This window comes from Leptolyngbya sp. PL-A3 (assembly GCF_039962325.1).
GTDB lineage: Bacteria > Cyanobacteriota > Cyanobacteriia > Elainellales > Elainellaceae > Vacuolonema.
The window spans coordinates 1-57671 of the sequence record NZ_JAMPLB010000027.1; the positions used below are offsets into that span (position 1 = coordinate 1).

28 protein-coding genes and 5 pseudogenes (1 of these 33 running past the window's edge) are annotated in these 57671 nt (G+C 46.4%); 10 read left to right on the top strand and 23 right to left on the bottom strand.

Features of this window, described 5'->3' with window-relative positions; translation table 11 throughout:
• Nucleotides 1–330 precede the first annotated feature (330 nt).
• From NDI52_RS19445 to NDI52_RS19455, 3 genes and pseudogenes are all read left to right on the top strand, one after another.
• Nucleotides 331–516 (top strand): annotated as a pseudogene (locus NDI52_RS19445) (glutathione S-transferase family protein); the annotation flags it as partial.
• 194 nt (nucleotides 517–710) lie between these two features.
• The gene (locus tag NDI52_RS19450; protein ID WP_348256492.1) at nucleotides 711–2018 is read left to right on the top strand and encodes an AAA-like domain-containing protein; all 1308 of its coding nucleotides are present in this window, start codon (nucleotides 711–713) and stop codon (nucleotides 2016–2018) included.
• A 101-nt stretch (nucleotides 2019–2119) separates the two neighbouring features.
• The gene (locus NDI52_RS19455; protein WP_348256493.1) at nucleotides 2120–5947 is read left to right on the top strand and encodes an AAA-like domain-containing protein; all 3828 of its coding nucleotides are present in this window, start codon (nucleotides 2120–2122) and stop codon (nucleotides 5945–5947) included.
• A gap of 213 nt (nucleotides 5948–6160) precedes the next feature.
• On the opposite strand, the pseudogene NDI52_RS19460 reads toward NDI52_RS19455, so the two are convergent.
• Nucleotides 6161–6313: pseudogene (locus NDI52_RS19460) on the bottom strand (transposase); the annotation flags it as partial.
• A 131-nt stretch (nucleotides 6314–6444) separates the two neighbouring features.
• Here NDI52_RS19460 and NDI52_RS19465 point away from each other — a divergent pair.
• Nucleotides 6445–7505 (top strand): annotated as a pseudogene (locus NDI52_RS19465) (ISKra4 family transposase).
• Nucleotides 7506–7596: 91 nt separating this feature from the next.
• On the opposite strand, the gene NDI52_RS19470 reads toward NDI52_RS19465, so the two are convergent.
• Both NDI52_RS19470 and NDI52_RS19475 read right to left on the bottom strand, forming a co-directional pair.
• Nucleotides 7597–7848: a hypothetical protein gene (locus NDI52_RS19470; protein WP_348256494.1), complete on the bottom strand. Its 252-nt coding sequence runs from the start codon at nucleotides 7846–7848 to the stop codon at nucleotides 7597–7599.
• Nucleotides 7849–7872: 24 nt separating this feature from the next.
• Nucleotides 7873–8175, bottom strand: a complete 303-nt coding sequence (locus tag NDI52_RS19475) for a hypothetical protein (protein ID WP_348256495.1) — start codon at nucleotides 8173–8175, stop codon at nucleotides 7873–7875.
• A gap of 619 nt (nucleotides 8176–8794) precedes the next feature.
• On the opposite strand from NDI52_RS19475, the gene NDI52_RS19480 reads away from it, so the two are divergent.
• Nucleotides 8795–9547 (top strand): tryptophan-rich sensory protein, encoded by a 753-nt coding sequence (locus NDI52_RS19480; protein ID WP_348256496.1) that lies wholly within the window; start codon nucleotides 8795–8797, stop codon nucleotides 9545–9547.
• Between the two features lie 377 nt (nucleotides 9548–9924).
• Here the strand turns inward: NDI52_RS19480 and NDI52_RS19485 are convergent, their stop codons facing one another.
• From NDI52_RS19485 to NDI52_RS19500, 4 genes are all read right to left on the bottom strand, one after another.
• Nucleotides 9925–10728: a GNAT family N-acetyltransferase gene (locus tag NDI52_RS19485; protein ID WP_348256497.1), complete on the bottom strand. Its 804-nt coding sequence runs from the start codon at nucleotides 10726–10728 to the stop codon at nucleotides 9925–9927.
• 163 nt (nucleotides 10729–10891) lie between these two features.
• Entirely contained in the window at nucleotides 10892–11998 is a 1107-nt protein-coding gene (locus tag NDI52_RS19490) for a DUF3419 family protein (protein WP_348256498.1), read from the bottom strand.
• Nucleotides 11976–12689 carry an iron-containing redox enzyme family protein gene (locus NDI52_RS19495; RefSeq protein WP_348256499.1) on the bottom strand — a complete coding sequence of 238 codons (714 nt, stop codon included), beginning with the start codon at nucleotides 12687–12689 and terminating at the stop codon, nucleotides 11976–11978. Before NDI52_RS19495 ends, NDI52_RS19490 begins: the two co-directional genes overlap by 23 nt.
• A gap of 11 nt (nucleotides 12690–12700) precedes the next feature.
• The gene (locus tag NDI52_RS19500) at nucleotides 12701–13663 is read right to left on the bottom strand and encodes a fatty acid desaturase (protein ID WP_348256500.1); all 963 of its coding nucleotides are present in this window, start codon (nucleotides 13661–13663) and stop codon (nucleotides 12701–12703) included.
• A gap of 426 nt (nucleotides 13664–14089) precedes the next feature.
• On the opposite strand from NDI52_RS19500, the gene NDI52_RS19505 reads away from it, so the two are divergent.
• The gene (locus NDI52_RS19505) at nucleotides 14090–14536 is read left to right on the top strand and encodes a YaiI/YqxD family protein (protein WP_190775760.1); all 447 of its coding nucleotides are present in this window, start codon (nucleotides 14090–14092) and stop codon (nucleotides 14534–14536) included.
• Nucleotides 14537–14855: 319 nt separating this feature from the next.
• Here the strand turns inward: NDI52_RS19505 and NDI52_RS19510 are convergent, their stop codons facing one another.
• A complete protein-coding gene (locus NDI52_RS19510; RefSeq protein WP_348256501.1) occupies nucleotides 14856–15797 on the bottom strand; it encodes a LysR family transcriptional regulator in 942 nt (313 codons plus the stop codon).
• Nucleotides 15798–15914: 117 nt separating this feature from the next.
• Here NDI52_RS19510 and NDI52_RS19515 point away from each other — a divergent pair, with 117 nt between their 5' ends.
• Entirely contained in the window at nucleotides 15915–19589 is a 3675-nt protein-coding gene (locus NDI52_RS19515; protein ID WP_348256502.1) for a hydantoinase B/oxoprolinase family protein, read from the top strand.
• 102 nt (nucleotides 19590–19691) lie between these two features.
• Here NDI52_RS19515 and NDI52_RS19520 read toward each other — a convergent pair whose 3' ends face one another.
• Entirely contained in the window at nucleotides 19692–20057 is a 366-nt protein-coding gene (locus NDI52_RS19520) for a hypothetical protein (protein WP_348256503.1), read from the bottom strand.
• 583 nt (nucleotides 20058–20640) lie between these two features.
• On the opposite strand from NDI52_RS19520, the pseudogene NDI52_RS19525 reads away from it, so the two are divergent.
• Nucleotides 20641–21498, top strand: a pseudogene (locus tag NDI52_RS19525) (nucleotidyltransferase domain-containing protein).
• A gap of 69 nt (nucleotides 21499–21567) precedes the next feature.
• On the opposite strand, the gene NDI52_RS19530 reads toward NDI52_RS19525, so the two are convergent.
• Nucleotides 21568–22566 carry a hypothetical protein gene (locus NDI52_RS19530; RefSeq protein WP_348256504.1) on the bottom strand — a complete coding sequence of 333 codons (999 nt, stop codon included), beginning with the start codon at nucleotides 22564–22566 and terminating at the stop codon, nucleotides 21568–21570.
• A gap of 433 nt (nucleotides 22567–22999) precedes the next feature.
• Between NDI52_RS19530 and NDI52_RS19535 the strand changes: the two are divergent.
• Together NDI52_RS19535 and NDI52_RS19540 are read left to right on the top strand one after the other, a co-directional pair.
• Nucleotides 23000–23610: pseudogene (locus tag NDI52_RS19535) on the top strand (TROVE domain-containing protein); the annotation flags it as partial.
• A 463-nt stretch (nucleotides 23611–24073) separates the two neighbouring features.
• Nucleotides 24074–24268 (top strand): hypothetical protein, encoded by a 195-nt coding sequence (locus NDI52_RS19540; RefSeq protein ID WP_190775753.1) that lies wholly within the window; start codon nucleotides 24074–24076, stop codon nucleotides 24266–24268.
• Nucleotides 24269–24654: 386 nt separating this feature from the next.
• Here the strand turns inward: NDI52_RS19540 and NDI52_RS19545 are convergent, their stop codons facing one another.
• The 13 genes from NDI52_RS19545 to NDI52_RS19605 form a co-directional block, all read right to left on the bottom strand.
• Nucleotides 24655–25254 (bottom strand): DJ-1/PfpI family protein, encoded by a 600-nt coding sequence (locus NDI52_RS19545; RefSeq protein ID WP_348256505.1) that lies wholly within the window; start codon nucleotides 25252–25254, stop codon nucleotides 24655–24657.
• A gap of 818 nt (nucleotides 25255–26072) precedes the next feature.
• Nucleotides 26073–27239 (bottom strand): lipocalin-like domain-containing protein, encoded by a 1167-nt coding sequence (locus tag NDI52_RS19550; protein WP_348256506.1) that lies wholly within the window; start codon nucleotides 27237–27239, stop codon nucleotides 26073–26075.
• Between the two features lie 11 nt (nucleotides 27240–27250).
• Entirely contained in the window at nucleotides 27251–29827 is a 2577-nt protein-coding gene (locus NDI52_RS19555; RefSeq protein WP_190775750.1) for an ABC transporter permease, read from the bottom strand.
• Nucleotides 29824–30615 carry an ABC transporter ATP-binding protein gene (locus NDI52_RS19560; protein ID WP_190775749.1) on the bottom strand — a complete coding sequence of 264 codons (792 nt, stop codon included), beginning with the start codon at nucleotides 30613–30615 and terminating at the stop codon, nucleotides 29824–29826. Before NDI52_RS19560 ends, NDI52_RS19555 begins: the two co-directional genes overlap by 4 nt.
• Before the next feature lie 821 nt (nucleotides 30616–31436).
• Nucleotides 31437–32486: a sulfotransferase domain-containing protein gene (locus tag NDI52_RS19565; RefSeq protein WP_190775748.1), complete on the bottom strand. Its 1050-nt coding sequence runs from the start codon at nucleotides 32484–32486 to the stop codon at nucleotides 31437–31439.
• Between the two features lie 26 nt (nucleotides 32487–32512).
• Nucleotides 32513–34345: a CocE/NonD family hydrolase gene (locus tag NDI52_RS19570; RefSeq protein ID WP_190775747.1), complete on the bottom strand. Its 1833-nt coding sequence runs from the start codon at nucleotides 34343–34345 to the stop codon at nucleotides 32513–32515.
• A gap of 98 nt (nucleotides 34346–34443) precedes the next feature.
• Entirely contained in the window at nucleotides 34444–35430 is a 987-nt protein-coding gene (locus tag NDI52_RS19575) for a glycosyltransferase family 2 protein (protein ID WP_190775746.1), read from the bottom strand.
• Nucleotides 35431–35473: 43 nt separating this feature from the next.
• On the bottom strand, nucleotides 35474–36379 hold the full coding sequence (locus tag NDI52_RS19580) for a cupin-like domain-containing protein (RefSeq protein ID WP_190775745.1): 906 nt from the start codon (nucleotides 36377–36379) through the stop codon (nucleotides 35474–35476).
• A gap of 35 nt (nucleotides 36380–36414) precedes the next feature.
• On the bottom strand, nucleotides 36415–37389 hold the full coding sequence (locus tag NDI52_RS19585; protein WP_190775744.1) for a class I SAM-dependent methyltransferase: 975 nt from the start codon (nucleotides 37387–37389) through the stop codon (nucleotides 36415–36417).
• Nucleotides 37390–37471: 82 nt separating this feature from the next.
• Nucleotides 37472–42016 (bottom strand): non-ribosomal peptide synthetase, encoded by a 4545-nt coding sequence (locus NDI52_RS19590; protein ID WP_190775743.1) that lies wholly within the window; start codon nucleotides 42014–42016, stop codon nucleotides 37472–37474.
• Nucleotides 42017–42045: 29 nt separating this feature from the next.
• Nucleotides 42046–45555 (bottom strand): bifunctional LLM class flavin-dependent oxidoreductase/SDR family oxidoreductase, encoded by a 3510-nt coding sequence (locus tag NDI52_RS19595; RefSeq protein WP_190775742.1) that lies wholly within the window; start codon nucleotides 45553–45555, stop codon nucleotides 42046–42048.
• Between the two features lie 13 nt (nucleotides 45556–45568).
• Nucleotides 45569–48742 carry a type I polyketide synthase gene (locus NDI52_RS19600; RefSeq protein ID WP_190775741.1) on the bottom strand — a complete coding sequence of 1058 codons (3174 nt, stop codon included), beginning with the start codon at nucleotides 48740–48742 and terminating at the stop codon, nucleotides 45569–45571.
• Between the two features lie 47 nt (nucleotides 48743–48789).
• Nucleotides 48790–57671, bottom strand: partial view of an amino acid adenylation domain-containing protein gene (locus NDI52_RS19605; RefSeq protein ID WP_348256507.1) — the 3' portion only. The gene runs 1162 nt beyond the window's last position; only the last 8882 of its 10044 coding nucleotides appear in the window; its start codon lies beyond the right edge, outside the window; its stop codon occupies nucleotides 48790–48792.

The window sequence follows — 57671 nt, forward strand, 5'->3', positions numbered from 1 at the left end:
AGAGAGGGACTCACACCCTCACGATTATCCAGTTGTCGAGGTTTTATCCTCGCCATCCGTCCCTGAATATTGCTATTCACTTAGGATGAACGAATCGCACACGTCGTAGTTGAGCAGCGGCAGCCAACTTCCGTATCATAACCGATCGCCCCTTCTCCGCCGTTCCAACGCAGTGTGTACGCTCGGCACGGACGTACACAACCTTAGTGCAGCGGATTGCATAAGGTATTGGTCGTGTTGAAAGGGTATCGGCAACCGCTGACTAAGAACGTTAGGCATCACGCTACTATGAAACTTGAAGGCAAGCCTGCAATTACCCGGAGTTTTCCAATGCTTCCCATCATCACCGCTTTTGAACAGTCGCCCGATCGCGGCCAGGGGCTGGCGCGTGATATGACCGTGCGCTGGGCGTTTGAAGAAGTGGGCCAGCCTTATGACGTTCGCCTTGTTTCTTTCAGTGGGATGAAGGAAAGCGCCCATCGATCCCTTCAGCCTTTCGGACAGATTCCTACCTATTAACCCGGCAACTTGAGAGCCTAAATAGGTAATGCGCGATTTAGGTATCATCGTTTCTCTCGCTGGTATCGCAATTTTGACCAACTTCTCCTATGGTTGCTATGTTTGGTTTGATGTCATCAACTCATCTAGGATTGCTATAGTTATAGCTCATCTATTACTCCATAATTTCTGCGGTACAACCGTGATGACGTATGAAAGAAGCTGAGTTCAAAGTCATTCTGGAGGATCTAACACCCAAACAGCGAAAGGTATTGCAGCGATTTTTGCGCGGTGACACCGATGAAGCGATCGCCGATGCCTTATATCTGGAATCTTCTACCATTCGTCGACATCTAGCTAACATTGGCAAAGCCTTCAAGCTGAATAATGAGGATGGGCAGCACTATTCCTACCGAGAAAATTTGATTGGCTTATTTGCTCGTTTCCAACCAGAATTAGTCAGTCCAGAAGCGATGCAGGGTGGGCCTTTAAAGAATCTAGAGTTTCCAGGAAGTCCATTATCTCTGAATTCGGTTTTCTACGTTGAGCGAAACCCGGAGGAGGAGCGATCGCTGCGAGAAATCATCAAACCGGGGGCACTGATTCGGATTCGTGCCCCTCAACGAATGGGCAAAACATCCCTGTTGAATCGCATCCTGGCAGCAGCACAATCAGCCGACATTGCCGTTGTTCGCATCAATCTGCGGCAAGCGGAACTCGCTGTTCTAGAAACGCTTGACAGCTTTTTGCAATGGTTCTGCTCTAATATGAGTCATCGTTTAAATTTGGTTGCCAATCTTGATGAATATTGGGATGCAGAACGATTTGGCAGCCTCAGCAGTTGCACAGTATTTATACAATCAGTCATTCTGGAAGCTTTTCCGCAGGGGATAGTTTTAGGGCTGGATGATGTGGATTGGTTATTTGAATATGAAGCGATCGCTCAGGGATTTTTTACTTTGCTACGAAGCTGGCACGAAGAGGCTAATAACCTGGAAGTGTGGCAGCGATTGCGGCTTGTGATTGCCCACTCGACCGAGGTTTATATTCCCCTGCAATTGAATCAATCTCCCTTTAATGTGGGCTTACCCATCCGCTTAACAGAATTCCCTGCTTCGCAAGTTCGTCTTCTATCAATGCGTTACGGTTTGCGCTGGTCAATAGCAGATGAACAGAATTTGATGAATTTAGTTGGGGGGCATCCTTATCTCCTACAACTGGCGTTTTATCATCTCCAGCAGGGTAGTTGGGCACTTCAATCACTGCTGCAAACTGCCCCTACTCAAGCCGGAATTTATCGAGATCATTTGCGGCGGTTATGGCAACTGCTACAGGAACACCCAGAATTACAGCAATCTTTTGAGCAGGTGATTCAGGCAGATTCAGGAATGGTTTTGAATCCGCAAATGGCTTACCAGCTAGAAAGTGTAGGTCTAGTGAAGCTGACGGGCGATCGCGCAACAGTGACCTGTGATCTGTACCGACAATACTTTTTGCGTCATCCGGCAGTGCGATCGTAGTTCAACCATAACGACTGTGCATTCTTTTGCACAAATCATCCAATTTTATAGAACCTCACCTACAGTGAAACCGTACAGATTATTATCTCATTCATAGCTCTATGCAGTATGAGTACCAGGTAGGAGGAAGCCTCAGAGTTGATGCCCCCAGCTATGTAGAACGGCAGGCAGACCAGGAGCTTTACGCCGCATTGAAGGCTGGGCAATTTTGCTACGTGTTTAATTGTCGGCAAATGGGAAAATCTAGCTTGCGGGTGCGCGTCACGCATCGATTACGGATAGAGGGGATTTGCTGTATTGCGATCGACATGACACGGGTGGGCAGTGAGCATATTACGCCCCAACAATGGTATGAGCAAGTTGTCTCAGAATTGTGGCGAAGTGCAAATTTAGTTGGCAAAATTAGCTTAAAAAATTGGTTAAGCGATCGCTCCAGCTTATCTCATATTCATCTTCTCAGTACTTTTATTGATGACGTTTTAATCGCTCATTTTGAGAACCAATCTGTTGTTATTTTTGTTGATGAAATTGATAGCATTCTCAGCCTCGACTTTGAAATTAATGACTTTTTTGCCTTAATTCGTTCCTATGCGAATGAACAGGCAGACGAGACGAAGCGCCGTCTCACTTTTTGTCTACTCGGTGTTGCAACACCCTCTGATTTAATTCAAGACAGAACTCGGACTCCCTTTAATATTGGCAGAGCGATCGCCCTCAATGGCTTTCGATACTCAGAAGCACAAGTTCTTGAAGTGGGACTCAGTGCTACCGTTCCCGACCCCGACACTGCACTCCAAGAGATTCTCTACTGGACGGGTGGGCAACCCTTCCTCACGCAAAAAGTTTGTCGCCTGATTCTAGAATACTGGCGTTCAGATCTATCTACAACCCAAGACCAAAAAGCTAAAATCGCCCATCTCATCCACACTCACCTACTTCAAAGCTGGGAAACGCAAGATGAGCCGGAGCATTTACGAACCATTCGCGATCGCCTCCTTCGCAATGAAACTCAAACGAGCCGACTGTTGGGTATTTATCAACAAATTCTGCAACGACAATCTGTTGTTTCGGATAGCAGTTCAGAACAATTGGAACTACGCCTATCTGGATTAGTGGTCAAACAGGAAAACGGTTTGACGGTACGAAACCCTATCTATGCAGCAGTCTTTAACCTTGATTGGGTAGAAATGACGATGAACAATCTCCGCCCTTACTCTACTGCCTTAAACGCGTGGCTTAGCTCTGACAAAAAAGATCAGTCTCGTCTCTTGCGGGGGCAAAGTTTAGAAGAAGCGCTTACCTGGGCAAATGATAAAACTTTAAGCCAGCAAGATAGCGAATTTTTGCGTCTCAGCCAGCAGTTTGAAAACCAGGAAACAAAACGAGCAAACGAAATTCTCTCAAACGCAAACCGGATTGCTCGACGACGGTTGCGATTGGGTACGGGAATTTTAACCGCTGCGCTACTGATTGCTGGAGGGATTGCCTTTTGGTCAAATCGAGCCTTTAACCGTGTTCTCTTAGTCAGGCAAGCAGAACAGCTGAGTGCAAATGCTCTAGAAAACTTCCCCAATCAGCAAGGTGAATCCCTTCGCTCTGCTATAGGAGCAGTTTACAATCTACAGCAAGCGGCGGGTGATACAAAACAATATTTCACCAGTGCGCCGATTGTGGCACTGCAATCGATACTCGATCGCATTCAAGAACAGCCCCTTGGCTCCGCTGGTAATTCTGTCGTTCGCCCTGCTGCTCCCGATGGTGGACGCATTCTATCTTTCACATCCTGGACGTTTCCCGATCGCACTGACTTTCAAGTTCTCAATCTTCAGGGAAGGTTGCTGAATCAACTGCGGCAGCGAGAAAGAATATCAAAAGTTGTGCTTAGCGATGATGGTCAGCGTTTTCTCACCGTTCAAGATGAGTTGAGCAGTGCAGAAAACGACAAAGCAACTCTATGGACGACGGAAGGACAAAAGATCGTCACCCTTTCGGGTTTGCAGTTGCCTTTGTTAAATGTTCAGTTAAATGCAAATGGTCACTTGATTCTCACCTCTGAACCACGAAGGGCTGATGTTGCCCGAACGGAGAACGGTGGCGTTAGTGTTTCAGGAAGCGATCGCATTACGAAGCTCTGGACAGATCAAGGGAGGCTGATGGCGGCCTTCCCTCAGGTGTCGATTTGGAATGGGTTTAGCCCTAACGGTCAGTATTGGTACACACCAGAAGAGGGGCAGGTAGTCATTCGGGATTCACAAGGTCAGGTAACTGGCGCTTGTCGTCACCCAGGATCTGACGCACGAGCTGGTTTTAGCCCCAGTAGCCGCTTTGTCTTTGTAATTTCTGATCAAGTTACCGTCTGTGATTTGAAAGGCAATACGATCGCAACGATTCCAGTGCAGCCACAAGGACAACCCAACGGTAATTCCAATTCGTTACTAGAAACGCGAGTGGATGTTCAAATGAGTCCTGATGATCAGTTAATTGCAATTATCAGCAATCGTGGAAGCGTTCAGTTACATAACCTGCAAGGGAGGCTGATTCGCCAATTTCAAGCCTACTCTGGTGGAGGTCAGGCGATTGCCATTAGCCCGAATGGACAAAGTATTGCAACGATTGGTTTTGATGCAAACCGTCCTCTCATTGTTAACACTCGTCTTTGGAACCTGCAAGGAGCAAGACTCGCTACGTTTTCGGCTGGCGGATCTGACCACCAGTTAGAGTTTACACCTGACAGTAATGCCCTTGCCTTGACCCAAAGACCCAATGAAAGCACGGCTCAGTCCATTTTGCTGCACTTACAAACTCCCAGAATCTTCTATCCCAAAGCTTCTCATCTAATTCGCAAATTTCAGATGAGTAAAGATGGTCAGTTATTAGCGGCCCTACTGGGAAACAGAACGGTGACCATCTGGAATACTCAAACAAAAGCGCAGTTTTCGCTTCCCTTCTCTAATCGAGATGACATCGATGAAATCAAATTCAGCCCAACCGGAGAGTACCTACTAACGCATAGTCGCCAAAACAAAGTAGTAACGGTCTGGAACCGACAGGGACAAGTCGTTGCCAAACTGCCCGGTACATGGGGCTATAACGACGAAAACATGAGTAGAAAGTGGAACTATCCCATCAGTTCTGATGGACGCTACGTCGCAACCTTGAAAGATATGAACGTTGTTCAAATCTGGACAATCGCTGGGGAAAAAGTCGTAGAGACTCCTGCCAATAAAGACGCAATACACACAACTGCCTTCAGCCCCGATGGTCAATACTTTGCCACGATGGAAGGAGTGCAGACAGTTCGTCTTTGGACTATGCAAGGAAAGGCGGTGACATCCTTTTTGGTCAGTTCTGCCTGGGTTAACCAGATCCGTTTCACAGCCGATAGTCAAAGGTTGGTCGTCTTTGCAGACGGGAATGTCAATATGTCACCTGTGCAGCAGTGGAATTTACAGGGCAATCGGGTTTCTGAGAAGCGTCCTGCTGCGTGGATGCGGGAGACATTCTTGTTCTCTACTCCTGGAGGTTACGCATTCGTCAATTCTGAAGCAGATCAATTTATTTCTCCACAGGGGGATCAGGCATATGTGTGGAACCTCAACGGGTTGATCACAACCTTGCGTGGACGGCAGAATTGGTTAAAGTTATCGCCCACCGAAAACAATACAATCCAGACCAGCGCAGATGGTCAACGCATTGCAACACTGGGAAGCGATCGACGTGTTCGAGTATGGAATGCAAACGGCAATCAGATTGCGGAATACGAAGGCTCTGCAATGGTACTCAGCACTGATGGTAAAAGTATTGTGGTAGTTTCTAAAGACAACACCCCCCAGCAATGGCACATCCGTAGCCTAGACGAGTTGATTCAGCAAGCCTGCAACTGGATGCGTCCTGCGGGTGTGCAAGAAGCAATCTGTTCAACGCAGTAACTGAAGTTTATAGAACCCGTTTGACATCTTTTAGAATAGGAATTAGGTGCTCCAACTTACCTAATTGAGATACCATGCCTTATTCCAGCGACCTCACTGATGCAGAATGGGAAATCTTTGAGCCTCTGTTGCTTGAAATACTACCCAAGAAGAAACAAACTTGCCCCTTCAACTGGACTAAACGAGAAATGGTCAATGAGGTACTGTATAGCTCTACGAACATACGTTAGGACAGTGCTTGAACGCAGCATCTACACAATCTCGAAAGTTCTCAAACTCATCCCACCGTTGTCGCATCCAATTTTTAAGCACAAACCACCAGCGCTTAATCTTGCTCAAATCAGGAGAATAAGGGGGTAAATACCAGGGTACATCCCAGTTATGCAATGAGTAAAGATACTTAGCATCTTAGTTCGAGAACAGTTCTACGCATCTTAGTTCGAGAACAGTTCTACTATGCTGGGGGTTAGTCGATTCGCTATCAGGAGAGGCGAAACATGGACACCGATAAACAACAACAAATCCAAGCTCATGCTCGTGCTATTGCCGCGTTGCTCTACGACGAAACTGCCCCCGAACAGTTGATGACCCTCGAAGGGATCGAACAGGTTGTTCGAGGTCACATTCTGGAGCATGTGAGCCCAGAAATCGGTCATTTTTTATCGCAACAGCAAGCGGAACAAGCAGTGGACGGGAACGGCAACTCAAAAGCATCCTTGGAGAAATCCGAGTCAGTGAAAAGCAAGCCAAAGTCCTCCAACTCAAAGCTCGAACCCAACTAAGTCCATACCTGGAAAAATGCTGCTTACTGCTTAGCGCCAACGTCTCCTATGAACACTGCGCTCAAGATATTGTTGTCCTGACGGGAATGGCGGTATCGAGAGGGACGCAACAGCGCTTAGTTCAGCGCCAATCCTTCGAGTTGGCGATTGTTGATGTAGAGGTTGAGGAAATCAGTATCGATGGGGGTAAAGTTCGAGTTCGGACGCCGAAAGGAGAGATTTGTCGATGGCAAGACTACAAAGGGGTGAATTTGTATGGACAGGTCTGTGAAGCTTTTTTCCACGAGAATGAACAATTGGTTGAGTGGGTCAATTAGCAACCATTGAGTACGCCTGTGACCTGTTTGGGAGACGGTCATGATGGCATTTGGAATTTGTTTGAAGGTATTGCTACTTGCGACCAACGACGAGAGATTTTGGACTGGTTTCACTTGGTTGAGAACTTGTATAAAGTTGAAGTGCCGCTGCAAGAATTAGTTTCAGTGGAAGCATTGTTGTGGAAAGGAGATGTGGATGGAGCGATAGAGCAGATGGAGGACTGGAAGGATAACCAAGTAGACAACTTCGTGGCCTATCTCCACAAGCATCGTCATCGGATTGTCAATTACAGTTACTTGCAGGCTGAAGGAGTATCGATTGGTTCAGGAGCGGTCGAATCAACCGTCAAGCAGATTGGAGCACGTATCAAATTGTGTGGGGCACAGTGGGAAGCAGGAAACGTCCCTCAAGTTCTGCTGCATCGTTGTGCCTATCTCAATGGGAAATTCTCAAACTGAGGCTTGCAAGACTGGGATGCACCCCGGCGATCGTCCCTGCTTCACCCAATCTGCGTATGAGCCCAATTAGCAAAAGACGTGACATAACCTCTTAATGATGATTAAGGCTTAACTGCTTCAATAACGTTTCCACTTCCCGGGGGTTGCGGATGTCTTGAAAACCGACTTCCTCGGTTCTGGGATCGCCATCACTGTCTTTCCGTTGGCGAACCCAGAAAATCACGTCCCCGATGTTGTTAGCCTTTTCCCGGCGATAGATTTCCTGGAGTTGGTGCGGTAGATAGCTTTTGATAGTGGTGTTCCGGATACCAGAGATAGAAATAGCTCGTTGATCGGTTACCAAATAAACGGTTTCCCTGGAAGCTTGTCATGTCCAGAAGGGACTGGACAACATGGCAAGCCCAATTAGAATGAATGGCACACCAAAAAGTGCAAAGAAGTATTGAGGTTGTACCCCCTCCCGGAAATCGGGAAATTCAAACCCAGCAGCTCCCCATGTCCAAAAAAGGGCAAAGCTGGTCCAGGGAATTCCAAACAAAACGGCTCCTATAGAACTTGCGGTGAAAAAGCGGGGAATCGGTTGATCCACCCATTTGATAAACTCCCTCGCTTCAAGTTCGTTATCAATTTTTCTACGAAGTGCTGGCGGAATTGTTGTGTTGCTTAGCATAGGGTATCTTGTAGCTGGCTAAGAACGTGGGGTAAGGGCTTTTGAAGCTACTACTACTCTCTTACCCACAGGTTTCCCATAACATTAGTTCGGACAGTTTTTCTGAAACCCTTAATTTTGCGTGCGCGAAGCGCACGCAAAATCAAGGGTTTCAGAAAAACTGTCCAGAGTATTGTCATAAAGCAATAGAATTTATCATGGAGATTAGCGCCGAGTCTCAAATTCTTTTGGCTCTCAGCACTTCTCAGTATCGGCTTCAGAACTGAGAGTTCATGCCCTTCGGATACGAACTCTCGGTTCTGAAGTCCGGAAATAAGCCACCTTCGGTAGGATATTTCCGGGCTGGATTTCAGAATGAGAACTGCTGTTTGACTCTTACATAATTTTTGATACACGTAAGCGTAAGTTCCAGATGAATCAGGTGATTACGATTTGAGGGGGAAGAGGGGCGATCGCTCTCCACTTTACCCTATTTGCCTATCAAGCCGAAGAAGCCGAGACTTGATCCCCCCTGTTGTCGTTCCAGAAGTAGGATGCCGTGTTTCTCAGCAGGAGAAGAGGCATAGGTGCCTGTTCGGCAGTGATTTAGGATTGAAAGGCAGCAAATTTGGTCGAGATTATGTCTAATTCTGGTTCCAAGCCCAGCCTCGCGATCGCAACGCTCGTCGCTATCATTGCTACCTTACTGGTTAACACCCTTTCAAATCTCTTTCCCCCCGGTGGCCAGAACGTCGGAGAAATCGCCAATACCCTGCTCTCTGGCGTGTTAATTACTCCGGCTAATTACGCCTTTATCATCTGGGGGTTGATCTATGTCGGACTCATTGCCTACGGTATCCACCAGTTGCAGCCAGCCCAACAGCGTGACCCCAACTTCTGGCGCACCAATAAATTGCTAATTGTGGCCTGTGTTGCCCAAATTATTTGGATTTTCTGTTTTACTCTAAAGCTTTTCTCCCCCTCGATTGTTCCGATGCTGGTGATTTTGCTGTCTTTGCTAAGTATCTACTGCAACCTTGGGATCAGCGAGCAACGATCTTCCTGGCAGCAGCGCTGGCTGGTACAGATTCCCTTTAGCGTATACACGGCCTGGATATCAGTGGCGACTATCGTGAACGTAGCGAGCGCTCTTTACGTAGCGGGTTGGGGTGGTTGGGGCCTTAGCGACGCAACATGGACGGCAATCATGCTGGTGGTGGGTGGTCTGGTGGCGGGCAGCATTGCCGTGATGTTACGCGATGTCCCTTTCGTCTTGGTGTTTGCCTGGGCTTATGGTGCGATCGCTCTACGCCACAATGACATCCCCACCATTTGGATTACTGCGATCGTCGTAACATTGCTGTTACTGGGGTTGCTTGCCTTCAAACGTTGAAATATTAAGGATCACGAACAAAATAACCTGTAATTCTTGTTGTGAGAGGGGCAGCTTTGCCGCCCCTCTCACAACAAGAATTACAGGTTAATAAATACGCGATCCTAAGCTCAACTGATCCCCAATAACACTGATTGTGAAACCGCCTGCAAAAATCTCCTTCGCTCAAAACCTAGCTACAAAATGAAACAGTTCTTTCAGGAGAACGGAGTATTACCCTGTAGGTTACCGACTTACGCGCTGGACAGCCGCTCTCTAAAGTAATGACCTTCATTAGTTCGGACAGTTTTTCTGAAACCCTTGATTTTGCGTGCGCGAAGCGCACGCAAAATCAAGGGTTTCAGAAAAACTGTCCAGAGTATTGACCTTCAACTAGCCTAGATATCGCTGGTCAGGATAAAACGCCAATCATTGGCAGTCATGCCATGGCTCAGGGCACTGGCTGTTGCCCCTGGGTAAACTCCTTGCTGCGCTAGTGTGACTGCTAAGTCATCGGTTTGAGGGGCACAAAACATATGAATGTATCCTGGCAAGGGAGTAGAAATGGTTGTTTGAACCGTTGCCCCCCATTGCACATGTAACAACGGAAGCACCTTACCGTTACTGTGGATCCGCAAATCTTTAGCTCCTTCTAAGGAAAAGTAGGAAAGGTGACCGCGATGCTTGGTGAGTACAGGCTCTAATTGGAGCATAGATACCGCATCCAGGCTGTAAATCCCTAAAGTGGCCGAATGATGAAAAGAGACATCTGGAAACCGTGTCAAAACTTGCACCAGGCGATTGGCACGGCCATCTCCGGGATTCATAGAAATGGTATAGCCACGATCGCACGTTGCCATATTTTGGGCTATTGCATATCGCAAGAGCCTTAAGGATAAATGCTGCCGTTGATAATCAGGATGTACCTTCAAATCACACAGATACCAGGCAGAATAAGGTGTAGCTCCCAGGTAGTCGGGCACCTGCCTTAACACTCCGGCACCGACGGCTGCAACGCGATCGCCATCCAGTACGACATAGTAGGAGACGTCTCCCAGCCGATCAAAAAAGGCAAAGTAATCGTTGCCGTGATCCAGTTGGAAAAAATCATCGCCCAGGGGATAGGTCGCTGTTTGTTCAATAGCAACGATACCCGGCTGAAAGTAAGTTCGTTCTTCTGGTAGCACACGATGAAATAACACGGGTGTTGATCTCCTTTCCATGGCTAAAGCTGAAAACCCAAATTCCCAGTTTTTCCTAAGAACCTGTTTGAGGAGGTTCTGGGAGGATTGATTCGTGCGCGTAGCGCACGAATCAATCCTCCCAAGCGGGTTCTAAGAAGCCGGGGCCGGGGATCTAAATTCTTTATGTCGGTACCATTGGGTGAAACCCCACGACAACTTCCTGATAGAAGAAGGAGCGATCGCTCTCCAAAAGGAAGCGACTGAAATCCTGATCCACCGCAAGATATTTCGCCATAATGGTTGCAAGGTGATGATCACCATTTAAACGGCGACCAATCATGGCACCCCCCGGCTTTAGGCACTGAACGGCACTTTCAATCATGCAATGGAGTTCTGGGACGGGCATCCAATCGGAAATGTTGGAGAACTGAATCAGATCAAATCGGTTGGTCTTTGCAAGCTCCAACAGGGTATCCAGAAATAAACCATGGTGGAGATGCAGCCGTTCGGTTCCCAACTGGTGAATAGATTGCTGAACGGTGGGTTGTAGATAAAGGGGAATACCCCCTGAGCTGGGGGCATAGCGATCGCTCCAAACTTGCGTTAAGAAGTAGTTTGCCGTGGGTGAAAACCGCGCGAGTGCTTGAGCAAAGACATCCGCAAAGTGTTCACCAAAACTGCGATCCATCGAGTAATTGACGGCTACTTCTCCAAAAGTATTGGCGAGCTTATGGCGTTCAAAAACTGCCTCAAAAATCGGGCACCATTGAGGATGGGCGATCGCAGCCGCAGGACACTCGAGCGGATTTAAGCCAATCGCCGCGAATTGCGCCGACAACTCCCGAAATAATTGCTCAAAGCGTCCAACTTGATTCACCCCGAACGCTAGTTGATCGATATGAGTATCCCAGTAGAGACGAGTGGCTTCCGATAAGTGCGAGCGCACTTTGTTATAGAGCATGAGGCGATCTGGAGGAGTGGCCTCACCCGTTATCGGCAGTTGTTGAATCCCCAGCAGGTGAAACTGTTCCTGTAACGGTAGAGTCGCAAGAGCCTGTCGTCGCAGTTCTACCAGATGTAACTGGGCAGGGTTGGCATCAACGGCATCGATGTGGGCGATCGCCGGACTCCCCAGCAAACTCAGGGCTGTACACCCTCCTGATGCCACTATTAACACCCGCAAGGGCCGTTCCTGGGATTGGTGCAATCGTTGAATAACCTGAAGTTCGATGGCAGGGTCTTCCCGCACCTGTGAAAAGGTGATATCAGAGGGTGGGCTGTAAATCACGGTACAGACTCCAGAAGTAATGGGCACCGAGAAGCAATCCCTGGGCAATGTGAAGGCGGGAACGGGATTCCTCCCAACTGGGCTCGGCTAAGGCAAGTAAATCCCTAGCATGATCAACGTCTAGGGTTTCGTGCGTGGTGTAGTGGAACTGGCTACCGGGGGCTGTCCACTGACGTTCGTGCAGCGTTCGGGCGATGGTTCCGCTAATGCCCATATACAGGTACTCAATCATGCCTAATAGGGCGGCTCCGGCTTCTCCCGGCTGAGTCAGACTATAGGTGAGGATGGATTGGTTAAAGGCCATCACCGGGACGGTACAGGGCGATCGCAAATCCACAACGGTAGCGCCTAACGCCTCTAGATATTGGGTGAAGGTGGCCTTATGGGAACGTAGGCGATCGCCATGCCCATGTTCTTCGGCTACGTTTTCGGCCAGAGGAAGCCGCGCCTCTAACAGCGGAATATGGGCGAGGACGGCTGCTAGAGCCTGGGAAAACGATTCCACTGCAAATCGAAAAGGAATTTGGCTCTGGCAGAAGTCTTGCCGGGAAGTGGAAGGATGCTGCATCCAGATGATGTAAGGATGACGACGAAAATCATAGACACTTGCGACTTCCTGCAAGGCGTGTTCCAGGGAAGTACATTGAACCAGTGTGTTGGCTGTTAATTGAGGAGTAAGGGAAAGCAGCATAGGTTAATGATTTACCGAATGGTGATACTACCAACAGACTTATGTTGAAAACTAGCGCCAACAAAATCACGCACAAATGCAAAATAGGACGGAATAAATGGGGCACCCTGCTCCACTAATTCATCCTTTAATGCCTGATGTAACCGCGGCAAATGATACCAGGGTATGGAGGGATAGAGGTGATGCTCCAGGTGATAGTTCTCATTGCACATAAAAAAGCGAGTGATCGGATTGGTGAGGATCGTACGGGTACCTCGAATCACATCCGATTCATATTCCAATAATGTATGTTGACTCATTCCCCGAATATTAACCATTGTGTTGATGATAATCATTGGAATGAGCCAGGCGTGAATCAGAAATGAGGCAGAAATTGGAGATAGGAGAATACCTGTTACAAGCAAACCTAATAGCAAGACTTCTAGAACAATCCATCGTTTTTCATCAGAGTTACCCTGTTGGAATCCTAAGATGGGAATAGCTGTGATATAGACGGGATAACCTAGCAGTAACCGCCCCCAATGCATTAAAAAGACTAGCCAATTCCAGTGGGTGTAATTCTTGTAATGGTCTGGATCGCCTACTAATCCTAAATGCTTGTGATGGTCTAAATGCAGGACTTTGTAAGCAGAAAAGTTTTGCAATACGGGAAGGGCACAAGCAATACTCAACGCCCGGTTCCAATGAGGATTATGACTGAGAACACCATGCACACCCTCATGAGTAAACAGACTGATACCATGCAAGGAAGCTGCTGCTAATAGGTAGACAGGTATGCAAAACAGATAATTCCAGGGAGAGGCGATCGCTTCCACTAATCTAATACTGGTTAAAGCGGCGATCGTATACAGCCCAATAAAGGCAGGAAGTCGTAAGGGATGTTGATCGAGGGATTGAAGTTCTCGAAGCAAGCCCGGTTCCAGTTTTGGTTTATCCGCATAAGGTGGATAGTCCTGTGGCGGTTGATGAACCATAGAAAATGTGAGGTGGCGTAGGATATTCCGATAATTAACCAATTTTGGGTTGTCCCTAGATTAAATGTGTCACTTTTCTGACTGGGTAGGGAACTTCATATCAGAATCTTTGATCGGCTGCAAAAATATTAATTAGGCCCTCACCACGCACTCCTATCTACAAGTGCCCTGATCAACCTTATCGCTTCAGCTACAGCAGTTGGACGAAAGATACAGCGGCAGAACGGGTTGGATTTGCTGTCAACGCTTGGTCTTGGGATAATGTCGCGACTTACTCCACACTTCTTTGAGGCATAACCCTTTGAGCTTCGAGCTGGTTGCCCGCTGGCCCCTGCTAAGTGTGTTTCTTAGGAGAATAAGAAAAGCAACAGGTTGTAAGCTGGAAGTGGGTTAAGGTTCAACTAGAAAGTGACGAGTTTCAAAAATATGCAGATATGGGTTGATGCCGATGCTTGTCCCAACGTGATTAAGGAGATTTTATTTCGAGCGGCCAAAAGAGTTGAGATCAATATTATCCTGGTAGCCAATCAAGAACTCCAAGTTCCGGCATCTCCCTACATCAATGTCGTACAAGTTCGTTCAGGTTTGGACGTTGCCGATAACTATATTGTTCAACAGTTACAGCCTGGAGATTTAGTGATTACGGCTGATATTCCTCTAGCAGCTAAAGCCATTGAGAAAGGAGCTTATGCCCTTAACCCTCGCGGGGAGTTTTATGATCAGGGAAACATCCGAGAACGTTTATCCCTGCGAGATTTTCTAGATGAGCTTCGTAGTGGCGGGATGGATACTGGTGGGCCTCCTCCCTTCAACCAGAGGGATAGAGAAGCATTTGCCAACCAGCTTGATCGCTTTTTGAGGAAACATAAATAGCCCTTCGTAGTAGATTTGCTCCTTCTGCAGCATCCTGCCAAAGTAAGATACCGGTACTAGAATTACTGGATTAATCTATTCAACTCAAACGATGTTTCAGCTCACCTTAGTGAAGGGATTGTTCTTGATCGCTCTGATCAATCCGTTGAGGTATTGTAAGCATCGGATGAGCCTTTAAGATGAATCTAAACTCTCCTCAAGCTCAAAATAGCTGACGTATCGCTATGCAGAAGCTTAAGAGGACAACATGAAATATTTGGCTTTACCATAAAAGCTACTGCACCACAAATACCAGTAGCCAACGTATCCAGATGCGAACTCACGTATCAAAAGAAATGTTCTTGCCAGATATAGCCTGAACAACCTTCAGAAATTCGTGTAAGACGATCGAAGTATTGTCGCTTCGCCACATAGCGGAGATTTGCCGAGTCAAGTCAGCATCTTGAATAGCTCGATACACAATTCCTTGACGGTGAAGATTTTGCACATTGTCAGGCAAGATGGCAATCCCAACGCCAGCGATGACCAAACTCAAGATGGTCAACATCCATGTTGCTTTAACGCTTTGAACAATTTTAGGCCGAAACCCTGCTTGCTCACAGCAATGGATGAATTGTTGGTAAAAGGGAAATGCTGCAACGGTCGGTAAGATCAGTGGTTGATTGGCTAAAGCGGTTAACGGAATCTGAGTTTGAGTAGCCAGAGGATGGGTTTGGGGTAACGCAACCACCAAGGATTCTTCCACGACGGGGGCACTGATTAAGCGATCGCCCTGATTTACAGATTCAGAAGTAACTTCAAAGCCAATATCCAGATGACGATCGCGCAATGCTTGCATTTGCTGATCGGCGGTTAATTCTCGCAGTTCTACCTCGACATCTGGAAAACGCTCATAAAACATTCGCAAGATATCCGGCAAAATTGTGTTGGCAATTGAACTGGCAATACCAACTGACAATGAGCCAATTTCCCCTCGATCTGCCCGTTGTGCCTGAGTAATCGCTTGATCCAGTGTTGCTAATGCCTGGTGTGCTTTTGCCAGAAAAACGGTTCCTGCAGGGGTTAGTTGCAGGGGGCGACGGGTGCGATCGAACAGTTCAACTTTCAGTTTTTTTTCAAGGGAGCGTATTCGCTGGCTGAGAGGAGGCTGGTCAATCTGTAAATTCTCTGCAGCTTTGCTGAAATTATTACCTGCGGCGACAACAGCTACAAAGTAACAGATCTGACGCAATTCAAAATTGCTGAGATAGAGGAGGTTCATACATCCTGTCTACTGTAGGACTAATATATCCCCGGCGATATAGTGAGTTAATTAATTCAGTATTGAAAGTATAGTATACACCGCTTACAGTCAGGACAATCGACCTGGGTAAAGCAGATGATGAACACAACCGACCAGCGCTGGCAATTTTGGATTGATCGAGGTGGTACGTTTACCGATATTGTGGCACGCCACCCGGATGGGCATTTGACGGTACACAAACTGCTGTCTGAGAATCCTGAGCGCTATCGGGATGCTTCCGTTCAAGGAATTCGAGAGATTTTAGGGTTGCCTGCTGATGCTCCCATTCCAGTTGAGCAAATTGCTGCGATCAAAATGGGTACAACGGTAGCAACCAATGCGCTGCTAGAGCGTAAGGGCGATCGCGTAGTTCTCCTAACGACACAAGGATTTCAGGATGCCCTGCGGATTGGTTATCAGAATCGCCCAAATATCTTTGCTCGCCACATTGTTCTACCTGAGATGCTGTATGAGCGGGTGATTGAAGTGGAAGAGCGTTACAACGCTCAAGGTGAAGAACTGGTGCCGCTGAATTTGGAAGCTGCCCAAACAGCTCTTCAAGCTGCCTATGAAGATGGGTTTCGTGCCTGTGCGATCGCTTTCATGCATGGCTACCGCTATCCAGATCATGAACAGCAAGTTGCAGCGATCGCGGCTGAAATTGGCTTTCACCAGATCTCAGTTTCCCATCAAGTCAGTCCGTTGATGAAGCTGATTAGTCGGGGAGATACAACGGTTGTTGATGCTTATTTGTCTCCAATTCTGCGACGATATGTGGAACAGGTCAGCCAGGAATTAACCGGACTTGAGCCAACCGAGGAGAAAACAGACTCGCTCCGACTTATGTTTATGCAGTCCAATGGTGGATTGACGGATGCGCGATCGTTTCAGGGAAAAGACAGCATTCTTTCAGGTCCAGCAGGTGGCATTGTTGGAGCGGTGCAAACGAGCAAGATGGCAGGCATCAACAAAATTATTAGTTTCGATATGGGCGGCACGTCTACGGATGTAGCACATTATGCTGGTGAGTATGAACGCACTTTTGAAACCGAAGTGGCAGGGGTGCGACTGCGGGCACCAATGATGTCCATTCATACCGTGGCAGCGGGGGGTGGTTCAATCCTCAGCTTCGACGGTTCGCGGTATCGGGTGGGACCGGAATCTGCTGGGGCAAATCCTGGACCTGCCTGCTATCGCAAAGGGGGACCGTTAGCTGTCACCGACTGCAACGTGATGTTGGGGCGAATTCAACCGGAATTCTTCCCGAAAGTGTTTGGAGTTGATGGTAGTTTGCCGCTGGACGTAGCGTGCGTGCGACAGCAATTTTCAGACTTGGCGGCTCAGATCCAGGCAGCGACAGGACAGGCGCGATCGCCCGAACAAGTTGCCCAGGGATTTTTGACCATTGCAGTCGAAAAAATGGCAAGCGCGATCAAGAAAATATCCGTTCAACGAGGCTATGACGTGACTGAATATACCCTCTGCTGTTTTGGAGGAGCCGGGGGACAACACGCCTGTGCGATCGCCGATTCACTTGGCATTACGCAAGTCTTTCTGCACCCCTATGCCGGGGTCCTCTCCGCCTATGGGATGGGGTTGGCAAATCAGAGTGTTATGCAGGAACGGGCGATCGAAGCAGCTTTGACGACTGAGTTGTTTGCTGAATTGCAACAGCATTTACAGGTGTTACAGGCAAACGGTGAAACGGAGTTACGCAAGCAAGGTACTTTAACATCTGACGTTCAAGCACTCAAGCGAGTTCATCTCCGTTATCAGGGAACAGATTCTGCCTTAATGGTGAATTTTGGCACCATTCCTGAAATGGTGGCGCAATTTGAGGAGGCGCATTACCAACGCTATGGCTTTATTGCTAAAAACAAACCCCTAATTGTGGAAGCGATTTCAGTAGAAGCGATCGCCCCTGCGGATGCCCCTGAAGAACCTGTGATGAAAACCCAGCGCACAACACCTCTGCTGCCCACTGCAACGGTGCAGATGTATGTGTTTGACCACTGGCAGGAAACGCCTGTTTTTACCCGAGAAGCACTCCTGCCGGGACATATCATTTCTGGTCCTGCCCTGATCACTGAGCCGACCGGAACTAATGTGATTGAACCGGGTTGGCAGGCAGAATTGACCGATCGCAATCATTTGATCCTGAAAAAGTTAGACATGAATCAGCCGGAGGTGATCGCTATCCTTGATCAATCTCTGCATTCATCCCCAGACCCTGTGTTGCTAGAAATTTTTAATCATCTGTTTATGGCGATCGCAGAGCAGATGGGCTTTACGCTGCAAAACACCAGTTACTCCGTCAATATCAAAGAACGATTGGATTTCTCCTGCGCCATCTTTGACCAGCATGGAAAACTGGTAGCCAATGCACCTCACATCCCAGTTCACCTGGGTTCAATGAGCGAAAGCGTTCAATCCCTGATCGCAGAGCAGGGTGACACGATTAAACCCGGCGATGTTTATGTTCTCAACAATCCCTATAACGGGGGCACTCACTTACCTGACATCACCGTGATTACCCCTGTATTTCTGGAAACCTTACCATCTCTCCACTCCATCACTCCCCTTTTCTATGTCGCGTCTCGGGGGCATCATGCTGATATTGGCGGTATTACCCCAGGTTCTATGCCACCAGACAGCACAGCCATTACGCAGGAGGGCATTCTCATTAACAATTTTCTCCTGGTCGATCAGGGTCGTTTCCGGGAGCAAGAATTCCTCGAATTGTTGACTAGTGGTGAATACCCAGTCCGAAACCCAATTCAAAATTTGGCAGACTTAAAAGCCCAAATTGCTGCCAATGAAAAGGGTATGCAAGAACTCCGCAAAATGGTGACGCATTTCGGCTTGAATAGGGTACAAGCCTACATGCAGCATGTTCAAGACCATGCCGAGGAAGCAGTGCGGCGAGTAATTGACGTTTTGCAGGATGGTCACTTTACTTATGGCATGGATGATGGCAGCCAAATTGCTGTTACGGTTACGATTAATCGCGGCGATCGCACCGCAAAAATTGATTTCACAGGCACATCACCACAGCGACCCAATAACTTTAATGCTCCCGTAGCTGTGTGCAAGGCAGCTGTACTCTATGTCTTTCGCAGCTTAATTGATGACGATATTCCGCTAAATGCAGGCTGTCTTAAACCGCTAGAAATCCTCATTCCAGAGGGTTGTATGCTCAATCCCCAATATCCTGCGGCAGTTGTGGCAGGCAATGTTGAAACCTCCCAAGTCGTGACGGATGCGCTTTATGGAGCCTTGGGTGCAATGGCAGCTTCTCAAGGTACGATGAACAATTTCACCTTTGGTAATCAGAACTACCAGTACTACGAAACAATTTGTGGCGGATCTGGAGCAGGATCTACGTTTAACGGTACAGATGCTGTACAGACTCATATGACCAATTCCCGTCTTACTGACCCAGAGGTTTTGGAATGGCGCTTTCCAGTTCTGCTAGAGCAGTTTGCGATTCGTGCCAATACAGGAGGGGAGGGCTTGCATCGGGGAGGAAATGGCGTGATTCGTCGCATCCGTTTTCGGGAAGGAATGATCGCGGCCATTCTCTCGAATCATCGAACCATTGCACCTTTTGGGCTGAATGGTGGCGAACCAGGAGCTACGGGACGTAACTGGGTCGAGCGCGCCAATGGTACACAGGAAATGTTGGGCAGCAAAGCAGCCGTTGTGATAGAACCAGGTGATGTCTTTATAATTGAAACCCCTGGGGGCGGCGGTTTTGGTACAGCCTCTTAAGCAAATACAGCCGGTTTCAGTGAAGGCATCAGATGGGATAACTGAATGGTGCTTGGGGTGTTTGTGATACCGATAGATGACCTATCTGCAGTGCGGGCTATATCACCCATGTGCAGCGCGGCGAAACAGCCACGCTGATCCGGCGAACAGCGCAACGAAGAACCCGTTCAAGAGCAGCAGCTCTAGCGGTCCGCTCCACGGGTAGCCCAACCCGGCGGTCAGCGCGATCATGGTTACCGACGTCTGAGCGAGCGCTGTAGCGAACAGCGCGCGGGCCATTCCTCGGGGCCGAAAGCGTGCAATGAAGGCACCGATGATCCCGACGACAAGCACCCCGAAGTACATCAGGTTGGCCGGGTCGCCATCCCTCCCAATAATGCCGACGCCGAGGCTCAGCCAGACGAGGATGAATGCTGCGGCGATCGCGATGCTAACGGCTAATCGGTATGTTGTGTTGTACGTGTTCATCGTTCCTCCTGGGTTGATGAATAGTGTAGTACTGTGTACTTTATTCAGCAAAGTTAGGCAAGATTCCACAAAATTAATGCCATCAAATTGCCATGGGTAACAATGGCAACAGGATTTGCCGTTTCCTTACAGCGCTTTTCAAGCACTTAAAATCTGGTTGTTTTTGTGAGAGCCGCGCTCCGCGCGGCTCTCACAAAAACAACTGTGGCTGATTCAAGCGCAAAGCGCTGTAATTGCCTGATGAACTATCGCAACATCTCGTGTCATCGCTGTACGGCCTGGCTCACCGCCTTCAAAACTCAGGTCTAAATCTACAAATGTCCCAGTCAACCGTTTCCGCCAGTTATCCAGTGGTAAATCCTGCCGGAAGTCGTTAAGATCAGGTCCAGATTGGCAATCTGTCGCGGGTGAACTGGAGTGGTGAGTTTTGCTGCTTCAGTTCGCCTTATCGCTCAAGGGAAGCTGGTTTGCTCCCCTTGTTAGCGCGATCGCCCAAGGGAGAATTGATTTTTACTTCTGGTAATGAGTCATCCATCTCGGGATGTTGGGTAGAGTTTCAAAGCCTTAAGATTGTTTTGCAGGTATGGATCAGCCATTGCCTCAGTTTATCCATCAAGTTGTCGATCGCTTGAAATCGATTGAGGGGGTTGTGGCGATCGCTTTGGGTGGCTCAAGGGCAAGGGGCAACTACACCCCGAAGTCAGATGTGGATTTGGGAATTTATTACCAGCCAGAAAACCTGCCTGATCTCCTGGCTCTGAATCACCTTGCCTCCGAACTAGACGACAGCCATCGTACAAACCTGATCACTCCTATCGGCGGGTGGGGAAAGTGGATTAACGGTGGGGGCTAGCTTAAGGTAGAAGGCATTCCAGTCGATTTTCTCTATCGGGATTTAGCTCAGGTAGATCACATTATGGATGACTGTCATAATGGGCAAATTACGATCGACTACCAACCCGGACACCCTCACGGTTTTGTGTCCTCCATCTACATGGGTGAAGTCGCCCTTTGTCTGCCGCTTCATGACCCAAAGAGCGTTTTAACTTCTTTGAAGGCTAAGACAATACCTTATCCGGCAAAGCTTAAGGAAGCAACCATTAACAAATTTGCCTGGGAAATCAGTTTCTCGCTGGTGGTTGCTCAGAAAGCAGTTGCACGGGGTGATGTTGCCTATGCCGCAGGCTGCTGTTTTCGCGGCGTGGCTTGTATGAATCAGGTACTCTTCGCCCTGAATGAGACGTACCTGCTGAATGAAAAAGGCGCAGTAGCACTTGCTAATGGCTTCACGCTCTGTCCGGTGGACTATCAACAACGGGTTGAGTCAGCATTTGCATTGTTGGTAGCAGATGCAGAATTGATCAGGGAAGCGATCGCAATCCTGGATGCGATTGAGCGGGAATTGAGCCAATGGTATTGCGATCGGCGGTTAGAAATGTAAATCTTACTCAACAGGAACGCCGATTAGCAGGCTGAATGCGCATGGTGCTGTTAGCGTTAGCGATATTTGTCATGCAGCGATGAATTCAATCTCGCACAGTTCGCAGGGCAACATTGGATCATCGGCATCAATCACAATCCATGAACGGTTTTCCTCATTCCTGAAGGCACAAACCCCTTCGACTTTTCCGGTAAACAGGGAACCATCTGGTGCGCGAAGCTCAATCCAGCGTGGGTTTGCGTCGAGGATACCCAATACTGAACCTGTGACCCTGCCATCCGATGTGACATCTGGCGAATCCTCTGCCGCTGCTGAGAAGATAATACCTTTTTGAGTTGCGATCGCATCGGTAAAACTTAAGCTAAGCTCATGCAACTTACCCAGATCATACTGACAAACGTTCTGCAACGCTGGGGGTTGGTGATGTTCTGGAGTATCCAAATAAGCTGAAAAGCTGTTCCAGTCTAAATCAACCGTTGCGTTCACTGGCACTCGATTGTTGTTAGGCTTGCCATTGCCTCGATTGAATAACCGAAGCTGACCATCCCGAAAAATGGCTCCTTCAATGTTGAGTTCGCTGCCTGAAAACGAAGTGCAAGCGCGCAGTTGAGCATACAAAGCACTTGCCTGTTTCAATTCTGGATTGGATGGGTTGGATGCCTGCACCATTAAAATCTGCTCTCGTTGTGTCGTCGAACCAGAACCAAACGCCAGAAATAAGTCACCACTTGGAGTTGGAACTGTGGTACAGGCTTCTAAATCCAACTTAAAGCGTTTATTGCCGCGCAAGTCGTCAAACTGCCGCGCTCCTGCCTCTCCCGCCGCGAGGGTGATTGCCTCAATGGTCAGGCTCTCTGGATCAATGAACACCAGAAAGTTGGCATCATCTTGAATCAGGGCAAGTTTATCGCCCAACCAACTGAGGCTAGAACCTGCGCGAACATGCGCGGGGCGATCGCTGGTCGCATCGGCTCCTTGGCTGTAGAACAGTGGTATCCTTTTTTGCACGATCGCCTTCAGGGTGGGATCCCGCTTTGCTTGAATCATCGAGACTGTAGTATCATTCAAGGCTTTTTCCTCCAATCATAATTCTGAATCCTGATTCATGTGTGAGGCCGGAACTTGTTTGATCTCAATTACCAGATGCAACGATGCGGCTGCTTCGCAGTTCTCCGAAGGGATAATCGCCACCCTCATCAATGACTCCTACGACACTACTTTGTTTCTCCTGATCAATGCGTTGTTCAACTCCTCTAGAACCGCAATTGCATGTTGGCGATCGGTTTGCAACAATGCAACTCTGGCTCCTTCACAAAGGGAAGCAGGGAATGCCTATCGACTAGGTGATGGCAAACCAGTCTGACCTGGTAGAGGTGGTGGCAACCTTAAAGCAACTTGTTTGTGTAAAAGGTTAGGGTTGGATGGCAGTCACAAAGCTAGGGGAATCCCCCAGGTTCTGAACCTCCCCTAGCTCCTAAACTCCAATCATTGCAGGCTTTCTTTAAAAGGACTGGCATACCAACTGTTGAAATATCAGCAGCGTCAGGGATTCTCTCACCGGAGTGTGCTGCGGCTATTTCACGTTAAACCCCTGATGGCAGACTACAACTAGCTATTTCAGTAGGTGCTTCAAGGTTGGGAGAACCTGCCGCAGGCAATCCCCTTAGATGCGCTAGCTCAAATCTGGTGGTCTGGTGGTACGACTGGCTGAAGTGAGCCTGGCAACTGCTGTTCAAGGATATACCGGTGCCAGGCCACAAAATCTGGGCTCGCTAACTGAGTTGAGTGTGTTGACGGGTGACAACCTGAAACGGGTTGCAAATGAGCTCAACAGTGCGGAACATTCGCGGAAAGGACGCGTTTAACTGAATCAAGATCTTGACAGCTTTCAAGACTTATCAATCCGGTGGACAGTTAGGATGCAGCAAAAAAAACTGGTAACCTGTGCCTCCTATGGTGGATATTCTGGAGCAAGCTCTAGAAATCCTCCTTGAGGTGATGCAGCCGACAGGTAACGTGTTTCTGCACGCGATCGATGGTTCCGGCTCCATATCCTATTACAACGTGAGTTCGATTGGGTTGTCCTACTGTGAAATGGCAACCACAATGGCATGCTGAACGCTACTAGAAGGTATATATAGCAATGGATTGCGCTTTGCCAACCACAACCACATAGTTATTCACTGGACAACCGCACCGAACAGTCCGGCAGCGTTACAAAACTTTTTTCATTGGAATTACTGCTTTTTTAGAATCTTGGGCATTCTAAATCTAGGTAGATTCAACGATGATTCCGTGGCAACCCTGATATCTCGCTTTTCCTGCCCTATGTCCCCAACGGTCTCTCAAGTGGGTACACAAATCCCCAGATGGAAACGATTGGGAATAACCAAAATTTATCCCTTCTAGGCTCATAGCCTAGTAACCCACATTACCAATAGTGTGCGGTGTGGTTTGTAAGATGGCACGGGCGATCGCCCTGGCATTAATGTCGTGTAACTTCCGCCAAAATGGCAAAGTCGAACACCCTCAGTATTTGTCAAGCATTTAGAACTTTAAAAGGTGCAACAAAACCATGAACTTAGAATATTTTTCTCAACGTGCCTTAGACCTGATGTATTCCGGTGCTCTTTACCGAGGTCAGATTATTGAGGTGTACTGCACACTCAAGGGTTACGAAGCGGGTGAGGTTTCTGAAAGAGTGATGCAATACGTCCTGGATCGCTTCGACCCTAAGCTAGAGCACCTTTTTCCTTCCTCCCTACCCTAATAGAATGTGCTGTTAGCCCTCTATATCTACATCCTGAACGAGCTTCGTATTCCTGTCGTCGCGCCATTTATCCGGCTTCCTGCTAGGTGCTTGCCAGAGAGCTAGACAGGCGATCGCCAAAAACCTGAATATGCCCATTCGTTACGCAGGTATGGATACCTTTCAGATGAAACCCTCGCTCCACAATTTGGCCCGCACCATTTACGCAGCAGTGAGGGAGTGCCCTTTCCGTGCACATTGAGAGCTATCACCCCAACGCTTCCCTTAACTTCTTCCTTAAAACTCTGAACGCTAATGGTGGGAAGCGGGATATTTCGGCGAACTCGGGGCTTGTAAAAGAACAACTTTATGGTTTTAGGCTAGGCTGAAGAAGTGTCAAAGTCTGCCTACGGGATGTATGGAGCTATGTTCTGCATAGCGCGAGCAACGAAGTCTTCCTTTTCACCCACAGGTGCTACGTAATGGAGTGCAGCAGAGGCAGCTTCTGCTCCTTCAGTTCGTGCGATGACCCAAGCCGCTAGATAGGGAGATGCCAAGCAGCCCCCAGCGGTTGCCAGGTTGCCTTGTGCATAGAACGGTTGATTGAGGACTTTGACTCCTGCTTCCAATACCCAAGGCTTGGTTGTTAGGTCGGTACAAGCAGGAATATTATTAAGCAAACCCAACTTGGCCAGAACCAATGTGCCTGAGCACTGAGCACCAATTAACTGGCGTTCAGGCTCAAGTGTAAGCTGTGCCATGAGTTTTGGATCTGAAACTACCTCTTGAGTCTTGATGCCGCTGCCGATAAGAACAACGTCTGCTGTGCGAGCCTCAGACAAAGTTGATTGGGCGTGAACGGAGACACCGTTCATAGAGGTGACAACAGGTTCTGGGCAACATAGTGTTACGCGCCAATCGGGCTTCTTAATGCGGTTGAGAACACCAAGTGCGACCAGAGAGTCGAGCTCATTGAAACCTGGAAATGTAAGTATTGTGATGTGCATAATGGCATTGCGTTTGGCAGGCAATTTGGTTATCGCGTGACTGCTTGAATCAGCAGCACAAAGTGGACAATGAACAAAATTTAGACATCATCTGAGGCTATTGAACGCCGTGATTTAGTGCAAGAGCCAATTCTATAAATGCGTAGCAGTCCATTTTGACCATCCACAGGTTGCCCTCGTGTCATGAATAGGATGAACTTGACCGCACTTGTAGGCTGCTATCGGGATGGCGATCGCTCCAACTGGTTCAATTCGAGCAAATGGGGAAAAGCCAAAGATCTAAAGACGAAGCTCTAATCTTGGCATCACCATTCCTGCTAGATGAATGAGGGCGATCGCCCCCTATTGAACTTTCTGGTAAACCTGCGATACTTTTTGGTGGGCTAGAGATCAGGGGGCCGGTACGACACACGCCCCCCTGTTGGCTACTTGGGAGCGGTGATCAGGTCAGTCGACAGTACCATCTCAGAGGCTCGTTGCCACTGACATGAAGGCATCTCATCACTGCTTACCGCTAAGGAGATTTCCAGATAAGAACTTCCCCATTATTTGGAAAAAAGGCGCGGCTTCGCCGCGCCTTTTTTCCAAATAATAGGGATATTGTTTCTCAGAAATCTCCTAAGTTGCAGTGCGGTGTATTGATCAAATTGAATACTGCAATCACAGCAATTCTCAGTATGAGCTTCAAAGCCGAGAGTTCGTGCCCTACGGGCACGAACTCTCGGCTTTGAAGCCCGAAAACCGCTCGCTTATGGCGAGCGGTTTTCGGGCTAGATTGCAAAATGAGAATTGCTGCTGCAATCAGGTCTTAACTGCATTCATGGTGTACTCGCAGAGAGGAGAGAATCCAGGCGAGTTGCATAACCCGTCAGTTCCACATAGCCTTCGCCTTGAATGGCTTGGTCTTGAAGTGTGCCTTTGAAAGCAGTCGCCCCTTCCCAGTAGGTTGCGGTGGAGGTGTTAAGTTCTTGGTCTGGAAGGAGCGATCGCCCCTCCAGGACAAGACTTAAACGGGGTATTTGAATCTGCCATTGAGATGGGTAAGCGGCTTTACTGCGGGGGCTTTTCCAGGTACCGAGGGTGTTGATCGTCCAATCATCATGATTGAGATGGGTTGTCTCGCCTGATGCGGCAACAAATGTGCCGGCTGAAGTGACCTCATTCGTACCATCTTCGTGGCGCAATTGGTAAAGCATTAAAACAGAACCGTCATTCAGTTGAATGGAAAACCAATCCCAACCGACGGTGCCCGCCGTCAAAGCACTGGTTGAGTATTCGTGGTCTTTCCAGGTTTTGCCCTGTACCTCAAAGGATTTTCCCTTTACGGTGATAGTTCCTGCGGTGGGTTGTTGAACCAGAGAGTAGTAGTAAGAGGCATTCCCCGGCTCCAGTCCTTTGATACTCAAGCCGCGATCGCCCTGCAAAATGGGGGGACGAGTTTGCTTTACTGTGAGATCAAGGGCCACATCTGCGGATTCGGCTTGCAGGCGCACAATTCCAGGTTCTAGTTCGGTGGCTGACCAATTATTGAGCCAAACTCGATAAGGGGCCGCCTCTGCACCGGCTAACCCAATCACATTTCGGCTAAACCGCTCATCAGGATAGAAAGCTTCCCCCTCAATATCGCTGACTGTAAAATGGGCCGAATAGATTTGGTTTGTACGCCAACTTGATTGCGCAGATTCTGTCGGCCCGGTGGGAGCAATCGCCTGCCGGAAGAAAGTGAGTTGAAAACCGAAGGGTCTGCCTTCTTGCGTTTCCAGATTGCCAGTGTAGTACCACCACTCCGTCTGGTAGTCATTATGGGGGCCAAAATCTTCTGGAAAGTGCCAATCCTGCACTGCGATCGCTTTCCGATATCCCCCGTTGGATGCGGGTAAATCCTGCCAGGTGACGGAATTAGCAGCGATCGCCGGAGACGGCAAACCCATAAATAAACTGCACAAGGACAGTAGCAGACAAAACCGAATGAGCAATAATCGCATTCTTGATCTCCTCACTCTTGTCTCAAAGCAGCGGCAATGTTCATGCGTCCCAACCGTAAAGCTGGATAAAGACCTGCCAGTAAAGCGGCAGCGATCGCAACCAGCCAGGCTTGCCAGAAATAACGGGCTTCGAGTGCCATTTGCAACGTCCAACCAAACGAACGAACATTGATGACATAAATCAAAATCCAGGCGAGGACAAAGCCCAGCGGCATTGCAAACACGCCCGCCAGGGTACCCATCAATCCAGTTTCCAATAGGGTGAGCCGACCTAACTGATTCGGGGTCATGCCAGTGGCACGGAGGATACCCAGTTCTCGCGTTCGTTCGAGTTGCAAACTCATCAACGTGCTAAGGACTCCAATGAAGGCGACTACTACCGACAGCAGTTGCAGGGCACTGGTAATAGCAAAGGTGCGATCGAAAATCTCCAACGACCCCTGCCGTAGACTGCGATTCGATTGCACCAGCAAACCCTGCCGCCCCTGGAATTGCTCCCGAATCGCGTTCACTGTGGCCTCAATATCAACATCGGATTGCAGGAACAGCCCCAGGGAGGCAATGCGATCGTCTTGCCACAGGTTTATATAAACGTCATCATCTAGAATGATCGTGCCGCGATCGGAGGAATAGTCGTAAAAGACCGCTAACACCGGAAAGGTGCGATCGCCCCTTGGCGTTTCTAAGGTGATGGTCTGGGGCGGCGAGGGCAGATTTTCCCGACGAATCAGGGCTTCGGAGATGATTACGCCTTCTCCAGCGTCCAGCGCTTTCCAGGGATCGGGTTCTAGCTCAGGACGAATCCAGGCGTAGGGCCGTTTCCCCTGGGACACATCGCCATCCGCTGAGATCAACTTGGCGTCCCGCCCAAAATCTGCTACATGCACATCCGCATCGTTATAACCGACGGCGAACCGCAACCCTTCCCATTGTTTCAATGCATCCGCCACTTCAGGGTCGAGCTTACCCAGGACTCGATTGGCCGTCGTTGTGGGTGGCGAGACATAAATATCGGCTTGGAGGGTTTGGTCCAGCCATTGCACCACCGTTCCCCGGAACGACCCAATCATAACTGACACGCCAACAATCACGGATACGGACACCATGAGTGCGGCGATCGCTACAGAGGTGCGGCTGAGAGAGCGGAGGATATCCCGGGGAGCTAATCGCCCCACCACTCCAAACAGACGGTAGCCCACAGGCGCGAGCACCTGCATTAGCAGGGAGATCGCGGGAGGAACCAGCAAAGCAGCTCCCAGCAACACGGAAAAGAGCCCCGCAAAAGCGGCGACTAATCCACCAGAAGACCAGCGCAGCAGGGCGACTCCCGCCAGAGAGAACCCAACCCAGGCAACCGTGAGAAAGGGCAAAAGCTTCTGGACTTTACCCTCTAACGTCGATCGCTGCAAAGTGAGCGTTGGCGTGGTACTCATCGCTTCCAGCGCAGGTAACGCAGAAGCAAACAGGGCAGCAGCGACTCCGATGATTAGCCCTTTAATGATCGTGACGTTCGACAGCGTGACTTGCTGAACAGAAACTACAAAGTAGAAGTCATTAATCGTTTGGGTGATCAATCCAACAATGCTACGTCCCAAAACAATCCCTAAACCCACGCCCAATAGGGAACCGATCACACTAAACAGCGCGGCTTCTCCAAGAATCAGGGCAAACAATTGTCCCTGAGTGGCTCCAATACAGCGCAGGATCCCAAATAGAGGGCGACGCTGCACTACGCTAAAGGTGACGGTGTTGTAAATCAGGAACATGCCAACCACTAGTGCCAACAGACTCAGAGCGGTGAGATTTAACTCAAAAGCTGCCGTCATTTGTTGCACTGCATTTTTTTGAGCTTCAGCTGTTTCTAGCTTTAAGCCAGCAGGCAGAGCCGTTTTAATTACGTCTACCTCGGTTGGGGAATGGGCGATCGCGTCGATATAGCTCAGCCGTCCCACCTGCCCCAATACTTCCTGAGCAGTGGCGATGTCGGCAAAGAGTAATGTGCTGAGGGCACGACGGTTAAGGGTGTCGTCCGTTTGGACGAGGGCAACCACCGTGACGGTACGGCGCTGTCCGGCGATGTCTAAATGGAGAATATCACCCAGTGCCACGCCATACTGAGTTGCCACATCTTGGGACAGAACGATCGCCTGAGGATTGGTAAGTAACTGAACTGAAGCGGCATCCAGGCTTTCTCCCTCAGCTCCAAAATAGTTCCGAAAAGGGGATTCTGCCAGCACATCGACCCCAACCAGGCGCATGGGTTGAGAACCCAATTCATCTGCCAGCACATAGCCTTCCACAATGGGGGCGAGGGGAATAGCGGGAGCTACTCGGTGCAGGTCAGTGTAAACGGTTTCCGGGATTCCAGTGGGGGCGATCGCCTCGACCCGATGAGTAGCACGCCCGGTAATGGCATCGGTTGAGAGGGCAAAGGCACGTTGAGCAGAGCCATTTGCCAGATCAATCGACACCATCATGGCAACACCCAGAGCAATTCCCAAAATGCAGAGGAGGTATTGCAATGGGCGCTGCCGTAGCCGTTGCCACGCCAAACGCCAGAGGGGTGCATTGGAAACAACTATCGTCATGCCACCACTTCCTCTGCCAAATCGGGATGTACAATCACGGGAATTAAGTGCCCATCTTGAACGCGCAGGACGCGATCGGCACGACGGGCAATCTCAGGATTATGGGTTGCCATGATCAAGGTTTTGCCGGTGGTGCGGGTCAGATTCAAGAGCAGTTCTAGCACCCGTTCCCCTGTCTCTTCGTCCAGATTGCCCGTTGGTTCATCCGCCAGAATTACCTGCGGGTCATGGGCCAGGGCACGCGCGATCGCAACGCGCTGTTGTTGTCCTCCCGACAACTTATCCGGATAGGTATCGAGGCGATCGCCCAACCCCACCTGATTGAGAAGATTGAGAGCCGATTGACGGGCAACGGTAGGAGACTTGCCGGCCAATTCCTGCGGTAAGGTCACATTCTCCAGCACAGTCAACGTGGGAATGAGATTGAAAAATTGGAAGACAAACCCAATGCGATCGCGACGAAACAGTGTGCGTGATTTTTCGTCCAATTCGGTAATAGCGAGGTCGTTGATGCGAATTGTGCCAGAAGAAGGCTGATCGATACCGCTAACCAGGTTGAGTAGTGTACTTTTACCACTGCCACTGTGCCCCAACAGCACGACAAATTCTCCCGTTTCAAACTGCAAATTAATACCGTTGAGCACCGTTCGCTTGACATCGCCTTCCTGGAACTCTTTGCAAAGTTCTGCTAGCTCAACCCTGGCACCTTGTGCAGGAGATGGCGTTTCGAGCGTTATTGCGGGTTTAGCGGAGGTGAATAGACTAGACCACCATGAACTTGCCGACATAGGGACACCGTTAGAATGATTCAAGCAAGCCTTCCTGGAAGACTCTTAAGAAAGCTTAACGTAGATCATCGGGCAAGCACTCATCCCACTGCTCAACTCAACGAAAACCGAGATTTGCCAGGGGCTCGCCTCGTTTGTGATGGTTACTGCACCAGGACGATCGCAGCTATGTAGCGGTATGTTCTGCCTATGGGATCGGCTTCGTACGGCCTAGAGGAGTACATCATAGAAAGCAATGGGTAAGGCGATCGCCTTGGGATCTCTAACAGGACGAGCGGCCAACGGTTGAGTGAAATGTCAGGGCAAGAGGCAAAGACTACTACTGGCTGTCTGTTGGCGTTTGATCCCAAGAACATGAAGTTCAAACGGAATAGCGAAAATCGAATTCCAGCAGATGCGATCGACATTCATGAAAGCCTCCATGCTAGATCTATATTTTGGCAAATTCCTCAGTAATAGCTTTTTTCCCAGATGCCTATCTACTGCCGGTTGGAGACATAAACCAAACACCCAGTGTGAAACCAGGGGCCATACTGAGGATCTGATTGCTTCCAGTTTAATTCCAGTGTTTCGGCTTACGGAGTGTTTCGCCAAGCTCAGGCATGTGCAATTGTCAGCAATGCTCACCGAATTAATAGCGAAGAGTTTCCAAAGCTGAAACCTGTTTCAAATTCCCCGTGCGCTGATTGCCTGTTGTTCAACGTTTCTGAATCTGGGCAAAGGGTGCAGGCCTAAACTTGAGTAGTTACAGATGGAGAATGAAATATTAACGACAATTGGCCGTTTTTGAGAAAAATTTATAACAGAATTAAGTAACTCGCTTAACCGCACCTTTGTCTTATCTTTCTAAAACAATTTCTCAACTGAAACCAGGCTCGACGAATCAACCAAAATTTGCTTGATTCTATCTCTGTAATCACAGCATGTGCTTGCTCAAGTTGCTGTCGTAGGTGGGAAACCTCTTGTTTGAGAGCCAGGTATTTTCTATCCTGGCATCCAATTACCCGCTCTAGTTCTCTTCTGACGTTCCCATAAACCTTCCTAGAGTCGAGGGCTACGTCGGTATAACCGACGCGTTCAAGAGCAGATCCATGTCGAGCCAGGAAAATCTCCAACATCTCCTCCGTAAAGTATTCTTGCCATTGCCCTGAGGTACCTTTACGGAAGAATGGATACAGAGGTGCATTGCCTTTTTGGCTATACCAGTTTTGCTCTCGCTGCTGAAGGTTCTCAAATTTACAGCATTCAACAGCAAAATTAACCCGATCCATCTCAATGGGAAAGTGAGCGAACTCTAAACATCGTAAAAATTGGGTTTCTGCATCTGCCTTCATATCTTCATATCTCAGCAATAAAAAACTTTCAGAAGCATTATCTAGCCACGAATGGACATGATCGCTCCAACTATAATATTGATCTGGTTGATTGATATTAAATGCTCTTATATGATCTATTCGATTAGCATTAAACGCCCTTAAATAGTCTCCAAAAGGCATATCAAGAGGGATAAGTTTTCGGCTTTGCATATAAAAATAGTAGGAAACTGCGACATCTCGCCCATCTCGTACGATGTAAATGACACGAGGATACTTAGAGTAAGGAATTGTTAGGTATTGACCATCACGTACAATATAGAAGACTCGTTGTTTCTCATCTCGGAATGGTTCATGGCTCTTAATTAATCGTTTCTGTTTCTGTTTAAGAATTACATCTAGATTTACATAGAGATCTGGAATAAGTTGACTGACATCAGGGTACTCTTCTCCAGAGATATAATGACCAAATAGGTATCTCAGCCAAGTATTTCCAGATTTTGGATAAGAAACCAGAAACAAATCATCTGGCCACGTATCAAACCGGATATTGTTCATAAACCATGCCTAAAAGCATTTGAGCTCTAATCTTCGGAAATAATCGGTAGAGTAATATATGATGTGTGGTGGATACTACGGTAAAGGCTAATAGTTGGAGGCGGCGAAAGCTCTGGCGTTAAAGCATTATCTTTATCAGTACAAGCAATAGTCAACCTTATTTGATGACCAGCCTTAAATATATAAGAAATAGGATGCAGGTCAAAGTTAAGTTCTGTGGGATAGTCTGATAAGGTTATAATTTCTGACTCAAAGCTTTGATGATAGGGTAATCCAAAGTTGTTATAGGGAGGCGTAGAAATGGCACGGTGAGATGCTCTCAGCGCACCTTCTGTAAGATATCTAGAAACTTTTTGTCTATCAACGTCCTCCAAATAAACAAAGAAGTCACCATCACTAGCTGTTGACGTAATCCAAAGATGGATTAAAGGATGACCTGTTATTTGTAGAGCCTTGGCTAAAGGTGCGGTAGTGTAAGTTAAACTTTTCCTATCATTCTCTGACATATCCCCATAATCGAAATTTCCCCCATAGCCATTTGTCCAACGCGTTGCTTTGCCAGAAGTAGTGGTGTAATTAACGATGTAATCATCCCAGCCATGTTTTATTTGAGGTGATTGTGTCGTTAACACCCCGTCATTGATGGAATCGATACTTCCCGAGGGTCCACCCTGAAGGTAGTATTTAGTTAGCTGTTGATGTGGTAAGGGCCATGTCCAAGCTACTTGCCATTCTTTACCCTTAGGAGCATTGAATGTATAGTAACGAATTGGTGCTGACTCCATAGTTCCGTTTTCAATTCCTTTAAGCCAGTAGTCATACCAAAGTAAATGCTCTACAGCTTGATCAAAATCATACCTTTGGCTGTGAGACCAAGGTCCAATAACGATTTTTTGAGGATTGCTCAGATTGTTGAACCATAGTAGTGCATCTCGGCACCACATATCGTGCCAACCAGACAAGTGGAATATAGCAACTCCTGATTGGTTTATTTGCTTCAGATGGCTTGAAGGACTTCGAGTTATTTGAGGAATACTTCTCGTTTTCTTATCCTGGCTATTTCGATAGGGTAAATTCTCAAACATCTCAAACACATCTCTGTTTTTTTTATGCTCTTGGAGGGCTTCAGTAAGCCACTTTCTATCCTTATCTTGAGTAACAGGAGCAACAGAAAAGCTAGAATCTAACTCTTTGACTTTGTTACTCCATTTGGCAACAAAGTCGTGACGAAAGATACCGCCTGGATAGGTGAATTCGTATAAATCAAATACTGCCATTTCCGAAAAAATAACCTTTAGGTGGGGTGGCATAGTACTCGCAGCCATGTACTGGGTGATGCCCATATAGGAATCACCAAACATACCAATATTTTTATTGCACCAAACTTGTTCAGCAAACCACTCTGTAACGTCATAGGCATCATTGGCTTCTTCTTTGGAAAAGGGACTGGTGTAAGTTCCATAGGAGGCTCCTCCTCCTCTAACATCAACAACCCCGATAATATAGCCGCACTTAATTAATCTTTCTAACCATGGCGTAACATCTAACTGTGTTTGAAGATTAGCTTCCTCCTTGACTAAACGCCTAGCCAAAATAATTAATTGCTTCAAGAAGCAACATTTTTCATTCAATTCGGCTTCTTTTGTAGATGAGCGATGATATCTATGGTGAGTCCAAATAACAGGTAAGGGATTGCTAATAATCTTTCTATCTTGAACAGGCCGAAATATATCAGCTGCCAACTTAACTCCATCACGAACGGTTATGTATTGAGAAGTTAGACTCCATCCGTTATACCCTGATTTTGGATTGTTTTGATAGTTAGAACTCAGGTTTTTTTTCGGTTCTTTGGATGCCATGAAGTTGATTCTGTTTCTCTTCGAATGGATAGCCTTACACAATTGAGTTAAGAGAGGTGAATTTAAGGAAAGCTGTACTTTGTGTAGCTTCCTTAAATTCACCATCCCGTTTCTGAAGGTGTAGCGCTATGCAAGGAAACACGTTCAATATTCTGATTAACCATGTCAGAGCTTCTAAAGCTAGAAAGAAGGTTTTTTAAAGTAGCACGACGGTTTTTTTCAAATTTCTTAGCTAAGATATGATATTCGGCAATACCTTGCTTAGCATTCAATGTCCAATTGCTTCCAGCATGAACGCGGTGATAGTACCAAGCATTTTTTAATATGCTCAAATTATTGTCTTTAGAAAGCCATATATAATTTCTCAGTATTGAATCAGTCGCGTAGGGACGTAGAACCATGTAGGGTTGTAAGGTCATTACGAACGTTTTGCAATTCAGGAAATAATTTCCTCCGTTAATTAAACAGCTAAATAGAAAATTGTGAATCAATATTTTGGATGACTGATGTAAATGGCAAATATCATCAAAATTAAAAACGTAATTTGAATAAGCCTTAAAAGAATAATGAGGAAAGGCATAGTCAGGGCAATATATAGTTCTCTCATCCCATATATTTAGAGAAAAAATGGTGTTTAAGTAATTTTTAAATATAGTGTTATCTGAGTCTAGCAATACACACCAAGGGTTGGAACATAAAGAACAAACTTGAATGCTTGTCGTGAAAGGTCCAAGATTCTGTTCTCTCCGAAAGAGCCTCACTTTACTGGAAAAATCTTTCAGGATGTTAACGCACTTGAAAAAAGTATCCTGTGATGAGCCATCATCAAGAATTACAATCTCAGAAACCCGTTGATCATGAAATATATTTTTAAGCGTACGTACTAAAAATTCGGGACGTTCATAATGAGTAATTGCAACTGAAATTCTTCTGGACTCATGGGGAAAGGACTTAGGTCTATCAAATCTAAGGATGAATGGTTTCGAATAGAGCACCCGTTCGATAGGAGAATATAGAACTTCATATATGGGTATATCCGCTAGCTTGTCATGAATTTCTTTAAATATAGTTGTGTCAAAGGCCATACTTGGGTTCACCCTCATACTAATACTGTTGAGTTTGCAGAAGCTAGAACAAGCGTTTTCTGAACCATTCGTAAAATGACATTAAAATACCGATCAAATATAGATAGATTCTAAGTGCTTCTCTCTTAAAAGGCTTATGACTGTGGTAGTACCAGTAGGATTCGTGAATGAAGCTTGTCCACTTGTCATCATTCATGAAATTAACAAGCACTGCTATTGAAGGAGTAATTACCTTGGTAGTATGCCACCATCCACTAGGAATAAAAATACTTTCTCCCTCTCTAACTAGCACTTTAATCTGCTTAGCTTCTGCAAATAAAGGAAATTCTTGTAAATCGGGATTTTCAATATTTTGAATCGAGGATACATCCCTTTGAGTACTTTTCGGGTAGAGATATTCTGAATCCGAAGGGGAATAGAGATAGAATTCCTTATCACCACAAATTTGGGTTACGAAACCGTGGCTTTTGAATAGGTCATAGTGCAAAAAAGGAAATCCTGAGCCCTCTCCTCCGATAAGAAGCTCTACCATTCCCTTCCTCATTCCCCAGGATCGCTCCAGCACTTTTGGTAAAAGCTTATTTTTTAGTCTATTTGGAAGCGTATAGGAAATATCTGGTTGCAAATACTCCATCAATTCGGGGAAAAAGATGGGTATGTTTGTTTCTCGTAAATAAGGAGATTTACCGTCCTTCTTTAAGACTAAATCTATAAACTCTGAGAACTTATAAGCTCTTCCATCAATTTTTATCCGTTGAGTAGTGTATTTGTCTCTAAAAAAACTAAAGCTCCAAGCCTCATGTGCCTGCCATTGGTCTGTAGCGTCTTTAATAATAACAGGCTGACATAGCTTCAAATATTGGTTTACAAACTCCTCGTAGGACAAGCTAGAAACCTGTTGAATTGTATAGCTCTCTTTAGGATCAGAAAATATTAGATCATTAAGCATATAGATACTTCCAGACTCCTCAAAATAGCTAGTAATTACATTTTTCTAAGCCAGATGCTTCCACCACCCCAAGTATGGTGACCATTCCATTCATAATTAACGCCTTTCAAACACAAAGGCATTTCGGCAACAAACAGATCATGGTAAAAATATTGCAAGAAGGTATTAAAAAACTCAATTTCAAAGGTTTTGTTGTATTGCAAGAAAGCTCTCAGCGTGTACATTTCATTCCATACTCTTTTGTTATAGACCCACTCTTTGGGATATTCAAAGGGATAAAAGACATCATGAAAATGTATCAGAACTCCACTTTTTAGGGAAGGTAGTACTTGAAATAATATATAATTAACGTCACTATTTATTTTTGATATATGGGTAGAGTCAATGAAAAGAATATCATTATGAGATAATTGTTGAAAGTATTCAAGTTCAACATCTTGAACATGTTTCCGAATCAATTGGAACTTTGTTTCCTCCTTCTCATTAAGTAACGCGAAAATATTTTCTGGATGTGGTTCAATACAAATACAACTTAATTTTTCATCTAGAAAACGCTCGTTCGTATCTAAAATCAGACATGACGAATATCCGGATCCACCAATTTCTATGACTGTTTGGGGCTGGTAATGCCGCATCATACAGTAAAGAAAGATCGCGTCAGAGTATGGATATAAATAATTCTCGAAGTAATATCTTAAACCTTTTACTTTGTGGCTTGAAAATGGCTGCTCGTCATAATATGCTTTAAAGCTCCCAAATAATTTCAATTGTTTTTCCTCGTTTAAGTTAATGCCTGGTATTTCTCTCGGTCTATTTTCAAAAATCTCCTTTTCCTTAGATCGGACTTCCTGGAAGGATGGAATTGGAGAATAGAAGTGTCCGGGAGGTACCTCCAGATCAACCAGTTGTTTTGTAAGTATAGATACTTGATTGGAATAATCGTCTAATTGGTCGTAAATGCCTTTCAAATAAGGTAGGCTTCTAATTGCTTTCTTCAATTGTTTTTTCATATTTTATCTAGCCTTCTGAACCTGGATTATTACTTGAATCTTTTCTACGATTTGACAGTTTACTCCCAAGTAGTAATTATTTTTAATCCTGGTAAAGTCTCATATAATTTTTCAGTTTTTCGGCTAGGATTGGAGAATCAATGATAGTGTGATGAACTCCTGGTATTTCATGTATCTCTATTCCATTGATAAAGATCTCAGACCAGCCCAAGTATGGATCGAGATAAATGCCTGGAGGCTGTTGCTTAGCTCTAAAAAGCACTACTCGTCCCGGGTAGATTTGAGGTATATAGTCATCGACTGCCTGAAGGTTTGCTTTTTGAACTTTCTGGAGCGCTTGAGGTAAAGGAAGTGCAATACTTGCCAAAGTTCTGAGAAATATATTACTGTAATAAGCTTTTGTAGATCTTTGTAGAAGAAAAATCTCCCAGGAATTGAGACGCTTTTCTAGATGGCTTAAATGGCTAGAATGATGACGATATATATAAGATGCGGCTCGATTCTGACGGATTATGTATACACGATGAATGGCTTGATCTTCGATAAAGTGATTTTCATTGTGATCTTTTGCTTGATTTATACCGGTGTTATCCTGTTTGTTCCCGATTTGCGTGGAAGACTTTTGAGGAAATTTTGAATTACATAACTGTTTCAAAAAAATAATTTGTTGAGGGTTTAGCACATGCCGAGCTAAGCTCTTGACGCTACCCAGAATAACTATTTTTATGTTTGTCCATGCTTTTTGAATATAAGCCCATATTTGTCGAATTTTAGTAAGCCCTAAATTGAATAGATGGCGCCATATTCCTATATCAAACATTACCCACCACAACACTGAGAAGAACCGTGGCACGGGTGGCAGTAATTGTGGATATTTGGGACCATAGGAATCTAATAATGCAAGTAGTGCTACTTCCTGACCTTGCTGACGAAGTCGTTGTGCAATTTCCAGAGCTACCAATCCTCCTGTCGAAAGCCCTGCAAAAAAATAAGGTCCGCTTGGCTGGCGAGCTCTAATTAAGGCAAGATAATGAGTTGCCATGTCCTCTATGCGAGTATCGGGAGTGTACTTGCCATCGAGACCTCTAGGCTGTAATCCATAAACTGGTTGATTTGGTCCCATCCGTAAAGCTAAGTCTCGATAGACAAGGAGATTAGCACCTCCTGCATGCATATAAAAAAGCGGAGGAAGAGAGGGATCCCCTTGCTGCATGGTTACTATTGAAGACCAGGGGTCTAACCAGTTTTTCTGACGGATAGTATTTGCTAGACTCGGGATTGTTGCTGATTGAAAGAGGGTGGATAAAGGCAAGTTTTTCCCAAAAATTCTCTCTATTTTAGCAAATAGACGGACTGCAAGAAATGAATTGCCTCCAATCTCAAAAAAGTTATCCTGACGCCCAATTGACTTGATACCCAAAAGTTCTTTCCAAATCTTTGTGAGTTGCTGTTCTAATTCATTCTCTGAATTTTCAAGTGTTTCTTCAAAGTCCAAATCATTTTGCTTAAGTACAGGTAGAAGACGGCGATCTATTTTGCCATTAGGAGTCAGGGGCAGGGAATTCAATACGGAAATTTTCGAAGGAATCATATAGTAGGGTAACTTTTGCTTCAGAAAATTCCGTAGTTGGCTTGAAGCTTGGGTTGAGTTGAAATTTTGGGCAACACTATTTAGAACAGCATAGGCAACGAGTTGTTTGTCTTCAAAGGCATTCTTCTGGTAAGTCACGATTGACTGCATAATGAAAGGATGTTGGGAAAGGGCAGTTTCAATTTCTTCTAATTCGATGCGAAAGCCACGAATTTTTACTTGATTATCAATACGTCCCAGAAACTCAATGTTGCCATCGGGAAGATAACGGGCTAAATCTCCTGTCTTGTATAGCTGCTGAGCTAGGTCTTTCCAGCGAAAATTGCCCTGATCCTTGCCAAAGGGGCTAGGAATAAAATTTTCTTCTGTTAGCTCAGGCCGACTCCAATACCCCCGGGCTAAACCATCTCCCCCAATGTAAAGCTCGCCGGGTACACCAATTGGCACAGGTTGAAGATGCGTGTCAAGAATATAAACCTGGGTGTTGGCGATCGCCCGACCAATTGAAACAGAACTTCCCAATTCACCCGATTTTGGAACTCGGTAACAACAGGTAAACGTCGTATTTTCGGTCGGACCGTAGCCGTTAATTAGTTGGCAACCTTCTACTTGCTGTAGAAACTTCTGAACGTGGGGAAGTGATAGAACATCACCTCCTGCTAGTAACTGTCGTAGAGATTTTAGGTTCTCTAGCCGTTCATCAACCATCAAATGAAACAACCCCGCTGTAAGCCAAAGCGTTGTCACTTGGTAGTGTTGAATAGCCTGGCCTAGCTCCTCTAAAGAGGGCATATAGGAAGGGAAAATCGCTAGCCTGGCTCCGTTCAGTAAACTACCCCAAATCTCAAAGGTCGAAGCATCAAACGAGATGGGGGCAAGTTGGAGAAATGTTTCGTTTGAGTCTAAGTTTGCGTAGTCAACACCTTTAACAAGACGGACAACACCTTGATGGGTAATGCAAACCCCTTTAGGCTGACCTGTCGAGCCAGAGGTATAGGTGACGTAAGCTAGATTGCTTGCTGATACCTCACATGGACAGTTCCCCTGGTCCTGATGATGAATTGCAGCTTCTGTATCAAGGCAAATAGTACGTGCCCGACCGGCAGGTAACTTCTCAATAAGGGACTTTTGGGTCAGAAGAACAGGTATTTGAGTGTCTTCTGCCATGAGCCCGAGGCGTTCAGCAGGATAGGCCGGATCAAGGGGAACGTAAGTTCCTCCTGCCTTGAGGATGCCAAGGAGTGCGACTATCATGAGGGGCGATCGCTCTACACAAATTCCCACCAGTACCTCAGGGCCTATCCCTAATTCCTGTAAGTAGTGGGCAAGTTGATTGGCACGGCTATTCAGTTCTTGATAGGTTAGTTGCTGCTGTTGGGAATCAATGGCAATAGCATCTGGGGTATTTTTTACCTGAGCCTCAAAGAGCTGATGGATGCACATATCCCTGGGATAATCCCTCTGCGTCTGATTCCATTCCACTAATAGTTGATGCTGTTCCTCAGGTGTTAGTAGAGGGACGTGTGAGATGGATTGATCGGGATTAGCGACAATACCTTCCAGCAACGTTTGGAAATGCCCGGCCATCCTGGCTATGGTGGTAGCCCGAAATAGGTCGGTGCTGTACTCAAATTGCCCTTTGATGCCTTCTGGCGTCTCTTGAAGTTCGAGGGTTAGATCAAACTTTGCTGTACGTGTATGAATTTCTAATGGAGTGAGCGTTAATTCTGGTAGTTGCCATGCTTGTTGAGATGGTTTTTGGAGAACAAACATGACCTGGAAGAGAGGCGTATAGCTGGGATCCCGTTCCAGTTGTAATTCCTCTAATAATTTTTCAAAGGGCAAATCTTGATGGGTATAGGCATCCAATGCAATTTTCCGAACACGCTCTAACAATTCGCGAAAGCTGGGATCACCGGAGAGATCGGTACGCAACGCCAGGGTATTAGCAAAAAATCCAACTAGGCGTTCAATCTCGGGTTGGTTACGTCCTGCGATCGGTGTTCCCACGACTATGTCTGCTTGCCCAGAGTAACGAAAGAGCAAAATCTGGAAGCCCGCCAACAACGTCATAAAAAGGGTTGTGCCCTGTTGTTGGCTCAGAGTCTTGAGAGCTTGTGTTAAACCTCTGGGGAGTTTTAGGGAGTAGCAGGCTCCCTGATAGGTCTTAACAGGGGGACGTGGATAGTCTGTGGGTAACTGGAGTACAGGAAGGGGGCCGTTCAACTGCTGTTTCCAGTAGTTCATCTGAGACTGGAGGATGTGCCCTTGACAGTAGCGCTGCCAAACCGCAAAGTCAGCATATTGAATGGGGAGATTGGAAAGTGGGGCAGGCTGATGGTTGATAAATGCTACATAAAGATCTGCTAATTCTCGGAAGGAGATGTCAAATGACCAGCCATCCGAAATCATGTGATGCATGTTGAGGAGTAGAATGTGCTCCTGTTCAGCAAGCTTTAGTAGCTTGGCACGAAACAATGGGCCTCGCTGTAGATCGAAGGACCGTTGAGCTTCCTGGTTAAGCTGTAAGCTAGCTTCAGCCTCCTGCTGATCGGGAGGAAGTTCCTGTAGGTTTAAAGCTGTCAGAGTGAAGCCTTCTGAAGAAATGGTTTGGACGGGTTGCCCATTTATAGAAGGAAATGCGGTTCTGAGGACTTCATGGCGTTGAACCAGGGTCTCCAGGCTTTGCTTTAGGGCAGGTACATTGAGCGAACCGCTTAGACGGTATGCAACAGCAATACAGTAAGTAGGCTTACCCGGTTCCATGTGTTCTAGGAACCAAAGACGTTGCTGAGCAAAGGATAGTGGAAGCTCTTGATCGCGGGAGACGGGTAAGATTGGTGCAGAATCAGAATGTATAACCGTGGATCCGCTCTGCAGAAAAGCGAGGATTTCCGCTTTCCGCTCCCGCATCTGCTCCAACAGATCAGCCGTCAGAATCTCCTGGGGAGCATCATAGCGGAGGCTATTATCATCAACCCAAAGTTTCACGTCTAAGCTATGAAGATGAGTGAGCAATTCACTAATGGGTTTCATAAAGTCTCCCCTCTGGCTTGAGATCATCTTTACAGTTCACCAGCAACACGTTGGTGAAGTGAGTTATCTTGCTTTACCGGATTACCAGCCAATTGTTCTTCCAGGAGATCAACTAAATGAGTAACACTGATACCCTGAAGAAATCTCACAATGGGGATATCTGCATTGATACTATTTTTCAACGCATTTTTCAGCTCAACAGACATAAAAGAGTCAATGCCGAGATTGATGAGAGGTTGCTGAATGTCAATTTGTGAAGAACCGTGGCCCAGTACCTTTGCAACCAATTGCTGAGTGTAGGTGGTTAGGAGGGAGTGGCGATCGCCCACATTCGCTTCCTGCCATTGTCGTAGAAAATCTACCTTCTCGGTGTTTGGCTGCTCATTTTTAACAAGTTGTTGCACTTGTTCTGCGATTCCCAAGAGTAAAGAGGGTTCATGGCCCGATGAGAATTGCCGTAAAAACTTTGGCCAATCAATGGGTAACACTCCAACTTGAGTCGCATTCCGACTCAACAGAGTTTCTAGTATTTGTAGACCTTGGGTGGGTGAAATCATCTCTACACCCTGAGCTGCAATTCGATTTTGAACCTGGCTTCCCAAATGAGCTGCCATCCCCGATGCCTGCCACAATCCCCAATTGATACTTAATCCTGGTAGCCCTGAAGCCCGACGATAGTGAATTAGAGCATCCATAAAGGCGTTAGCGGCTGCATAATTTCCCTGCCCTGGTGAGCCTAACAACGATGCAACTGAGGAGAAACAGACAAAGAAATCTAACGAAAGATTTTGGGTCAATTGGTGCAAATTCCAGCTTCCCTGAATCTTAGGTGCCATTATTCTGGTTAACCGTTCCCAGGTTTGTTGCTCCAAAATGCCGTCATCGATAACCCCAGCTGCATGAATAATGCCCTTGAGCGGCGGCATTGTTGTTTGAATTGTTTGTAGGACTCGAGTAATATCCTCTAGATTGGAGACGTCAGCCCGGCAAACTTCTATTTGAATACCTTTCTGTTGCAACTGATTCAGTGTTGCTTGTGCTTTTTGAGAAATACCGCTGCGCCCTATGAGTAGCAGATGGTTTGCACCCTGGTTTGCCATCCATTCGGTAACCAGTAACCCAAGGGCACCGAGCCCTCCTGTGATCAAGTAAGTTGCCTGGGAAGCAAATAGGGAAGGAGCTGGCTTGGACTGTGAAACTGATCCCGTACGTTGTGCCAGTCGAGCGACGTAACGTTGATTGCCCCGTAAAGCAATTTGAGTTTCTCGTTCATGGGACAAGAGTTCCTCAAACAAAGATTGGCATTCCTGGGGCAAAATTTGAGAACTGAGATCAACGGAGGTGCAGAGTAGTTCTGGATATTCGTAATTTATCGTCTTGGCTAACCCCCATAACGGGGATTGAGCAACGGACAAGCTCATGTCCTGCGACGTTACAGGTTGGCTACCCGTGGATACAAGCCAAAGGCGAACTGGATGTTGCCAATGGATTTTAGTGAATGCCTGAACGAGGGACAGAACAGAGCCACATCCAACTTTCTGGGCAGTCTCTAAAGAATCAAGAGTGATTTCGGTTGGAACTTCCAGGCTCCACAGGTGGATAACACCTTGTAAGGGAATTTGCTCTAGTAGGGCAAGCTCCTGGAATAACTGCTGGAAATCTTCTGGGCAGGTAGGGTTAACTTGATAATTGCCTGTTTCTAGAACCTTGTAGTTTTCACCCGATAGGACTGTGATGCAAATATCACCTTGGGCTTCCAGAAGAACCTTTAACCTATTACTCACCCCCAAGCTATCTGCAAAAATTATCCAACTACCGCTATGGTTTGTTTGCTGGGCGTTAGCCATTGAGGGCCGAGGTTGACGTTGCCATTCAATGGTATACAGCCAGTCATTGACATTCTGTTGTTGTTCGTCTTGGAGTTGTTCATCATGCATATCACGTTCGAGGTCGCGAACGCGTAAGCCAAGCACCTCAGCCAGTATTTGCCCCTGCTCATTGAGAATTTTAACGTCACCTTCGACGTGATTGAGATTAGTAAAGTTGGATTCACTTCGTGCGATCGCATGGCACCAAACTTGTGGTGTCAAGGCCTGGTAAATATGGAAACCACGCATCCCTGCAAAGTATAAAACTCCTGGATGGTATCCAATGTCAGCAGGTAGTGCGGCCAGCAGAACCTGTACGCAGGAGTCAATGAAGGCCGGGTGATTCAAGTCAATATTCGATTCCTGCTGTAGCGCTTCGGGTAATTGCACGCGCCCCAAGACTTCGCCATCACGCCGCCAGATATGCTCGATTCCTCGGAAACTGGAGCCATACTCAAAACCGAGTTGCTGATAGCGTTGGTAGAATTTGGCTCCGGTCAGTTCTTCTGGGCAGCGATCGCGGATCTCTTGCAGGTGCAGATTGTCCTGCTGCACAGCTTCCTTCTTAGGAGTCAATGCACGATGCTGAACAATCTGTGGTTGCCCTAGATGTTGCTGAGCATTAAATTTATCTTTGAGTTCTTTCAGGTAAGGCAAACTTTGCAGCACTAACTCAGAAGGGAGACCAAAGTCTACTTGACAGGCGACTTCTGTGACTCCGATCGCCTGGAACTTCTGGATGGATTTACAACAGCTTTCGGGTGAGCCGAATATGGCCATGTTTCGCTCAACTAAGCGATCGCACACAAAGCGTACGTAATCTTGAAAATCTGCCGCTGTTAATTGCGTGATATCGAGCTTTTTGCCCTTATGCAAGAACGAGAAGCCACTAAACATTAGAGGTGCGTCTGATTTATACCAATCGTTTAATGCAGCGGCAGCCTTTTCAACGGCATGATGAGCATCCTCTTCTACAAACGCCTGTACCCAAACCGTGATTTCATAGTTTTTGGGATCATAACCATTCTCAATTAGGGATTGATGGTATAGCTTAATCTTCTCACCTAATTCATCTGGATCATGAACTTGCATATGAGTTAACAGATTAGCCCCAATTTCACCGGCTTTGATGAAAGTGGTAGGGCTCATTCCCGCAGCTACCCATAGGGGGAGCTCAGGCTGTATGGGCGTTGGATAGGTCTTGACCTCTACTGATTTGCCATCACCGCCTTCACGCCAAATGGGCTCACCTCTCCAGAGTTGCCTTAATATCTGAATATCCTCATACAATTGTTGGTGGCGATTTTGATATTTATGGGGGGAAAGTACGAAATCATTGGGATGCCATCCTGTTGCACAGGCTAATCCGACTCGGCCTCCGGAAAGATTGTCGAGCATTGCCCAATCTTCAGCAATTTGGATGGAATTGTGTAATGGTAGCAGAACGCTACCAGCGCGTAGATTAATCTGTGTCGTTTCTCGAGCTAATGCAGCTAACAGTAGCTGAGGACTGGGGAAAAGACATCCCATTGCACTAAAGTGCCGCTCTGGAACCCAAACGGATGAAAATCCATTTTGATCCGCAAATTTTGCCCCTTCAATAACTAAACGGTACTTATCCTGGGACGTGCTTCCTTCACCGCTAGAAAAATTAAATAAGCTAAATTTCATGATTTTAATATACCTAAACGGATTGTTTATTTATTTGAATCTTGCCCGTTGCGTGTAATATCCATACATGGTTTGGCTCGGCATTTGTAAGCTGGCTATAGATTTCAAATGCAGTTTCTCCATCAGACTTTGGAGAAAGAATGAGCTGTGCTCTACGAACATCATTTTCTCGCAGGAATAAAGCTTTTTGGAATTCTACGTCCTCCAAGAAATAAGAACCTATGCCAAAAACTTCATCAGCACCCGCCTGGGCAATTCCTAAATACGCCGTGCCGGGTAGAACAATAACCCCTTGAATTCGATGATCGTTTAAATATGGAAAAATTCGGTTGCTTAACTCGATTTCCCAGAAGTAACTACCAGGAAGATGAGCCAGTTTATTGAGAGGCCGAAGCAACTCTCGAAGAGTGACTGAATGACTGGAAGTTTCAGCCGTTTTTTTAGAAGTCGTTGAAGGGGGCTGAATCCAATAGCGCTGACGTTGAAATGGATAGGTTGGCAGCACCACACGTTGCCGCTCGTCACCATATTCAAACCCTGACCAATCTACATCCACTCCAGACACATACAATCGGCTTAAACTCTGGAGGATTTGCTCCCAATTGGAATATTTAGGGTGTAAGGAAGGAAGCCATTCTCCTTTCTTATCGGGTAAGCATTGACGCCCCATCGCTAACAAGGTCGGTCTTGGCCCAACTTCCACAAAAATTTCTGTACCTAGCCCGTCAAGGGTTTCCATGCCAGCGGCGAACATGACGGGCTGTTGTAGATGACGGCACCAGTACTCAGACGTTGCAATTTCCTCAGTGATCAGCTTCCCGGTGACATTGGAAATGATATTGAGGTGAGGTGGGGAATAGTTCATCTGCTGAGCAACCTCCTCAAACTGAGCCAGGATTGGTTGCATTAGCGGTGAATGAAAAGCATGGGATACAGCTAATTGCTTGGTCTCAATATTTTGAGCATGTAAGCTGGTGACGATGGCTGTAACGGATGAAGATTTGCCAGAAATGACAACGTTGTTGGGGGTATTAATGGCAGCGATCGCCACATCCCTACCATAAACCTGAATAGCTTCCCGTACGCTCTCCACGGAAGCAAGCACAGCTACCATCTCACCGCCTGGAGGCAAGGATTGCATGAATCGCCCTCGCGCCGCTACTAGCTTCAGCGCATCCTCCAGGCTAAAAACGCCAGCGGCACAGGCGGCCGTATACTCCCCTAAACTATGCCCTATTACCACTCTAGGTGCGACTCCCCAAGATTTCCATAATTGGTAAAGAGCGTATTCCAAGGCAAATAAAGCAGGTTGCGTATAAACTGTCTGATCAATGAGGCTTGGTTCAGATAGAACTTCCAGTAAGGGAATATCCAGATAGGGATACAGAATCTCCTGGCATTGATCAAGGACAGCTCGGAAACTAGGTTGGGTTTCATATAACTGCTGCCCCATCCCTGCATACTGCGAGCCCTGTCCTGTAAACAGAAAAGCTATCTTAGGCTGATTGCTACTTTTTACGCCTATTTGACCTGCTCCTTCTCGATTACTTGTGAAAGCCACTAACTTCTCACGTAGGGTCGTCGTGTTAGAAGCAATCATGCTAAAGCGGTGATCAAAGTGCGATCGCCCTACATTGGCTGTAAAACAAATATTTCCTAAACTTACCTTCGGATTCGTCAGCAAATATTTCTCATGCTGCTTGATGAGCTGATGAAGTGCCTCTGGGGTTTTAGCCGATAGAGTAAAAATGTGTGCGGGCCGCTCAATTTTTGGTTCTATGGGTGGTTGTATCGGCGCAGATTCTACCAGGACATGGGCATTGGTACCACTCAACCCAAAAGAACTGACCCCTGCAATTAATGGTTCTCCTGATGAAATCAAAGCTGTTCGTTGGGTGGGAACAGTAATGGGCAATTCATCCCATGCAATATTGGGATTGGGCTGTTTAAAGTGTAGGTGTGGTGGTACTTCCTGATGTTGTAATGCCAGTACCACTTTGATCAAGCCTGATATTCCTGCAGCTGCATCTAAGTGACCAATGTTGGTTTTGACGGAGCCTATTATGAGGGGATTATTGGGCGATCGCCCTTCGCCCAACACTGCGCTTAACGCCCTCACCTCAATGGGATCGCCCAACACAGTTCCTGTTCCATGTGTTTCTACATAACGCACTTGGGCGGGCTTAACGCGAGAGCTTTTAAGAGCTTGGCGAATTAACTCTTGCTGTGCTGTGCCATTGGGAACGGTCAACCCACTGCTTGGCCCATCATGATTAACCGCTGATCCTCGAATCAGGGCGAGAACGTTATCCCCATGTGCTATTGCATCGGAAAGACGTTTGAGTACGATAACACCGCACCCCTCCCCCTGCCCAAACCCATCCGCAGAAGCATCAAAGGTCTTACAGCGCCCATCCGGGGATAAAACCCGCATATTGCATTGACCCACCGTCACCTCTGGTGTGAGGATAAGATGCACCCCTGCCGCCAGAGCCATCGCGCATTCGCCTGCCCTGAGGCTTTGACAAGCCAGATGCACGGCAACTAATGAGGAGGAACATGCTGTATCAATGGCCATGCTGGGGCCTTGCAACCCTAAGGCATAGGATAATCGTCCGGAAGCAAAGCAAAAACCGTTCCCTGTACAAGCATAGACATCAATATTTTTCAAATCCTGCGAATTGAGAATGAGCTTGGCATAATCATTTTGACCAATGCCTACAAAAAAGCCTGTTTGACTTCCAGAAAGTTCGTTTGGGGCTTGTCCAGCATGTTCCAAAGCTTCCCAACTGACCTCCAACAACAACCGCTGTTGGGGATCTAGACTGGCTGCTTCTCGAGGAGAAATTCCAAAGAAAAAGGGGTCGAACTGATCAACGTTCTGTAAGAAACCGCCCTGTTGAGTGTAAATCTTTCCTGCGGCGTCTGGATCGGGATCATAGTAAGCTTTACTGTCCCAACGTTCATGAGGGCGTTTTGCGATCGCATCTACCCCATCACATAGGAGCTGCCAGAAACTTTCTGGATTATTTGCACCACCGGGAAAGCGGCAACCCATACCGACAATAGCGATCGGTTCTGTCTTTGAGCGATCGGCATGCTCAAGCTGTGCTTTCGCTTCTTTGAGAGCTAGTAATAAGCGTTGAGATGAAGTTAGCTCTGCAATTTTGTCATCAGTTTGGGTCATACCGTCTTTCTTCCCAATCTATTCGTATAATTTATGCAGATGATGTATTAGATATCTGTTTTCTTAATTAAGCTTTCTAATTCTGCTAACTCCCTAGCAATTTCGGTTTGGACTTCGGCCTCAGTTAACTGTTCTACTTCTGATATAACTGGTTCTAGCTTGTCTGCTTTAGATAATTCGGGTTTCACTTCCTGCCATCTAAAAAAATGTGTACCAATAAATGTGGCAAGGTTCTTGATAGTTGGATGTTCAAATATTAGTGCTGTAGGCATTGATATATTTAAGCTATTTTCTATACGGCTCCTGAATTCGATAGCCATAAGGGAATCCAGTCCCATGTCTGCGAAGCCCTGATCGAATCTGACTTGAGAGGGGGGCAATCCGAGTACTTGTGCGGTTTGAGTTTGAAGGTGATCAATCAGAAGGTGTGGGCGATCGCCTATTGACGCTTGCTTCAAACTCTCTAAAAACTCATACCGTTTCAGCGTTTGTTCCTGGGATCTGGATGAGCCAATTTCGTCCACCAGGTTGGAAACTAAGGGTAGCTTCTGCTGGAATAAAGACCAGTTTATCGGTAGTACCCCTACCTGGGTTAAATCTCCCTGTATCAGGCTACCTAATATCTGTAAGCCTTGTTCTGGCGCGATCGTACTCAATCCTTGAGCTGTTAATCTAGATTTTTGGTAACAGCTTAAATTGGCTGACATGCCTGCCTCGGTCCATTGCCCCCAGTTAATACTTAATCCAGGCAGACCTAATCCCCGACGGTAATGAGCTAAGCTATCTAGAAAAGCATTCGCTGCCGCATAATTTCCTTGACCCGGTGAGCCCAAAAGTGATGCTGCTGAAGAGAATAAAACGAAGAAATCCAATGGTAAGTTCTGAGTGAGCGTATGTAGATTCCAAGCTCCTTGTACCTTAGGTTTCAAGGCACGCGTAAAACACTTCCAATCCTGGCGTTGTAATGTACCATCGTTGAGGGTTCCCGCAAGATGAAAGACACCTCGTAAAGGTGGCATTGTTGCTTCGATTTCCTCAAAAACTTTTTCCATATCCTCTTGAAGAGATACATCGGCCTGAGCGATAAAGAGCTTTACATCCATCTGCTCAAGTTGGCTCAAGAACTCATGCTCAGTAAGAACTTCCTGCCGGCTGATGAGAACTAAATGTTTTGCTCCTTGTTCTACCATCCACCTGGCGGTTTTCATGCCTAGAGCTCCTAGGCCACCTGTAATGAGATAACTACTATCCTTCCTAAATCCTGGTGTTGGAGATAGAGATACGGGGCTAGGTTTGAGACGAGAAACGTAACGTTGCCCTTCTCGAAAAGCCAAATGGTCTTCTCCTTCTGGACCTACAAACTCTGCTAATAGGTTCGTCGTTATATCATCTAATGAAGCATCAGATGGTATGTCAATTAATCCTCCCCAGAGTTGAGTGTGTTCTATAGCAATAACCTTGCCCAAACCCCATAAGGGTGCCTGGGCGATCGCTAAAGGTTTGCTATCAGGTAATTCTGATACGGCCCCTCTTGTAACAAGCCATAACTTTGGTGAACCCAACTCAGGATGCTTGATTAAAGCCTGTAGTAAGTGCAATACGCTGGCGCAATTTAGAATTTGAGCTTGTTCCAATGATGAGGGGAGCGTTAAATTTTCTGTTGGTGCAGCATCTAAGCTCCATAAATGAATGATGCCTTTTAAGGGTAAGTCAACTGAACTTAAATTAGTTTGAAGGAGCGTTTCGAAATGAGTTTGCTGTAGGGGATCGAGTATCCATGTAGTACGCTGCTCGGAATGCAAAGTGTGATCAGCAGATATAATCCAACATTGATAACCCTCATCCTCTAAACGCTTAGCAACTTCTTCTCCTATCCCTTGTTGGTCAGCAAAAATCAGCCAAGTCCCAGGATCGCTTATCTGTGTTGATTCAGATGGAGAAGAATGGCGTGGTTTGACTTGCCACTCTAATTGATAAAACCAATTTTCACTAGACGCGGCTGTTAATTCCTGCTGGTGCTGTTTCACCAAAGCAGACAACAAATCAGGCAAGAGCGCTTTCTGCTCAGGCGAAAAGCTGTGGTTCTTCTCTAACAAGGAGGTGATTTGCTCAACCTTTCCTTGATTCAGTAGATCGGTAATGGTTGTGCTAATTGGCTCTTGTTCTTTGAACTTTCTGGCAGGAGGCTCAACCCAATAACGCTGCCGTTGAAAGGGATATGTTGGCAAGGCCACCCGCCGCCGTCCATAGTCCCGGTCAAAACCCGACCAGTCTACATCTACCCCAGACATATACAATTTGCTCAAGCTTTCAAGAAGTTGCTGCCAGTTTGAAGCCTCAGGATGCAAAGAAGGAAGCCATAGCCCATCCTTTTCTAGCAGGCACTGGCGGCCCATAGCTAATAGGGTTGGCTTTGGGCCAATTTCGATAAAAACTTTATTTCCTAGCTGACCAAGCGTTTTCATCCCAGTTGCAAACTGTACAGGTTGTTGCAAGTGACGGCACCAATACTGGGGGGTGGCAATTTCTTCAGTAATGATTTCCCCAGTAACATTTGAAATGATCTTGAGGTTAGGAGGGGTATAGTTGACTTGCTGAGCAATTTGCTCGAACTGGGGCAGGATTGGCTGCATTAAGGGTGAATGGAAAGCATGTGATACGGCCAATTTCTTTATTTCAATCCCTTGAGAATGCAAGTTAGCTATAAGAGTCGTAAGAGACCCAGATTTGCCAGAAATCACAATACTGTTGGGAGTATTGATGGCAGCGATCGCTACATCCTCACCATTCACGTGTATGGTTTCTTGTACTCGATCCTCAGAAGCAAATACAGCCACCATTTCACCCCCGGAAGGCAAAGACTGCATTAATTGCCCTCGTGCCGCTACCAATTTGAGAGCATCTTCCAGGCTAAAAACTCCAGCGACACAGGCTGCCACATATTCCCCCAAACTATGGCCCATGACGACTTCAGGTGAGATTCCCCAGGATTTCCATAGTTGATAAAGGGCGTATTCCAGGGAAAATAAGGCAGGCTGTGTGTAAGCTGTCTGATCAATGAGCGTTGCCCCTGATAGAATTCTTAGCAACGACACATCTAAGTAGGGATGTAAAATTTCCTGGCACTGATCAATGACAGCACGGAAAGTTGGTTGAGTTTCATACAACTGCTGTCCCATACCGGCGTATTGAGAGCCTTGCCCAGTAAACAGAAACGCGATGTTTGAGGAATGATGGTTCATTCCCATTAACAATTCACTGGTATGGCTATCAACAGCCAGTTGTTCATAGAGTTGCGAAGATGATTCGCCTATAAGAGCGAGCCGGTGGTTAAAGTGCGATCGCCCCACATTTGCTGTAAAGCAAACATCTGCTAGTTTCGCTTCACAGAAATTTGAGAAATACTCCTGATACCTTGATTTCAGTTGTTTCAGCGCTTTCTCACTTTTTGCCGATAAGGTTAACAAATGCAGAGGGCGTTCAACCGTATCCTCATGATTGTTCTGTTCGGCATCGTGAAGCTCTTCACTGACTTCTTCTAAAACAATGTGGCAATTGGTCCCCCCAATACCAAACGCACTAACCCCAGCGCGTCTTGGAATTCCATCGGTCTTCCATTCGTGAAGTTGAGTACTAACGTAAAAAGGGCTATTTGCAAAATCAATTTGAGGATTAGGGTTTTCAAAGTGCAAACTGGGAAACAGCTGCTTGTGCTTTAAAGATAATACTGTTTTCATTAACCCCGCAATTCCTGCTGCTGCATCTAAATGCCCAATATTTGTTTTGACGGAACCAACCGCACAAAAACCTTTTCGGGTGCTCTCTTGAAACGCTTGGGTTAAGGCTGCCATCTCAATGGGGTCGCCAAGGACTGTACCCGTGCCATGAGCTTCTATGTAAGTGATGCTATCGGGAGTAACTCCTGCGATCGCCTGAGCCGCTGCAATCACAGATGCTTGCCCATTTACACTGGGGGCTGTGTAGCCCACTTTTGCACTACCATCGTTATTAATCGCTGAGCCTTTAATAACCGCGTAGATGCAGTCTTTGTGAGCGATCGCATCCGCTAGGCGCTTCAGCACTATAACTCCCAATCCATTGCCTGGCACCGTTCCCTGGGCTTGAGCATCAAATGCTCGACAGCGGCCATCAGGGGAAAGGATCATCCCCTCCTGGTACAAATAGCCCGATTGTTGCGGCAGACGAATGGAAACACCACCTGCTAAAGCCATATCACATTCACGATTATGCAAGCTTTGACAGGCTAAATGCACGGCTACAAGCGATGTAGAGCATGCTGTTTGTACATTCACACTTGGCCCATCTAGGTTAAGTTTGTAAGAAATGCGAGTTGGCAAAAAATCTTTATCATTACCAATTAATAATTGGTATTCTCCAACAGAATCCAAAATCTCACTATTTTGGTGAAGGTTGTTCAGTAAATAGGTGTTCGTACCAACTCCTGCATATACCCCAATTTTCCTTGTACTTTGGGGACTGCAACCTGCATTCTCTAACGCTTTCCAGGAAGCCTCTAGAAAGAGGCGATGTTGGGGATCGAGTACCTGAGCCTGTTTGGGACTGAATCCGAAGAACTCTGCATCAAATTTTTCAATATCTGGTAAGACAGCCTTACTGTTTATATAATTGGCTTGATGAAATACGTCTGGTTCTACCCCTGCTGCTTGTAGCTCCTCATCAGAAAAGAACGAGATTGATTCAACGCCTTCTTGCAAATTTTTCCAGAACGTTGCGATATCAGGGGCACCTGGAAAACGGCATGACATGCCAACAATAGCGATTTCTGTATAAGGGTTCTGCAAGTTTTGGTGTTGGCCTTTGCTTTGGATGCTCTCAGGCACAATTTTTTCACTTCTCTGGAGCGTTATATATTTAGCTAGATCGTAGATTGTTGGATATTTAAACAAATCAATAATGGAGATATCCCGATGAAAATGCTTTTGAAGTGCTCGATGAACCTGAACTAGCAGTAATGAGTGCCCACCCAGATCAAAAAAATTGTCATAAATACTAATTTCTTCTAATTGGAGGAGTTCTTTCCAAATTAGTGTAATGGCTTGTTCTGTATTTGTTTGGGGTAGGTTATAGGCGGATATTTTTTGGGGTTGTGCTTGCATGCTCAATAGAGCGTGTTTATCTATTTTCCCATTAGGACTTAAAGGTAGGGAGTCTAAACTTAAGAATACCGACGGTATCATGTATTGCGGTAGTTTCTGTTTGAGAAAATAGCGCAACTCATGGAGGACAGATTGTGTTTGTCGCGGAACTACGTAGGCGATTAGAGATTGCTCATCTGGCTTTTGCTGAACTAGGGCGATCGCGTCTTGTACCATTGGGTGCTGCATCAGTACTGCGTGGATTTCGTCCAATTCAATACGAAAACCACGAACTTTAACTTGATGATCACAGCGGCCTTTAAATTCAATGCTCCCATCACTCAGGTAACGTGCTAAATCTCCAGTTCGGTAAAGCCGGGTAGTAGCTTGATCGCTAAAAGGGTTAGGAACAAACTTTTCCGTGGTCAAATCAAAACGATTCAGATATTCTCTGGAAAGCCCAGCACCACCAATATAAAGTTCACCGACAATACCAATAGGTACTGGTTGTAAATGATTATCTAAGATATATATTTGAGTGTTAGCAATGGGATGTCCAATGGTAGGTGAGTGTTCTCCTTCTACCACTGGGGTAAATGTAGAGTACGTCGTCGCTTCTGTAGGGCCATAGAGATTGAATATTTGGGCATCAGGCCAATGCTTATAAAGTCGCTTCACCAGTTGATTGGAGAGTGGCTCACCTGCTAAGTTAAAGACCTGAACTCCATCTGGTATACCTTCCATCCTCAACAATTCAGCCATTACAGAAGGTACTGTGTTTAACAACGTAACCTTCTCAGCAGCAGGTAAGGTTGGAAGGTGTAAAGCATTTTCAGCTAGGATTACCTGCCCCCCCCAGCATAGGGGTGCGAATAGTTCAAAAACTGATAGATCAAAGTTAATTGATGTAGAAGCTAGAACACCCGCTAGTTGTTCTGCCGTATAAATACTGCGTGCCCAATGCAGGAAGTTAACAGTACTTCGATGCTCGATCGCAACTCCTTTAGGCTGGCCTGTAGAACCGGACGTGTAAAGAATATAAGCGAGATTAAATGGTTTTATATCTATATCTGGATTACTTCGGTTTTGTTGCTTGATAGCATTTCCATCTCGATCCAAAGCAATAACGGTAGCATTATGTTTAGAAAGGTTGATTTCGAGATTCTCGCTCGTCAATAAAACGGACAACTGAGCATCTGATAGGATCGAGATTAACCTTGCTTGAGGATAGCCGGGATCTAAAGGTACATAAGCTGCTCCTGCTTTCAAAACCCCTAGCAACCCGACAAGCATTTCAATAGACCGTTCTAAATAAATACCGACTAGTGTCTCTGTATTAACTCCTATCTTTTTTAAGTAATGAGCTAGTTGGTTGGCTCGCTCATTCAGTTCTTGATAGCTTATCTGCTGTGTTTCAAACACTACAGCAATAGCATGGGGTGTTCTTTCTTTCTGCTTCTCAAATAATTGATGGATGCACAGATCTTGAGGATATTCGTAGTCAGTACCATTCCACTTAACAAGAAGCTTTTGTCGCTCAACAGCACTGATCAAAGGCAGTTCCTGAATAGGAGTGCATAGCTCTGCCACAATACCAGCTAGTAAATTGTGAAAATGCTCTGCCATACGGGCGATCGTGCCAGCGTCGAATAAGTTGCGGTTATATTGCCAGACACTTAACAACTCAGTTTCGGTTTCTAGGACAGTCAACGTTAAGTCCAATGAAGCACCTGGCTGATCTATCGGAATGGACTCTAATCGCAATTCTCCTAAGTTAATTTGATAATCATTGCTTCCAGCCCAAAAGGCCGCTAAATTTTCTATTTGCCGTGCTTGTTCTAGGACAAACATGGTTTGGAATAGCGGAGAATAGCTCAAATCTCTTTCAGGCTGTAGTTTCTTAATGAGTAGCGAAAGAGGGTAATCTTGATGTTCCAACGCTTGTAGAACGACTTGCTGTACCTGACCTAGTAACGCCTTAAATGTAGGGTTCTGAGATAAATTAACTCGTAAGGCAACTGGATTAACAAAATAGCCGACGACATTGGCCCATTCCATTTGTTTCCGTCCTGCCATTGGAGAGCCAACTAAAATGTCCTCCTGTCTCGTATAGCGATGAAGTAATACCTGAAAAGTTGTCAAGAGGAGCACGTATAAGGTTACCCCTTCTCTTCGGGCAAGTTTGTTTAGCTTTTTAAGTAAATTCTGATTTAGAGAGAAGAGGTGTACACCTCCCTGGTAGGTTTGTATAGATGAGCGTGGTCTGTCCGTTGGTAAAGCCAGTACTGGTAGCTCTCCAGACAGTTGCTCCTGCCAATAACGCCATGATCGATTGCCCTGGTCACTCGCTAACAGAGCTGCTTGCCAACGCACATAATCGGCATAGTGCCAATCCAGCTTAGGCAAATCGGGCATCGCTCTTTGTCTATGCGAATATAAGCTACTAATCTCATTCAAGAGAAGTTCTAAGGACCAGAAATCAATGGCAATATGGTGGGCGGTCAAGAGGAGAATGTTCTCGTTTCCGCAATGAAACAAACTCACGCGTACAGGGAGTTCATATTCCAAATCAAATACACAATTCACTAAGGTTGCCAATTGTGTATCTAACTCATTCTGCTTCCACGTTGTTGCATCTATCTCCTCAAAAGGAATACTTAAATCGTGTCGGACTCGCTGAATAGGTTGGCCGTTAGTTGTACTGAACGTTGTGCGTAGAGAGAAATGGCGATCGCTCAAGACTTCAAACACCTGCCTCAAGATTGGCACATTCACAGGTGAAAGAATCCGCGCTGCGAAAACAGTATTATAGGCTGAACTCTGCGGTGTCAGTTGCTGTTGAAACCATAGGGCCAACTGCCCTTGAGAAAGAGGATATTCAGTTGGAGGCTCTGGTAAAGGTATACATTCAGTGGATGCTTGAGATATTGAATACTGCATGCTTTCCCATAGCTTTGTGGCTAGATGCGCTAAACTCACACCTTGAAGAAAATCCGAAATTTCTACAGTCAAGCCAATTGAATTAAAATAATGCTTGCATTCAAAAGCCATTAAGGAATCTATGCCTAACCGATTTAGCGGTTGCTGAGGATCCAACTGTGAGGAAGGTACTCTTAGTAATCGTGCAACCTGTTTTTTGAGAAGATATAATAATTGCTGTTGAGTGGTTTCGGGAGTTATTGCTAACAACTCTTTACGGCTCAGCTCCGTAGCTTGTTCTATATCCACTTGCTGTAATACACTTCTACCCACCTCACTAAGCGTTCCTTCCGTAAAACTTGTACGACAAGCATGGCGTTGAATCTTGCCACTACTGGTTTTAGGAATACTTCCTGGTTTTAATAGAACGACGCAGTAAACCTGTAACTCATGCTCCTCTGCTACAGCTTGACGAATTGCTCCGGCCACTTCTTCAATATCAAGTTTTCGCAGGTAGCTTCTCTCAATTTCCTGAAAAACTACAAGGCGTTCTTCTCCCGCCATAAACATTTGGATGGCAGCACTATAATTCGAGTGCAGTGCCGGATGACTTTGTTCTACTGTCAATTCAAGATCTTGAGGGTAATGATTACGACCTCGAATGATCAGCAAATCTTTCAAACGGCCTGTAACAAATAGCTCACCGTCTTGTATGAAACCCAAGTCTCCAGTCCGCAGAAAGGGGCCTTCTCCCGTGTCTACTAAATATGCATGGAAGGTTTGTTGAGTTTCCTCCGGTTTTTCCCAATAACCCTGAGCTACACTTGCACCAGATATCCAAATTTCTCCAACTTCTGTAGGAGCACAGCGTGTTCTTAGCTCAGGATTAGCAA

Bases quoted from the DNA above. Each gene is read 5' to 3' on its own strand.
- NDI52_RS19545 (WP_348256505.1), bottom strand. From the start codon at position 25,254: ATGCACATCACAATACTTACATTTCCAGGTTTCAATGAGCTCGACTCT.
- NDI52_RS19455 (WP_348256493.1), top strand. From the start codon at position 2,120: ATGCAGTATGAGTACCAGGTAGGAGGAAGCCTCAGAGTTGATGCCCCC.
- NDI52_RS19510 (WP_348256501.1), bottom strand. From the start codon at position 15,797: ATGAACCTCCTCTATCTCAGCAATTTTGAATTGCGTCAGATCTGTTAC.
- NDI52_RS19480 (WP_348256496.1), top strand. From the start codon at position 8,795: ATGTCTAATTCTGGTTCCAAGCCCAGCCTCGCGATCGCAACGCTCGTC.
- NDI52_RS19450 (WP_348256492.1), top strand. From the start codon at position 711: ATGAAAGAAGCTGAGTTCAAAGTCATTCTGGAGGATCTAACACCCAAA.
- NDI52_RS19565 (WP_190775748.1), bottom strand. From the start codon at position 32,486: ATGAACAATATCCGGTTTGATACGTGGCCAGATGATTTGTTTCTGGTT.
- NDI52_RS19595 (WP_190775742.1), bottom strand. From the start codon at position 45,555: ATGAAATTTAGCTTATTTAATTTTTCTAGCGGTGAAGGAAGCACGTCC.
- NDI52_RS19500 (WP_348256500.1), bottom strand. From the start codon at position 13,663: ATGGTTCATCAACCGCCACAGGACTATCCACCTTATGCGGATAAACCA.
- NDI52_RS19575 (WP_190775746.1), bottom strand. From the start codon at position 35,430: ATGGCCTTTGACACAACTATATTTAAAGAAATTCATGACAAGCTAGCG.
- NDI52_RS19475 (WP_348256495.1), bottom strand. From the start codon at position 8,175: ATGCTAAGCAACACAACAATTCCGCCAGCACTTCGTAGAAAAATTGAT.
- NDI52_RS19550 (WP_348256506.1), bottom strand. From the start codon at position 27,239: ATGCGATTATTGCTCATTCGGTTTTGTCTGCTACTGTCCTTGTGCAGT.
- NDI52_RS19555 (WP_190775750.1), bottom strand. From the start codon at position 29,827: ATGACGATAGTTGTTTCCAATGCACCCCTCTGGCGTTTGGCGTGGCAA.
- NDI52_RS19540 (WP_190775753.1), top strand. From the start codon at position 24,074: ATGAACTTAGAATATTTTTCTCAACGTGCCTTAGACCTGATGTATTCC.
- NDI52_RS19560 (WP_190775749.1), bottom strand. From the start codon at position 30,615: ATGTCGGCAAGTTCATGGTGGTCTAGTCTATTCACCTCCGCTAAACCC.
- NDI52_RS19520 (WP_348256503.1), bottom strand. From the start codon at position 20,057: ATGAACACGTACAACACAACATACCGATTAGCCGTTAGCATCGCGATC.
- NDI52_RS19505 (WP_190775760.1), top strand. From the start codon at position 14,090: ATGCAGATATGGGTTGATGCCGATGCTTGTCCCAACGTGATTAAGGAG.
- NDI52_RS19515 (WP_348256502.1), top strand. From the start codon at position 15,915: ATGATGAACACAACCGACCAGCGCTGGCAATTTTGGATTGATCGAGGT.
- NDI52_RS19495 (WP_348256499.1), bottom strand. From the start codon at position 12,689: ATGCTGCTTTCCCTTACTCCTCAATTAACAGCCAACACACTGGTTCAA.
- NDI52_RS19600 (WP_190775741.1), bottom strand. From the start codon at position 48,742: ATGACCCAAACTGATGACAAAATTGCAGAGCTAACTTCATCTCAACGC.
- NDI52_RS19590 (WP_190775743.1), bottom strand. From the start codon at position 42,016: ATGAAACCCATTAGTGAATTGCTCACTCATCTTCATAGCTTAGACGTG.
- NDI52_RS19580 (WP_190775745.1), bottom strand. From the start codon at position 36,379: ATGCTTAATGATCTAATATTTTCTGATCCTAAAGAGAGCTATACAATT.
- NDI52_RS19585 (WP_190775744.1), bottom strand. From the start codon at position 37,389: ATGAAAAAACAATTGAAGAAAGCAATTAGAAGCCTACCTTATTTGAAA.
- NDI52_RS19570 (WP_190775747.1), bottom strand. From the start codon at position 34,345: ATGGCATCCAAAGAACCGAAAAAAAACCTGAGTTCTAACTATCAAAAC.